Raw genomic sequence first — 56777 nt, 5'->3', positions numbered from 1 at the left:
TGGCCGGCGCGACTATCCCGCGACCGCCACCGCAGGCCAGGACAGCCTGGTCCTGGCCTGGCCCACCAGCCAGTGGGAACCCCTGCTCGCCCGCCACCCCAGCTTCGCCCTGAATACCGTGCAGGCCATCGGCGAGCGCCTGCAGGAAGCCCATGTGCGCTTCTGCGAACTGGCCACCGAAGAGGTCGAACGGCGTGTCGCCCACACCGTGCTGCGCCTGGTGCAGCAGTCCGGCCGACCGGAGGCCGACGGCATCCGCATCGATTTCCCGGTCACCCGCCAGGACATCGCCGAGATGACCGGCACCACCCTGCACACCGTCTCGCGCATCCTCAGTGCCTGGGAGGACCGCGGCCTGGTCATCGGTGGACGGCAGAAGCTGCTGGTATGCGACCCGCAGCAACTGATGCGGGTCGCCGGCGGCGACGAGCGGGAAATGGCCGCCCTGGACGCTTGACTGCAATCAAGGAGCCGGGCGCCCGTCCTTCCCTAGACTGACCGCCACCGCCCCAAGATTGACTGCCACGACGACCGCGGCCGCCGTGCCCCACTCCACCCGAGGCCCGCCATGACCGACAACCTCACCGAACGCACCCTGAGCGACCTGGCCTTCAGCCTGCCGGGCAGCTCCGCGCTGTTCCACGACTACAAGCTCGACTTCTGCTGCGCCGGCCAGCGCAGCCTGGGCGAAGCCGCCAGCGAACAGGGCCTCGACGCCCAGCGCATCGCCGCCGAGCTGCAGGCGCTGCCGCCTGCAAATGACCAGACCGACTGGCGCCTGAGCAGCAACGACCAACTGATCGACCACATCCTCGAGCGCTACCACAAGGTTCACCGCGAGCAGCTGCCAGCGCTGATCCCGCTGGCCGAGCGCGTCGAGAAGACCCATGCCGCGCATCCGCAATGCCCCGCCGGCCTGACCGCGCACCTGAAGAAGATCCAGGAGGAACTCGAGTGGCACATGTGCAAGGAAGAAAGCGTGCTGTTCCCCTGGCTGCGCCAGGGCATCCCGCTGACCCACGTGCAGGGCCCGATCGGCGTGATGCGCCATGAGCACGACGAACACTCGCAGTCCCTCGCCGTACTGGCCGACCTGACCGACGACCTCACCGTACCGGCGGACGGCTGCAACAGCTGGCGCCGCCTCTACAGCGGCCTGGAAGAGCTGCGCCGCGACCTGATGCAGCACATCCATCTGGAGAACAACCTGCTGTTCCTGGGCGCCAACCACCCGGCCTGAGCGCCGGACCGGGAGCCAGGAGGGCGACCAGTGACAGCGTGTCTCACCACACTGCCCGGCGGCATCGCACATACTGGCGGGATTGTCCCCGCCCAGGAGCGCTCCGCCATGCTCGCGCATCGCGTCCACCACCAGATTCTGTGCGGCCACCACCTGTTCAACGTGCTCAACGAAGAGCAGCTGGAACAGTTGCTCGCCACCAGCGCGCTGCTCAACCTGGAGAAAGGCGACAAGCTGTTCCTCCAGGGCGAACCGGCCCACTCCTTCTACTTCGTGATCTCCGGAGCGGTGAAAATCTACCGCCTGACACCGGAGGGGCAGGAAAAGGTGCTGGAGGTCGTCGGCAGCCGGCAGACCTTCGCCGAAGCCATGATGCTGATGGACACTTCCGACTACGTGGCTTCGGCACAGGCGCTGGAGCCCACGCAGGTCTACCGCTTCTCCAACCGCACCTACATGGAATTGCTGCACAGCAATCCGCAGTTGCCCTTCTCCCTTCTCGCCACCCTGTGCGTGCGCCTGCACCGGCGGATCAACGAGATCGAGACGCTGTCGCTAAAGAACTCCACCCACCGCGTGGTGCGCTACCTGATCACCCAGCTCAACCGCCAGGGTGGCGAAAGTGGCCGCTTCGAGCTGCCGATGGCCAAGCAACTGGTGGCCGGGCACCTGTCGATCCAACCGGAGACTTTCTCACGCGTGCTGCGGCGGCTGATCGACGAGAACATCATCGACCTCAACGGCCGCACCGTGCAGGTACTCGACGTCGCGCGACTGGAACAGTTCGAGTAAGCCATGCGCCAGTGCCTGTACTGCCAGCACGAGAGCCCCGAGGATGCTGCGGATTGCCCGCAGTGCGGGATGCCCTTGCCGGTGGACCAAACCGCAGCGCGGCAGCGCCGCCAGCGGAGATTCGCGTGGTACTGCGCGTTCCTCGCACTGTTCTGCCTCGTCATGATGCTCTGGCTGCCGCGCTGAGCCCCAAACCGGACTGTCCCTTGTAGGAGCGAGCTTGCTCGCGAACAGGCCCCGCCGCGGGATTTGGTTCGCGAGCAAGCTCGCTCCTACAGACAGCTCTGTCAGCCTTGGCGACGGGTGAGCTGCCGGTAGAGCTGCGGCAATTGCACCGGCAGTTGCGCCGGATCGTTGATCAACAGATAGCCCTGGCTGCCAAACAGGTGCGGCAGGTAGTCCGCCGCCTCGCGGTCAATGGTGATGCAGAACGGCACCAGCCCTGCGCGACGGGCTTCCAGCACCGCCTGGCGGGTGTCCTCGACGCCGTAGCGCCCCTCGTACAAATCCAGATCATTGGGTTTGCCGTCGGTGAGGATCAGCAGCACGCGCTGGCGCTCCTTGCGCTCCAGCAGCAATTGAGTGGCCCGGCGGATGGCCGCGCCCATGCGCGTGTAGTAACCAGGGCGCAGCGCGCGGATGCGCCCGCGTACGACATCGTTGTGGCGCTCATCGAAGGTTTTCAGCTGGGTCAGGCGCACCTGCTGGCGACGCAGCGAGGAGAACCCGTACAGCGCGAAGCGGTCACCCACCGCCTGCAGCGCCTCGCCGAACAGCAGCAGGCTGTCGCTGATCAGGTCGATCACCCGGTGGTCGTTGTCGATGTGCGCGTCGGTGGACATCGACAGGTCCGCCAGCAGCAGGCACGCGAGATCGCGACGGGTCTGCCGGCGTTCGAGGAACAACCCCGGCTCGCTGCACGCGCCAAGGCGCCGTTCGACGCTGAAATCCAGCCAGGCTTCCAGGTCCAGCTCTGCGCCCTGGGGTTGCCGGCGCAACCATTGCGGCTGTTGGCGCAGGCTCTCGAACTGCCGACGCAGGCGCCGCGCGATAGGTGCCAGGGAATCCGGGAGCGGTGCCGGCACGGCGTCGCGGGGCAGCATCGGTTGCAGGCGGACATGGTCGTCGATCAGTTGCTGGCGGCGGTAGTCCCATTCCGGTAGGCGAATCCCCTCGCCCAGCGGCACGTCGTCGAAGTCGGCGGCCGGCAGGTCGAGGTCGAGCTTCAGCCCGCCGCCCTTCTTCTGCCGTTGCCGGGACATACTCAGGTGATCGAGGTCATCGGCGACCTTGGCCGCATCCAGGTCCTCGCTGTCGTCGCCGGCGCGATCCAGTTCGATGTGCTCGGACCAGCTGAACAGGTTTTCCAATCGGAACAACAGCAGGCCGCCCCGGCCGGGATCCTGCTCGACCCGCTCGGCGCGCTTGCGTGCCAGGCTCTTGGCTTCGCTGTGGGCGGAACGACCCTGCTCGTCGCCGTCGATCAGGTCGGTGTGCTGCGGCGCGGCCAGCCTTTGCGGCGGGTAGAGCCACAGCGGCACCGGCCAGGGAGCCTTTTCACTGCGCGGCAGGCGCTCGACGCTGCCCGGATCGCGCAGCGCACGTTGCAGTGCCAGTTCCAGCTCCGCTTCGGCGGGGGGCAGGTCACCCGCATCAGGACGCAGACTGAGCAACGCTTCCACCAGCCGACGATAGCGCGGGCGCAACAACGGGTAGCGCTCCAGCACGGCACGGGTCCAGGCCTGGTTGTCGCGCGCCCAGTGGCGCATCGGCTGACTGTGGGCGGCGAGCAGCGCCAGCCAGCGGTACAGTTCGCGGTTCAGCCCGGCGTCGGGGAACACCGCCAGCTGCGCGGGCAGGCGCAGGGAATCGGCGTCGAACCAGGCCACCGGCAATTGCTGGCAGGTACCGGCCACTTGTTGCAGCAGGCTGCGGCGCACCAGCAGTTCGCGGGCGCTGGCCGCCTCCACGCCGACCCCGGCTTCGCCGCCGGTGCCGCGGAACAACAACAGCAGGCTGCGGCGCATGTCATCCAGGGTCACCGCCGCCTCTTCGAACTCCGGGCTGGCGCGACGGGTGATGAAACGGTGCCAGGCGAGGCCGAAGCCTTCTTCGATTTCGAGGTGAATGGTCATGGCGCCTCCAGGGGGAAAGCAGGTACAGGGCGGCACGGCGCCAAACGCCACGCCGAACCAGTCCCCTCTCCCCCGCCCTCTCCCTAAAGGGAGAGGGAGCTATCCGAGCGGCTGGAAGATACCTGCCTCCCGATAACTCCCATCATGAAAAAAAGGCCCGCCGCAAAGCGGACGGGCCCGGCTGGACGGTATCGCTCAGCTCACCTGAGCCGCGCCGGAGGCAACGGCCACGCGCCCGCGCTGGCGGAAGCTGAGCAAGTAGCAGATCAGCCCGATGAAGAAGCCGACACCGGAGTACAGGCGCAGCCAGAAGAAGATCTTCAGCTGGTCGACCGTGGCCATGAACGGCATGGCGGCGCCATCGGCGGGCATGCGTTGCAGCCAGACCTGGACGATGCCGGCAGCGGTGAGCATCAGGGTGATCAGCAGCATGGAGATGGTCATCAACCAGAAGCCCCAGATCTCCAGGCTCTGCGCGCGGGCGTCAGGCGCTTCGCCGATGCCCCGCAGGCGCGGCATGGCGTAACTGATCATGGTCATGACGATCATCGCGTAGGCACCGTAGAAGGCCAGGTGACCGTGGGCGGCGGTGAGCTGCGAGCCGTGGGTGTAGTAGTTCACCGGAGCCAGGGTGTGCAGGAAGCCCCACACGCCAGCGCCTAGGAAGGCGGTCACGGTGGTGCCCAGAGCCCACAGCGCGGCGGCCTTGTTCGGGTGTTCGCGGCGGCGACGGTTCACCATATTGAAGGCGAACAGCACCATGGCGAAGAACGGCAGCGGCTCCAGCGCGGAGAAGATCGAGCCCAGCCACAGCCAGACCTGCGGCGCGCCGATCCAGAAGAAGTGGTGGCCGGTGCCGATGATGCCGGTGATCAGGGCCATGGCGATGATCACGTAGAGCCATTTCTCCACGACCTCGCGGTCGACGCCGGTGATCTTGATCAGCACGAAGGCCAGCATCGCGCCCATGATCAGTTCCCACACGCCTTCCACCCACAGGTGCACGACCCACCACCAGTAGTACTTGTCGCGCGACAGGTTTTCCGGGTTGTAGAAGGAGAACAGGAAGAACACCGCCAGGCCCACCAGACCGGTCATCATTACCACGCTGACGGCGGTCTTGCGGCCCTTGAGCATGGTCATGCCGATGTTGAAGAGGAAGCCCAGCGCCACCACCACGATGCCCATCTTGGTGATGGTCGGCTGTTCGAGGAACTCCCGGCCCATGGTCGGCAGCAGCTCGTTGTGGGTCAGCTTCGCCAGGCCAGCATAGGGCACCAGCAGGTAGCCCAGGATGGTCAGCACGCCGGCGATAGCGAATACCCAGAACAGCACGATGGCCAGTTTCGGGCTGTACAGCTCGCGATCGGCCTCTTCGGGGATCAGGTAGTACGCCGCGCCCATGAAGGCGAACAGCAGCCAGACGATCAGCAGGTTGGTGTGCACCATCCGCGCCACGTTGAAGGGGATCGCCGGGAACAGGAAGTCACCGATGACGTACTGCACGCCCATGATCAGCCCGAAGACGATCTGCCCGACGAAGAGCATCAGGGCGAACACGAAGTACGGCTTGGCCACCGACTGCGAGGCGAATTTCAGATAGGGATTGCCCGGGTTCATGCTCAACCCTCCTTGTTCGGCGGCCATTTGTTGGTGTCGATCTTCGATGTCCACAGCAGGAACGCCGCGAGGTCGGTGACCTCCTGGTCGCTCAGGTGGAACTGCGGCATCTGCCGGCGACCGGGCACGCCCAGCGGCTGCATCTTCATCCAGGCCGCGAGGAAGCTGCCGAAGGCCGCATCACCGCCACGGCGGATGGCGACGTTGCCCAGCTCCGGCGCGAAATAGGCGCCTTCACCGAGGATCGAGTGGCACCCCACGCAGTTGTTCTGTTCCCACACCAGCTTGCCGCGCACCACCGACTCGGTGAGCTCACTCTGGTTGGTGCGCTGGGGGAAGGTGGTTTCGGTGTGATAGGTCAGCGCGAGGAACACCAGGAAGAAGAAAACGCCTCCTCCCAGGTAGATGTTCCTCGCCATCCCTTTGGTAAATGTCTCTGACATGGGGCCCTCCTAGGTCACGGTCGGCGCCATTGTAGGAAGCGTCCTAGGACGTCTCGCTTGATGGCAATCAAGAAAGACCAATGCTTCTAGTCAGGTATTTTTCCGTATTTAAATCAGTGGGTTGTGTGCAGGGCCAGAATCAGGCCGGTGACCACCAGTGGCCAGCCGAGCAGCAGCGATTGCCACAGGCGTGGGCCTCGGTTCAGCTCCATGAAGCGCAGCACGATGATCCAGGCCTTGCCCAGGCCCAGCAGCAGGATCACCGTTACCGGCAGCACGTCGGGCGCGTGGTGGCCCAGCCACACCGCCGCCATCGACATCGGCAGCAACGCCAGCCAGGCGAACAGCAGCGTCTTCATGAACCGGGCGCCAGCACGTAGACCAGCGGGAAAATCACCACCCAGACCAGGTCGACCATGTGCCAGTAGAGTGCGCCGGACTCCAGCCCACCCAGGGCGTCGCTGCGGTAGGCGCCGCGCAGGCAGCGCAGGGTCATCCAGCCGAGGATCACCAGTCCCAGCAGCACGTGGAGGAAGTGGAAACCGGTGATCAGCCAGAACAGGGTGAAGAAGGTGCTGTGTTCCAGGTCCAGCCCGCGTACGGCGAGATGGTGGTACTCGCTGGATTTCAGCGCGACGTGGGCCAACCCCAGCAGCACCGCCACGCCCAGCAGGGCGGCCGCATGGCGCTGCCGGCCGTGGCGCACCTGCTCCACCGCCAGCGCCGCGCAGAATCCGGCGGTGAGCAGGGTCAGGGTCAGCGCCAGGGCGGTGGACAGGTCCAGTTGCGCACGCCCGGCACGGAAGCCTTCGATGTCCAGATGCTGGGTCACGGCGAAGACGATGATGAGGATGGCGAAGACGGTCAGCTCGGCGAGGATGAACAACCACATCGCCAGGTCACCCGGCAGGCGCCGGGTATCGAGCGCCGCTTCAGGCGAAGTGGACATCGACCAGGTCCATCAGCGCGGCGACCGTGGCCTCGTCGTCCGACAGCGGCTCGGCGAGCCCGGCGCGGCAGGCATCGCGGGGTGCCACGCCGGCATTGAGCAGCCGCGCGGTGAGCACCAGCAGGCGTGTCGAGCAGACCTCTTCCAGCTCCTGCCGGCCCAGTCGGCGCAGGGCCACGCCCAGTTGCGTCAGGCGTTGCGCCAGCTCCGGCGCCACATTGGCCTCGCGGATGATGATCGCAGCCTCGGCGTCCGGCGTCGGGTAGTCGAAACGCAGGGCGACGAAGCGCTGGCGCGTACTGGGCTTCATGCCCTTCAGTAGGTTCTGATAGCCGGGGTTGTAGGACACCACCAGCATGAAGCCTGGTGGCGCCACCAGGGATTCCCCGGTGCGTTCGATGAACAATTCGCGGCGATCGTCCGCCAGCGGGTGCAGCACGACCACGGTGTCCTGGCGCGCCTCCACCACTTCGTCCAGGTAGCAGATGCCGCCTTCGCGCACCGCACGGGTCAGCGGGCCGTCCTGCCACCAGGTGCCGTCGCTGCCGATCAGGTGGCGGCCGACCAGGTCCGCCGCCGACAGGTCGTCATGGCAGGCCACGGTATACAGCGGCAGGTTCAGGCGCTGCGCCATGTGCTGGACGAAGCGGGTCTTGCCGCAACCGGTCGGCCCCTTGATCAGCACCGGCATGCCCTGGGCGGAGGCGTGGGTGAACAGCGCCACCTCGTTGCCGGTCGCCTGGTAGAAGAGCGGCTCGATGTTCTGGGCGGGGGCGTTCATGGCGAGGATATCTCTGTAGGAAGTTTCGGTAGGCAAGCTAATCAGCCAGGTCCCCTCTCTCAAGCGCGACGAGAGCAGTTCTTGATTGCCATCAAGCCAGCACCACTCGGGCCACTCCTAGAATCGCCGCAGAAGCCGGGCGGGAAGCCGGCGAAAACGATCGGCGCCCCGAGGCGCCAAGCCTGAGGAGAGACGTTCATGAACAAAGCCCTGGTTGTCCTGCTGTTCGGCGGCTTGCTGGTGCAGACCACCGCGATGGCCAGCACCGGCGAGGAGCTGTTCAAGGCCAAGGCCTGCGTGGCCTGTCACGCCGTCAACAAGACGGTGGTCGGCCCGGCCTTCAAGGAAGTCGCCGCGAAGTACGGCGCCGATGGCGTTGCGCACATCAGCAACAGCATCAAGACCGGCAGCAAGGGTGTCTGGGGGCCGATCCCGATGCCGGCGAACGCCGTCAGCCCGGACGAGGCCAAGACCCTCGCCGAATGGATCGTCACCCTCAAGTAACGCCGCACCAGCAGTCCACCGCTCGCGGCCGGCACGCTCAGAGCCGGTCGCTTCTCTCCAGCAGCGCCAGGCAGGCATCCGCCGGCACCGGCTGGCTGATCAGGTAGCCCTGTATCTCGTCGCAACCGTGGGCGCGCAGGAAGCGCAGCTGCTCGGCGTGCTCGACGCCCTCCGCCACCACTTTCAGTTCCAGGCTGTGCGCCATGGCGATGATCGCGCGGGTGATCGCCGCGTCCTCGCCGCGCTCGGACAGGTCGCGGATGAAGGTCTGGTCGATCTTCACGTAGTCCACCGGGAAGCGCTTGAGGTAGCTGAGCGAGGAGTAGCCGGTGCCGAAGTCGTCGATCGCCAGCTTCACGCCCATCTCGCGCAACTGGCGGAAGGTCGTGGTGACACTCTCGACGTTGTCCAGCAGCTGGCTTTCGGTGAGCTCGAGCTCCAGCAGGTGCGATGGCAGGCCGGTATCGTCCAGCACGGTGCGCACCAGGTCGACCAGGTTGCCGGTGCGCAGCTGGTGCACCGAGAGGTTCACCGACACCCGCAGCTCGCGCCCATGCTTCTGCCACGCGCGGGCCTGCTGGCAGGCGCGGCGCAGGACGAACTCGCCGATGGCGCCGATCAGCCCGGTTTCCTCGGCGAGGCCGATGAAATCGCCGGGCGGGACCATGCCCATCTCCGGGTGGCGCCAGCGCACCAGCGCTTCGGCGCTGTCCAGGCGCTCGTTGGCGAGGTTCAGTTTGGGCTGGTAGTGCACGTCCAGCTGGCCTTCGTCGATGGCCTTGCGCAGGCGGGTTTCCAGTTGCAGGCGCTCCAGGGTGCAGGCCTGCAGGTTGTCGGTGAAGAACTGGAAGGTATTACCGCCCAGGTGTTTGGCGTGCTGCATGGCCATGTTCGCCTGGCTCATCAGCGCGGAGATTTCCCAGGCGTTATCCGGCAGCAGGCTGATACCCACCGAGGCGCTGACCACCAGTTCGTGGCCGCCCACAGTCATGGGCGTACGCAGCTTGGCCAGCAGGCGGCTGGACAGCCGCGCCAGCGCCGCGAGGCTGGCGTAGGAATCGATCAGCACGGCGAATTCGTCGCCGGACAACCGGGCAATGGTGTCGGCTTCCGGCACCGTCTGGGTCATGCGTCGCGACATCTGCCGCAACAGCTGGTCGGCGACCTCATGCCCAAGGCTGTCATTGAGCAGCTTGAAGCGGTCCAGGTCGATCAGCAGCAGCGCCGCCGTGCGGCCTTCCTGGCGCGCGCGCTGGCTGGCCTCGTGCAGGCGCTCCTTGAACAGCGTTCGGTTGGCCAGCCCGGTGAGTTCGTCGTAGTGCGACAGGTAGCGCAGGCGCTCCTCAGCGTCGCGGCGGGCGGTCAGGTCGGCGAAGAAACCGACCACATGGGCGACCTGCCCGCGGCTGTCGCGCACCACGTTGAGCTGCAGCCACTGCGGGTACAGCTCGCCGTTCTTGCGCGTCTCGATCAGTTCACCCTGCCAGGTGCCCTGACGCTCCAGCTCGGCACGGATCGACTGGTAGCGGCGCAGGGCTTCGGAGGAGCCCATCAGACGCGCGACGTTGTGCCCCAGTACCTCCTCGCGGCGATAGCCGGTGAGGCGGGTGAAGGCCTCGTTGAGGGCGATCAGCCGGTAATCCGGGTCGAGGATGATGATGCCTTCGCTGGCGGCCTCGAACACCGTGGCCGCCAGCCGTTGTTCTTCCTCGCGCTGCTTGCGGGTGGAAATGTCGGCACGGGTGCCGACCATCCGCGTGACCTGGCCGCGGCCGTCACGCTCCATCACCCGGCCGCGGTCTTCCACCCAGACCCAGTGGCCGGAGGCGTGGCGCACGCGATATTCGATGCGGTAGCCGTCGGTGCGGCCCTTGAGGTGCTCGACCAGCGCGCGGCGCAGCAGTGGCACGTCATCGGGGTGCAGGCGCGGGCGCAGGTCATTGCGCACGCTCTTCACCGACTCCTGGGTGATGCCGAAGATCTCCTCCAGGTGCGAGTGGTGCACTTCGTCAGTCAGCAGGTTCCAGTCCCACAGGCCCAGCTCGCTGGCCTCCAGCGCCAGGGCCAGGCGTGCTTCGGTATGGCTGAGCTTGGCGCTACCCGCCTCCACCCGCTCCTGCAGGGCGTCGCGGGCGCGGCAGAGTTCGCGCTCGGCGCGGCGGCGCTGCTCGACTTCGCGCTCCAGGTCCTGGTTCAGCGCCTCGGTCTGTGCCTTGGCGCGCTCCAGGTGCGCCACCAGCGCCTGGGCCTGGAAGCGCCGCAGCAGGCCGACATGCACCACCCGGTGAATCTGCCAGGCCACCACCAGCAGTGCCGCCAGCAGGATCACCCCGAGCACGCCCCAGCCCTGCTGCAGCGGGTTATCGCTGATCAATAAATAGGCAATGGACGGAAACAGGCAGGGCAAGGCGAAGGTGAGGAAGGCCGGCAGGCTGACCGCGTAGGCAACGCTGGCGGACAGGATGGCCGCGGCGATCAGGCCGAATACCAGGGATTGCTGGAGGAAGGCATCCGGTGGCACCAGGGCGATGGCGGCAAAGGCGAGGGTCAGCCCCGAGGCGCCAGCGCCGAACAGGAAGGTGCGCTGCCAGTGCGGGCTGGCCTGGCGCTCGGCGGACGCGGCATTGAAGGCGGATACCTGGATCAGCCGCAGCACGGCCAGCAGCACCAGCGAAACCAGCCAGCCGGCGAGCAGCCCCGGCTTTACGTATTCCCACAGCAACCCGGCGCACGCCAGGCCGTTGAGCAGCATGAGCAGAGTCGGCACCCGCGAGCCCTGATAAAGCAGGCGCGTGCGTTCGACGGCAATTTCGTGAGCGTACTGCTGGCGGATCTCGGCATGGCTCACCGGGATCGCCGAAGGCTCTACATAAGCGGTCATAGGCGTTTTTCTTGTAGGTTCTGGCCTAGGCGTCGGCGGAGCATACCCGAGGAGGTAGCCCCACCCAAGCAGGATGATGGCAATTGGCTCCGCGCCCTCCCAACTTTCGTCGGGAAGACGCCGGACGGCGGGCGGGTTTGCCGGGGAAAACCGCCCGTCGGTAGAATGCCGCCCCATGAACGATGACATCTCCTACCTGCTCAACTCCCTCAATGACCCGCAGCGCCAGGCCGTGGCCGCGCCGCTGGGGCGCCAGCGCGTACTCGCCGGCGCCGGGTCCGGCAAGACCCGCGTGCTGGTGCACCGTATCGCCTGGCTGATCCAGGTCGAGAACGCCTCGCCGCACAGCATCCTGGCCGTGACCTTCACCAACAAGGCCGCCGCCGAGATGCGCGCGCGGATCGAGCAGTTGCTGGGGATCAACCCGGCCGGCATGTGGGTCGGCACCTTCCACGGCCTGGCGCACCGCCTGCTGCGCGCGCACTGGCAGGAAGCCGGGTTGCCGGAGAACTTCCAGATCCTCGACAGCGACGACCAGCTGCGCCTGGTCAAGCGCGTGGTGCGCGAGCTGGGCCTCGACGAGCAGCGCTGGCCGCCACGCCAGGCGCAATGGTTCATCAACGGCCAGAAGGACGAGGGCAACCGCCCGCAGAACATCCAGACCGGCGGCGACCTGTACCTGGCAACCATGGTCGGCGTCTACCAGGCCTACGAAGAGGCCTGCGCCCGTGCCGGCGTCGTCGACTTCGCCGAGCTGCTGCTGCGCTCGCTGGACCTCTGGCGCGACCGCCCGAGCCTGCTGGAGCACTACCAGCGGCGCTTCCGTCACATCCTGGTGGACGAGTTCCAGGACACCAACGCCGTGCAGTACGCCTGGCTGCGCTTGCTCGGCAAAGGCGGCGAGAGCCTGATGGTGGTGGGCGACGACGACCAGTCGATCTACGGCTGGCGCGGCGCGAAGATCGAGAACATCCAGCAGTTCGGCGATGACTTCGCCGGCACCGAGGACATCCGCCTGGAGCAGAACTACCGCTCCACCGGCACCATCCTCAAGGCCGCCAACGCGCTGATCGCCAACAACAGCGGGCGCCTGGGCAAGGAGCTGTGGACCGACGGCGTCGACGGCGACCCGATCACCCTGTATTCGGGCTTCAACGAGCACGACGAGGCGCGCTACATCGTCGAGACCATCGAGGATGCGCTGCGCAAGGACGGTCTGAAGCGCAGCGAAATCGCCATCCTCTACCGCTCCAACGCCCAGTCCCGGGTGCTGGAAGAGGCGCTGCTGCGCGAGAAGATTCCCTACCGCATCTATGGCGGCCAGCGCTTCTTCGAGCGCGCCGAGATCAAGAACGCCCTGGCCTACCTGCGCCTGATCCGCCTGCGCGACGACGACGCTGCGCTGGAACGGGTGATCAACGTGCCGCCGCGCGGCATCGGCGAGAAGACCGTGGAGGCGATCCGCAATGCCGCGCGCCACAACGGCACCTCCATGTGGCGCGCGATCAACGACGTGATTGCCGCCAAGGCCGTGGCCGGCCGCGCCGCCAGTGCGCTCAACGGTTTCCTGGAAACCGTCGACCTGCTCGCGGTGAAGGTCGAAGGCATGCCGCTGCACCAGATGACCCAGATCGTCATCGAGCAGTCCGGCCTGATTACCTACCACAAGGAAGAAAAGGGCGAGAAAGGCCAGGCCCGGGTGGAAAACCTGGAGGAACTGGTCAGCGCCGCCCGCGCCTTCGAGACCCCGGACGACGAGGATACCCCGCCGCTGGTGGCCTTCCTCGACCATACCGCGCTGGAGTCCGGCGACACCCAGGCCGACGCCTTCGAGGACAGCGTGCAGTTGATGACGCTGCACAGCGCCAAGGGCCTGGAATTCCCGCTGGTGTTCCTTGCCGGCGTGGAAGAAGGGCTGTTCCCGCACAAGATGAGCCTGGAAGAACCCGGCCGTCTGGAGGAGGAGCGCCGCCTGGCCTACGTGGGCATCACCCGAGCCATGCACCGTCTGGTCATGACCTACGCGGAAACCCGCCGCCTGTATGGCAGCGAGACCTACAACAAGGTCTCGCGCTTCGTCCGGGAAATCCCGCCGAGCCTGATCCAGGAAGTGCGCCTGTCCAACTCGGTGAGCCGTCCGCTGTCGGGCAACCAGCGCAGCGGCAACCTGTTCAGCGGCGCCAGCGTGCCGGACACACCGTTCAGCCTCGGCCAGTCCGTGCGCCACCCACTGTTCGGCGACGGCGTGATCCTCAACTTCGAAGGCTCCGGCGCCCAGGCACGGGTGCAGGTGAACTTCGACAGCGAGGGCAGCAAGTGGCTGATGATGGGTTACGCGAAGCTCGAAGCGATCTGAACCGTAGGGCGTACAACCGTTCGCGGTTGTACGCCGATATACCGCGCCAGAATGGCGGTTCCAGTTCAGACCCGGAGCATGCTGAGACCAAGGCCAAACGGCGTATAACGCGGAGCGTTATACGCCCTACGCCCTTTTGTAGGAGCGAGCTTGCTCGCGAACCAACCCCGCAACGGAGTCAGTTCGCGAGCAAGCTCGCTCCTGCAGTCAAACCTCAGTGATGCCCGCCGCCGTTCTGCTCGAAGGTCTCGATCAGCGCCACCTGCATTCGCGAATGCACGCGGATGAACCAGCGCCAGAACACGGCGATCACCAGCGCGGCGATCAACGCCACCACCACCAATAGCTCGCCCGGCGGCAGGATGCTCGAACTGAGCGCCGCCAGCAGCAGCATCATGCCGCCCAGCGACAGCAGCGGGATCAGCTCGGAAATCACCCGGCGCACACGGGCCGTGTGGCGCCCGGCGCTCTCCGCCTTCACGCCCATCTCCGCCAGCAGCATCGCCAACGCCTTGAGCTTGCGGTAGGCGGCGATCAGGAACGGCAGCGAGAGCAGCAGCGCGGCGCCCCAGATCAGCGCCTTGTGCAGCGCTTCGGGCTCGACGAACTGCGCCAGCCACTGGCCGATCTGCCCGGCGAAGAACGCCAGGGCGAAGAAGATCGCGATCACCAGGGTCAGGTTGACCCCGACCTGCAGCAGGATGCGCCGGATCATCCCAGCGAGGATCGCCTTGTCGCCGCGCGGCTTGATGCTGCGCAGCCATTCACCGTACAGGCTGAACACCCGCACCATGGGCGAAGGCAGGCTGCGCCCCAGGTACAGCGCCAGCGGGTCGGCCGAGCGGATCAGGTAGGGCGTCAGCAGGGTGGTGATGGCCGACACGCCGACCACCACCGGGTAAAGGAAGTCGCTGGTCACGCCCAGGCTCATGCCCAGCGCGGCGATGATGAAGGAGAACTCGCCGATCTGCGAAAGGCCCATGCCCACGCGCATCGACGTACGCCCGTCGTTGCCGGCAATAAAGGCGCCGGCACCGCAGGACACCAGCTTGCCGGCAACCACCACCAGGGTGATCACCAGGATCGGCGCGGCGTAGTCCACCAGTACCTTGGGGTCGATGGTCAGGCCGATGGCGACGAAGAAGATCGCGCTGAACATGTCGCGCACCGGTTCCATCAGCCGTTCGATCTGAATCAGCTGGCGCGACTCGGCCATGATCGCGCCGATCAGGAAGGCGCCCAGGATCATGCTGTATTCCAGCTTCACCACCAGCAGGCAGAAGCCGAAGCACAGGCCCAGCACCGTCACCAGCAGCATCTCGTTGCTTTCGAATTTCGCCACGTAGGCCAGCAGACGCGGCACCAGCAGGATGCCGACGACCAGCGCGACGACCATGAACAGGCTGAGCTTGCCGACCGTGGAGAACACCTGGTCGGCCTCCACCGTGCCGCTCACGGCAATGCCGGAGAACAGCGCGATGATGCCGATGCCAAGGATGTCCTCGATGATCAGAACGCCGAAGATCAGCTGGGCGAAGCGCTCGTTCTTCATCTTCAGGTCGCCCAGGACCTTGATGATGATGGTGGTGGAGGACATCGCCAGGATCGCGCCGAGGAACAGCGAGTCCATGGTGCTCCAGTCGAACAGGCGGCCGATCTCGAAGCCGGCCCAGATCATCAGGGTGATTTCCAGGAACGCGGCGATGAACGCCGTAGCGCCGACCTGGAACAGCTTGCGCAGGGAAAACTCCAGCCCCAGGCAGAACATCAGGAAGATCACTCCCAGCTCGGCGAGGGTCTTGATCGTCTCCTCGTCGTGCACCAGGGCGAAGGGCGGGGTGTGCGGGCCGATGATCACCCCGGCGATGATGTAGCCCAGCACCACCGGCTGCTTGAAGCGATGGCAGAGGATGGTGACGAAGCCGGCGATCAGCATGATCACCGCGAGGTCCTGGATGAAGTCGATGGCATGCATGGTCGGCGGTCCTCGCGGCGTGGGGTCAGGGGATCGCGCGGCTGACGGCCTCGCTCAGCGAAGCCTACCATCCGAGCGTTCCGACAGGCGGCTCTGAAAGAATCAGTAACAGACTGATTTGGAAAGGGATTCATCCGCCCCCATATCAGGGGGCGAGCCCGCACAGGGCAACAGCACGAAACAAAATCCGGCTGGCTCTCGCCGGCCCCGGCCTGCAACATGACGTGCGTCGTATACCAACCAAGAGAATGACAACGATGAAGCGCTTTCTCAGCCTTGCCATGGCCTTCTGTGTCGCCGTGACGCTCAGCCTCGACGTCAACGCCGCCAAACGTTTCGGTGGCGGCAAGAGCATGGGCTCTGCGCCGAGCCACCAGACCCGCCAGGCGCAACCCAACGCCGCTCCGAATTCCCCGACTGCCGCCGGCCCCGCCGCGACCGGTGCCGCCGCAGGCGCTGCTGGCGCTGCCGCCAAGAGCGGCGCTTCGCGCTGGCTCGGCCCGCTGGCCGGCCTCGCCGCCGGTGGCCTGCTCGCCTCGATGTTCATGGGTGACGGCTTCCAGGGCATGCAGTTCCTCGACATCCTGATCATCGCCCTGATCGCGTTCATCGCCTTCCGCTTCATCGCCTCCCGTCGCCGCCAGCAGCAGGGCCAGCAGCCCGCCATGGCCGGTGGACATGCGCCGATGCAGCGTGAAATGCCCGCCGCCCCGCCATCGATCTTCGGCGGTGCGTCGCGTCCGGTGATGGACAGCCGTCCGGTGATCAACGCCCCGAGCTGGTTCGATGAAACCCGCTTCATCGGCGCTGCCCGCGAGCACTTCATGTCCCTGCAGCAACACTGGGACGCCAACGAGATGGACAAGATCGCCGAGTTCGTCACCCCGCAGATGCTGCAGTTCCTCAAGCAGGAGCGCGCTGATCTGGGCGACGCCTACCAGTCGACCTACATCGACAACCTCGATGTGCAACTCGAGGGCGTGGACGACCAGGCCGAGAAGACCATCGCCACCCTGACCTTCAGCGGCGTGTCGAAGTCCTCGCGCTTCGACCAGGGCGAGCCCTTCAGCGAAAGCTGGCGCATGGAGCGTGCCCAGGGCGACAACCAGCCCTGGCTGGTCGCTGGCATCCGCCAGAACTGATCCTGCACGTGAAGAAAAAGCCCGGCGAATGCCGGGCTTTTTCGTTTCCCGCGAAACACTCCTGCGCCGGGCTTACCCTCACCCCGGCCGTCTCACCTTGGGCGAGACCCGGGGGTGAGGGCGCTTCCGGGATACCTGACACCAGAGCGCCGCTCGTCCGGACAATGCCCATGCAGTGGTCTTGCGCGGGGGGCCGGCTACTACTGTATAAAGCGCGCCATTAGCGAACGTAGAGAGGCCCCGCCTGTGGAAGATGTGATCGAAAAGCTTCGTGAAGCCAACGAGCCGGTTCCGGTACCGCTGGAACTGCCCGATGAAGAACTGCTGGTGGAAATCGAAGAGGCTCTGCTGATCGGCATTCCGTCGGAATTCCGCGAATTCCTCCTGCTGGTCAGCGACGTCGTTTACGGCCGCCTGGAACCCGTCACGGCGACCGATCCACAGTCCCACACCTACTTGCCGGAAGTCGCGGCCGTGGCCTGGGCCAACGGCCTGCCACGCGAGCTGATCCCGCTCTGCGCCGATGGTGACGACTACTACGCGGTCGCCGAGGACGGCGAGGTGATCCTCTGGGCCGACGGCGAGCTCACCGAGGAAACCTGGGACTCCGTCTGGACCTGGGCACGCGACGTATGGCTGGATACTTGAAGCCCCGTATCGGAATTTCCTGAAACTTCCATGGTCACACAGGCAACCCAGCGTACCTCCAGCCCTCGCTGCCCGGGCGGGTACGATGCCCCGTGGAGAAACTATGAAGTTGAAAGCCTTGTTCACCTGCCTGTTGCTGCTCGGCCTCGCCGGATGCGCCGACAAGGCCGTGGTGACGCTGCAGGACGGCAGCGAAATCCTGGTGAAGGATCACTCCGACTACGACAAATACAATGACTACTACGAATTCGAACAGCTCAACGGCGAGACGATCCTGATCAAGAAGGACAACGTCCGCTTCATCAAGACCCCCTGAAGGGCGCCCTAGCGCGCCCCGAGCCTTCCCCCGCTTTCCAGCTCAAGCAGATTGAGCAGGTACTGGCCGCAGTAGCCCAGGTCCTGTTCGATGGCTTTGCGCGCGCCTGCGCCATCGCCACGCTCCAGCGCCAGCAGGGTGTCTTCGTGGAAGTCGTTCAGGCGCAGCGACAGGTCGGCCTCGGTGAACAACCGGTTGAAGAATGGCCCGACCTGCAGCCAAAGCGCCTCGATCATGCGCAGCAGCGTGGGGTTGCCGCAGGCGCGGTAAAGCGTCAGGTGGAACAGGCTGTTGGCTTCCAGGTAACCCTGGACGTCGCGGGCGTTGAGGGCGACCTCCATACGCTCGGTGCAATCGCGCAGCACCGCCATGTCGCTGGATTTCAGGTGCCGGGCCGCGTCTTCGACCGCCAGTCCCTCCAGGGATTGCCGCACCTGCAAAATCTGCAGGTAGCGTTCGCGGGTCATCACCGGCACCCGTAGCGAGCGCTGCGGCTCGCCTTCCAGCGCGCCCTCGGCCACCAGCCGTTGCAGGGCGGCGCGAACCGGCATCGGGCTGGTGCCCCATTCATCGGCCAGGTCGCGGATCTTGAGCCGCTCGCCGGGCTGGAAGCGCCCGCTCAGCAGGGCCTGGCGCAGGTTCTGGTACAGCTGTTCCTGAAGGTTGTCGGCCATCGCGAATTACTCCCGGCCGGCCGGCGGCGCCGGCAGTTGGGCGAAGGTCAGGCTGCAGTCGTGCTTCATCTTGCTTATCCCTTGTTCTCGATCAGACAGTTGCCGCCATCCACCACCAGCACTTCGCCGGTGATGTAGCTGGCTTCGGGCGAGGCCAGGAAGGCGATGGCGGCCGCCACCTCTTCCGGTCGCCCGGAACGGCCGAGCGGCGTGCGCCGTCCGGCCTGGATTTCTTCCTCGCTGCTGGAGCCGGTGGCAATCCAGCCCGGTGCCACGCTGTTCACCGTCACCCCGCGGCGCGCTACCTCCAGCGCCAGGCCCATGCTCATGCCGAGCATTCCGGCCTTCGCCGCGCTGTACGCCGACTCACCGGGATTGCTGGCACGAACGCCGGTCGTGGAGCTGACATTGACGATGCGCCCGTAGCCGCGCTCCAGCATCCCCGGCAGCAGCGCGCGGGTGAGCAGGAAGGCGCTGGTCAGGTTGCGCGCCAGCGACAGGTTCCAGGTCGCCAGGTCCATCGCCGCCAGTTCAGCGAAGGGCTCCGGGCTGCCCTGCATGGCCATGCCGGCGTTGTTCACCAGCACGTCTACCCTTCCCCATTGCGCCTGGGCCCAGTCGGCCAGTTGACGAACGTCATTCTCGTTGGTCAGGTCGGCGGGCAGCGCGCGAGCCTCGAAGCCTTCGGCGCACAGTTCCCCTGCCCGCAGCAGGACGCGCTCGCTGCTGGCAGTGAGCAGCAGTTTCACGCCACTGCGCGCCAGCCGGCGGGCGCTGGCGAAACCGATGCCAGATTCGCTGCCTGCGCCACTGACCAGGGCAACCTGACCGGCCCAGGCGGACTCATTCGTGACATCTTTCATAGGCATCTTCTTTATCTGTGATCACAGAATTCGTTACAGGGCAGATTATCAGGCAGTCGCCCCGGTGTATTGACATTTTTGTGATCACAAATGGAAGATGTGCGAAATAACAAACGAGGTGTGCAACATGACCGCCAGCGGAATCGCCCAACAGGCCGTGGATCTCTTCACCGCCCGCGAGCGCCAGCGCTTCCTGGAACAGAATCCCAAGTCCGTCGCCCTTGCCGAGCGTGCGCACAAGTCGCTGTACGCCGGTGTGCCGATGCACTGGATGGCCGACTGGTCCACGCCCTGCCCGCTGTTCGTCGAACGCGCCCAGGGCGCCCGCTTCTACGACGTGGACGGCCATGACTACGTGGACTTCTGCCTGGGCGACACCGGCAGCATGTTCGGTCACTCGCCGGCGCCGATCGCCCGCGCCCTCGCCGAACAAGGCGCCCGCGGCCTGACCAGCATGCTCCCCGGGGAAGATGCCGTGGTCTGCGGCGAACTGCTGGCCGCGCGCTTCGGCCTGCCCTACTGGCAGGTGACCGCCACCGCCACCGACTCCAACCGCTACGTCCTGCGCTGGGCCCGCGCAGTGACCCAGCGCAAGACCCTGCTGGTGTTCGACGGCTGCTACCACGGCACCGTGGACGACGTGATGGTGCGCTACCGCGACGGCGAAACCGTGCACCGCTCCGGCCTGGTCGGCCAGGCCTATGACCTGACCCAGCACAGCCGCTCCATCCCCTTCAACGACGTCGAGGCGCTGGAAGCCGCTCTGGCCCAGGGCGACGTTTGCGCGCTGCTCTGCGAGCCGGCGATGACCAACATCGGCATGGTCCTGCCCGATCCGGGCTTCATGCAGAAGTGCCGCGAGCTGACGCGCAAGTACGGTTCGCTGCTGATCATCGACGAAACCCACACCATCTCCACCAATATCGGCGGCTGCACGAAGCTGTGGAACCTCGACCCGGACTTCTTCGTGGTCGGCAAGCCGATTGCCGGCGGCGTGCCCTGCGGCATCTTCGGCTGCAGCGCGGAGATGGCCGAACGCATGGCCGCTTCGCGCAAGAGCGCCCAGGAAGACAGCCATGGCCACGGCCACAGCGGCATGGGCACCACGCTCTCGGCGAACGCCCTGGCCATGCACTGCATGCGCGCCAACCTGGAACAGGTAATGACCCAGGCGGCCTACGACCACATGCTGCCGCTGGCCAAGCGCCTGGCCGATGGCTTCCGCCGCCTGATCGCCAAGCACGACCTGAAGTGGTCGGTGACCGAGCTGGGCGCGCGCAGCGAGTTCCAGTTCTGCCCCGTCTCCCCGCGCACTGGCGCCGAAGCCGAAGCGGCCTTCCATGACGAGCTGCAGATGGCGCTGCACCTGTACCTGATCAACCGCGGCATCCTGATCACGCCGTTCCACAACATGACCCTGTGCTGCCCGGATACCACCACGGCGGATGTGGATCGCCTGATCGAGACCCTCGACACCGGCATCACCGAGCTGCTGGCCATCCCCGGCGCGCGCGAGGCCTGATCGAAACTCCCCCTGTAGGAGCGAGCTTGCTCGCGAACCCGCCCCGCAGCGGATTTACAAAAGAGCGTTCGCGAGCAAGCTCGCTCCTACGAAGAGACAATTCGGCGCACCGCGCCACCGAGGACCACCATGCAATTCGCCGATCGACAGGAAGCCGAAGCCTTCCTCGCCGCCCATCCGGACGTGCGCAGCATCGAACTGTTCATCATCGACTCCAACGGCATCCCGCGCGGCAAGCTGCTGCACCGCGACGAGCTGCTGGCGATCTACGACAACGGCCGCCCGCTGCCCAGCTCGATCCTCGCGCTGACCGTGCAGGGCGAGGATGTCGAAGGCACCGGGCTGGTCTGGGAAGTCGCCGACGCCGACTGCTGGACTTACCCGCTGCCCGGCAGCCTGACCCTGCAACCCTGGCGCACCAGCCCCACCGGCCAGTTGCAGGTGAGCATGCACCCGACCCAGGGCCTGCCCGCCACGCCCGCCGACCCGCGCCAGGCACTGTCCCGCGTGGTCGAGCGGCTGAAGGCCGACGGCTTCCACCCGGTGATGGCGGTGGAGCTGGAGTTCTATCTGCTGGACAAGCAGCGCGACGCCAACGGTCGCCCGCAACCGGCGCTGCAAATGAACGGCATCCGTCCGGAGGCGCCGCAGGTCTATGGCGTCTATGAACTGGAGCAGCTGCAGCCGTTCCTCGACGATCTCTACGCCGCCTGCGAAGTGCAGGGCCTGCCCGTGCGCACGGCGATCTCCGAATACGCGCCGGGCCAGGTAGAGCTGACCCTGGAGCACCGCTTCGACGTCATGCAGGCCATCGACGAAGGCGTGCGCTACAAACGTCTGGTGAAGGGCGTGGCGAACAAGCACGGGCTGCAGGCCTGCTTCATGGCCAAGCCGTTCGGCGACCGCGCCGGCTCCGGCATGCACCTGCACGTCAGCCTGGCCGACGAGCAGGGCAACAACCTGTATGCCAGCGAAGACATTCACGGCACCCCCCTGCTGCGCCACTCCATCGGCGGCATGATGGCGCGCCTGCTGGACTCCCTGGCGATCTTCTGCCCCAACGCCAACTCCTTCCGCCGCTTCCAGGCCAACAGCTACGCACCGCTGGCCAAGAGCTGGGGCGTGAACAACCGCACCGTGTCGTTCCGCGTGCCCGGTGGCCCGGCCAAGAGCCGGCACATCGAGCACCGCATCTGCGGCGCTGATGCCAACCCGTATCTCGCGGCGGCGGCGATCCTCGCGGCCATCCACGAAGGCATCCGCGAACAGATCGACCCGGGCGCGCCCATCGTCGGCAACGGCTACGAACAGGCCACCGAGTTCCTCCCTACCGACTGGCTCACCGCCCTGCGCGCACTGGAGGCTTCGACCTGGGCCCGCGAGGCGCTGGGCGAGGAATTCCTCAAGGTGTTCCTGGCGATCAAGTGGGAAGAGTTCCGCCAGTTCATGGGCGAGGTGGGCGAGCAGGATTGGCGCTGGTACCTGCACCACGCGTGATTGGATGACCGAATCGGCGGAAGCAAAACGGCTCTTGTAGGAGCGAGCTTGCTCGCGAACGCCTCCGCGCCGGAGCGTGTTCGCGAGCAAGAACTGGGCGTCCCCCTCGTTCCTACAGGGGCAGCAACCCGCGGAGCCACCGATCGGCTCACCCGCCGACACGCAAAAGACTTACGAAAAATTTACCCTGTCAGACTGAAGAATCTGGTCTTTTCTTGGTCTGTAATTGCACGGGGCGCAGACGCGCTTCGTGGTCAACGCGGCGCCGCCGGTACTGCCTGCCGGCCGCCGTCCTCTCTCAGGCAGGGAGAACCCGTAGACAATGAGCACTCCTGTCGTACTGATCACCGGCGCTGCCGGTGGCCTCGGAAAAGCCATCGCCAAACGTTTCGCCCAAAGCCACTGGCGCATCGCCGCGACCGACGTGGACAAAGCCGGCCTGCATGCGCTCAACGCCCAGGTCCCGCTGGACGCCACCGCCGTCGGCGACCTGCGACGCGCCGACAACTGCCACAGCCTGATGTCCGACATCCTCGCCCGCACCGGCCGCCTCGACGCTCTGGTGAACGCCGCCGGTGTCTGGCGCGAAGGCCCGGTGGAAGACTTCAACGAGGACGACTTCGACCTGGTCATGGGGGTCAACCTCAAGGCCGCGTTCTACATGTGCCAGGCGGCAACGCCGTACCTCAAGGAAAACCACGGCTGCATCGTCAACATCTCCAGCGACTCCGGCCGTCAGGCCTATCGCGGCTCCGCGGCGTACTGCGCGAGCAAGGCGGCGCTGACCATGCTTACCCGCACCCTGGCGCTGGAGCTGGCCGAGTCCGGCGTGCGGGTCAACGCCATTTCCCCCGCCGACATCGCCACGCCAATGCTCGACTACCAGGCCGAGCGCTACGGACAGGGCAATCCGGACAGCTACAAGCGCGCCCTGCTGAAGGATTATCCACAGGGCAAGGCATCACGCTTCATCCGCCCTGAGGAAGTCGCCGAACTGGTCTGGTACCTGTGCAAGCCGGAATCCGAGGCTATCACCGGCGCGGACCTGGCCATCGACTTCGGCCTCTCCGCCGGGCGCTGAGCCAACGATCGAGCAAACGGGCGGCCCAGGGGTCGCCCGTTTTCGTTGCGGGGCGTTGCGCGAACGGCAGATGCACCGTTGGCGAAGGGTCCACTGGCGCTGTTGGCCAATCAGGGATATAGAAAAAACTGTGTCGTCAGCCCCGCTCCGGTTGTCCAGAGTAAGGCCCTTTCCTTTTCCCAAGACAATTCCGAAGAGAATTCCATGGAACCTGGCAACCACCAGCTCAGCATGACCGTCCTGATGACTCCCGACATGGCCAACTTCTCCGGCAATGTCCACGGAGGCACCCTGCTCAAGTACCTCGACGAAGTCGCCTACGCCTGCGCCAGCCGCTACGCCGGCTACTACGTGGTGACCCTGTCGGTGGACCAGGTGATCTTCCGCCAGCCGATCCACGTCGGCGAACTCGTCACCTTCCTCGCTTCGGTGAACTACACCGGCCGTACCTCGATGGAGATCGGCGTGAAAGTGGTCACCGAGAACATCCGCGAGAAATCCGTGCGCCACACCAACAGCTGCTTCTTCACCATGGTGGCGCTGGATGACGACCGCAAGACGATCGAGGTGCCGCAACTGGTCCCGCAGACCAAGGACGAGAAGCGTCGCTTCGCCCAAGCCCAGCAGCGTCGGCAAATTCGTCAGGAGCTGGAACAGCGCTATCAGGAGCTTCGCGACGAATAAGCGACGTTCACGACATTTCCTGAAAAGAAATCGGGCGTGCCGTGGAAATTTCCTAATGCGTCAACAGGTTACCCTTGCGTGAAAGCAAGGTAGGAATTGATTACTACGCCTAAACTTTTCATACGCGGGTTTGCCCCCGTGACCCACCGTCGAGCGACCCGGTGCTGATGCGCAGTCCGGTCGCTCCCTGAGTGCCCGGAGCCCAGACCATGCATCACACCCCGCTACTGACCACTCTCGCCGTCGGCTTCGTGCTGGCCTTCGTCCTCGGCGCCCTGGCCAACCGCCTTCGCATTTCGCCGCTGGTGGGCTACCTGCTCGCCGGCGTGCTGGCCGGCCCCTTTACCCCCGGTTACGTCGCCGACCAGGCACTGTCCGTGGAGATCGCCGAACTGGGCGTAATCCTGCTGATGTTCGGCGTCGGCCTGCACTTCTCGCTCAAGGACCTGCTGTCGGTCAAAGCCATCGCCATCCCCGGCGCAGTGGTGCAGATCGGCGTCGCCACCCTGCTCGGCCTGGGCCTGGCCTGGATGATGGGCTGGAACTTCGGCGGCGGCCTGGTCTTCGGCCTCGCCCTGTCGGTAGCCAGTACCGTGGTGCTGTTGCGTGCGCTGGAGCAGCGACAGCTGATCGACACCAAGCGCGGCCGCATCGCCATTGGCTGGCTGATCGTCGAAGACCTGGCGATGGTCCTCACCCTGGTCCTGCTGCCGGCGCTGGCCGGCTCCCTGGGCGGTACCTCCGACGGTGGCGACGGCGGCCTGCTGATGCCGATCCTGCTGACTCTGGGCAAGGTCGCCGCCTTCGTCGCGGTGATGATCCTGGGCGGCCGCCGCTTCGTGCCCTGGGTGCTGGAGCGCGTGGCCAAGACCGGCTCGCGCGAGCTGTTCACCCTGGCCGTGCTGGCTATCGCCCTGGGCATCGCCTACGGTTCGGCGGTGATCTTCGGTGTGTCCTTCGCCCTCGGCGCGTTCTTCGCCGGGATGATCCTCAACGAGTCCGAGCTGAGTCACGAGGCGGCGGAAAACTCGCTGCCGCTGCGCGACGCCTTCGCCGTGCTGTTCTTCGTCTCCGTCGGCATGCTGTTCAACCCGGCGATCCTGATCCACGAGCCGCTGCCGGTGCTGGCCACCTTCCTGGTGATCGTCTTCGGCAAGTCGGTGGCGGCCTACGTCATCGTGCGGATGTTCGGCCACCCCAACAGCACCGCGCTGACCATTGCCGCGAGCCTGGCGCAGATCGGCGAGTTCTCCTTCATCCTGGTCGGCCTGGGCGTGACCCTGAACCTGCTGCCCGAAGCCGGCCGCGACCTGGTGCTGGCCGGCGCGATCCTGTCGATCCTGGTCAACCCGCTGCTGTTCATCGCCATTGACCGCTTGCAGGCGCGCCAGGAGCTGAAGGCCGAGAGCGATCCGGGCGTAGTCCAGGTGGAACCCCAGGACCTGCCGCCGCCGGTGCTCGAGCACAACCATGCCATCCTCATCGGCCATGGCCGCGTCGGGGCGCTGGTGAGCGAGCGTCTGCGCAAGGACAAGGTGCCGGTCGTGGTGATCGAGGACAAACGCGAGAAAGCCGCCGAGCTGCGCGAGCACGGCCTCTGCGTGGTGGTCGGCAACGCCGCCAATCCCGACGTCCTGAACCAGGCCAACATCACCTCGGCGCGCTGGCTGCTGATCGCAATTCCCAATGGCTTCGAGGCCGGGACGATTTCCAGCCACGCGCGGGCGATCAACCCGAACCTGGACATCATCGCCCGCGCCCATTTCGACGCCGAAGTGGATTACCTGGAGCAGAACGGCGCCAACCTGGTGATCATGGGCGAGCGGGAAATCGCCCGCGGCATGGTCGAGCGGGTCGAGCGCGAGGACGCCACCACGGCGCCCAGCGACGACCACCTGCCGCAGTCGGCCTGACATCATGCTGCGCCGGCTCTACGACTGGACCATGCGCCTGGCGGGCCATCCGCGGGCAGAGCTGGCGCTGGGCGGGGTGACCTTCGCCGAGAGTTCGTTCTTCCCCATCCCACCAGACGCGCTGCTGGTGCCGATGGTCCTGGCCAACCGCGCCAAGGCCTGGCGCTATGCAGCGATCTGCATCGTCAGTTCGGTGCTGGGCGGCATCGCCGGCTACTTCATCGGCCTGCTGCTGTTCGAGACGGTGGGCCAGGCGATCCTGGCTTTCTACGGCCTGCAGGAAAACTTCGCCGAGGTTGCCGAGCGCTACAACGAGCTTGGCTGGCTGATGGTGCTGCTGGGCGGCGGCTTCACCCCGCTGCCCTACAAGCTGATCACCCTGACCAGCGGGGTGACCCAGCTCGACCTGGTGCTGTTCATCGCTCTCAGCGTGGTGGCGCGAACCCTGCGCTTCGCCGCCACCTGCGCCCTGCTGTTCTGGGCCGGCCCGGCACTGCGCGAAGCCATCGAGAAGCGCCTGGGGCTGGCGTTCGGCCTGCTCACGGCGATGGTGGTGGGCGGGTTGCTGCTGGGCAAGTACATGCTCTGAACCGTTCTTCGTAGGAGCGAGCTTGCTCGCGAACAGATCACCCGGCGGCTCTGGCGCTGGGCGGTTCGCGAGCAATAACGATAGCGTCCCCCTCGCTCCTACAGATCAGGCTCCGGCGCAAGGGCTTGCCCTCACCCCAGCCCTCTCCCATAGGGAGAGGGAGCCGGTCGGTGTGCTGTGGATATCTCAGAGTCAGCCGGCGAGCTGCGACATACCCACCCGCTCATGACAGTCCCCTCTCCCCTGGGAGAGGGTTAGGGGCACGCCCAGCGCAGGATTCCCCCCCAAGAACCCGTTCGGCTCACCCCAACTTCACCGCCTCGAACTTCACCCGCGGGTGGGCGATGCGGTCCTGGGCGCGCACCAGTTCCAGCTCGTAGCTGCCGCAAGCCTGGGTTTCCAGCAGCACTTCATGTACGGCCGCGGCGCAGAACTCGAAGGCGCTACGCAGGTCATCGCCCAGCAGCAGGCGGGCGAGGAACAGCCCGGAAGTCAGGTCGCCCACACCCACCGGCTGGCGCGGGAAGGCCAGCAGCGGGCGGCGCAGGTGCCAGGTTTCGTCCAGCGTCACCAGCAGCATCTCGAAGGCATCCGCCGGCTTGCCGGGGTAGTTCAGGTGCTTCACCAGGATCGCCTTCGGGCCGCGCACGAGGAGGCCACGGGCCATCGCCACACAGTCTTCCAGGGAGGTCGGCTGGCGATCACAGAAACTGTCCAGCTCCAGCTGATTCGGGCACAGGTAGTCGGCAACGGCAGCAGCCTCGTGGAGCAGGAACTCGCTGACCTCCGGGGCGACGATGCAGCCCTTCTCCGGATGGCCCATCACCGGGTCGCACAGATAGACGGCGCGCGGGTTCACCTCGCGGATGCGGCGCACCACTTCGAGGATCGAGCGGCCCTGCGCCGCGCTGCCCAGGTAACCCGACAGCACCGCGTCGCAGTTGCCCAGCTCGCCGATGGCGGCGATGCCATCCACCAGCGCGGGAATCTGCTCCGGCGGCAGCACCTGGCCCGTCCAGTGGCCATACTGGGTATGGTTGGAAAACTGCACGGTGTTCAGCGGCCAGACGTTCACCCCGACGCGTCGCATGGGGAACTCGGCAGCGCTGTTGCCGGCGTGACCGAAGACGACGTGGGACTGGATGGCGAGAACGTGGGGGGTGCGCGGCATAACGGTGTCCTGCTACAGAATGGGGCAGTATGGGGCGCAATTCACACGCTGTGAACATCCGCCTCTCGCCGCCCGACGGCGGAGTGAGTAAGCTGGTGCGCCGATTCCGAGGAAGCCGAAGTGGACCTGGGCAATCTTTTCATTTTCATGCTGGTTGTCGCGGGCGCCGCCTGGTGGTGGCGCGCCCATGGCATCCGCGAGCGCGCGCTGGCGCTGGCCAAGCAGCACTGCACGCGCGAGGGCGTGGAACTGCTGGATGACGCCATGGCCCTGCAGCGCTTCCGCTTCCAGCGCGACGGCCGCGGCAACCTGCGCCTGGCCCGCGAGTACGCCTTCGAGTTCACCGCCACCGGCCAGGAACGCTACGCCGGCACCATCGCCATGTTCGGCCAGCACCTGGGCCGCGTCGAGTTGGCGCCCTTCCGCATGGAGCCCGAACCGCGCATGCCGGTCTCGCCGGTCGCCACCTTCCACCCTGCCGCCGCACCGGTCGATGAGGAAATCGTCGACGCCGTGTTCGACGACACCCCAGCGCCGCCACGCGCCAAGGCGGAAGTCGTGCGCCTGGACGAATGGCGCCGCGCGCACCAGGGCAAGAAGGTCGGCGACTAGAGCTAAGTACCTCTCAGCGTGCGTCGTCCTTCATCAACTCCCTGAATTCGGACACCCGGCTCAGCACTTGTTGCCAGTGCTCATTCATCAAGCGCCCCACTGTCCGGCTCAACAGCCAGCAGCGCCAGCGAAACAGCAGATGGTTCGCTCGCCGGTGATTCTGCCGGCACTTGCCGAACAACCAGTCCGCATCGAAGCCTGTCCACTCACCCGCCACCGACAAGGCATTGGGGTACACCGCCGGGACGACCTCGCGGCGGTAAATCGCCTCGAGTTCCGCGACGCAATAGTCACTTTCGGCCAGGGTCCGCGCGATGTAACTCAGGTCCGCATCGGTAGGCTCGGTATCCAGCCACAGCTCGGACAGTGCCAGCCAGACGGACTCGCGGGCGGGGTCGTTCACTCGTGGCCCAGCAGGAAGCGCGAGACTCGCTCGGCGCTCTCCTCAGGAAACTCCTGCATGAAGCAGTGCCCGCCGTCGACACACTGGCCACTCACCACCGTGTTCGATGCACACCAGCGCGCCACGGACTTGGGCACGAAGGGATAGGTGCGCTCGCCGAACAGCACCTGGGTCGGCGTGACCACCTTGCTCAGCGTCGGCCACAGCCGCTTGGGGAAGGAGCTGAAGATTTCCGCCTCGCGGCTGGGTCGACATTTCAGCTCGACGCCGGCCTCGGTGCGCTTCATCGCGTTCTCCACGTAGGCCCAGAGGGCCTCGTCGGTCCAGCCCCTGAAGATGCCCCGGCCATGCAGGCCGGCATAGGCCGCCTCGCGATCCGGCCACTGGCTGCGCCGCGAGCGCGCCTTCTGCACCATGGTGCGGCGCTTGTGCAGGCCGAGCACTTCGGAGAGCGCCATCACGCCGACCATCGCCGGGGTGAAGAGCACCGGGTCAAGCAACACAGCGCGGCGGAACAGCTCGGGGTGGCGACCAAGGACAAGACTCGTCAACACACCACCAAAGCTGTGCCCGGCGGCGTAATGCGGCACATCACCGAATACCTTGCTGCCGGCCTGGAAGGCTTCCACCGCCATCTCCGCATTGCGGTTCCAGCCGTGAAAGCGTCCGCCGTGGTCACTGTCGCCATGGCCCTGCACGTCGCACAGCCAGAGGTCGAAATCCTCGGCGAGGACTTTCAGCATCGGCTCGTAGGCGCGGCCGCAGAAGCCGTTGCCATGCAGGAAGTGCAGCAACGGCTTGCCACTGGGCTCGCTGCGCCAGCCGCGCAGGGTGAAACCGGCGGACCCTTCGTGGGTCCAGGACGACAACTGCATCGAAGCTCTCCATCGGGATGCGGCAGTTTAGCGAGGCAGCGGGGCGCCGGACCAGCGCGTGGTCATGCTATTGTCGCCGACCGTTGGTCGAACACCGTCGAACATGTCGCCTGCCCGCCCTCTTCGCCTGCTGCTGATCTGCCTGCTCCTGCTGGCCGGGCTGGTGCTGTCGGTCTTCTGGGCCGGCGAAAAGGCGCGGCACCGCGCGCTGCTGGCCGAGGCAGAAGCCGCCCACGAACAGCTCGGCCTCTACGCCAACTCCCTGCACACCCTGATCGAGCGCTTCCGCAGCATCCCCGCCGTACTGGCATTGGACCCGGAGCTGCGCGCAGCCATGCGCGGCCCGGTGACCGGCGAGCTGCAGCACCGGCTCAATCTCAAGCTGCAGGAGATCAACGGCGCCGCACGCTCCTCGACCCTGGAACTGCTGGACCACACCGGCCTCGCCGTGGCCGCCAGCAACTGGAACCTGCCGGTCAGCTACGTCGGCCACAACTACGGCTTCCGCCCCTATTTCCGCCAGACCATTGCCCAGGGCGCCGGGCGTTTCTACGCGGTCGGCGTGACCAGCGGGATACCCGGCTACTTCCTGTCCAACGCCCTGCGCGACGACGATGGCCGCTTCCTCGGCGCCATCGTGGTCAAGCTGGAGTTTCCCGACCTGGAGCGCCAGTGGAGCCAGACCCCGGACGTGGTGCTGGTGAGCGACAGCAAGGGCGTGGTGTTCCTCGCCAACCACCCGCGCTGGCGCTACCGCGAACTGATGCCGCTGGACGCCGTGGCCCGCGCCGAGATGGCCGACACCCGGCAGTACCACAAGCAGCCGCTCAGCGCGTTGCCGCACCGAACGCTGGAAACCCTCGGCGAACACGCGCGCATGGTTCGCGTCGACGGCCAGGACATCAGCGGCGACTACCTCTGGCAATCGGTCGGCCTGCCGGAAGACGAGTGGACCCTGCACCTGCTGCGCAATCCCCACGGCGTGCAGGCCGACGTCACCAGCGCGCGGCTGGCCGCCGCCGGTGTCTGGCTGGCACTGGTGTTCCTCGTGCTCTGGCTGCAACAGCGGCGCCGCCTTGCCCGCCTGCGCCAACGCAACCAGGAAGAGCTGGAACGTCTGGTCGAGCAACGCACCGCCGCTCTGCGCACCGCCCAGGACGGTCTGGTACAGGCCGCCAAGCTGGCCGCGCTGGGGCAGATGTCCGCCGCATTGGCCCATGAGATCAATCAGCCGCTCACCGCCCAGCGCATGCAGCTGGCCAGCGTGCGCCTGCTGCTCGACGCCGGCCGCCAGGACGACGCCCGCGCCGCGCTGGTACGTGTCGATGAGCTGCTCGAACGCATGGCCGCGCTCACCGGCCACCTGAAGACCTTCGCCCGCAAGACGCCCGGCGGCCTGCGCGAGCGCATCGAACTGGGCCACGTGATCGAGCAGGCACTGCAACTGCTTGCCGTGCGCATCCGCGGCGAGGGCGTGGATATCCATCAGGATCTGGACCTGCCCGCCTGGGTGCTGGGCGATGCGATCCGCCTGGAGCAGGTGCTGGTCAACCTGATCCGCAACGCCCTGGACGCGGTGGCCCGCAGCGACCAGCCACGCATCGAGCTCACCCTGCGCCGCGAAAACGATCAGTGGTGCCTGGAAGTGGCCGACAACGGCCCCGGCATCGATGAAGCCCATTTGGCCAGCGTCTTCGACCCCTTCTTCACCACCAAGCCGGTGGGCGAAGGACTGGGCCTGGGGCTGGCGGTATCCTATGGCATCGTCCACGAACTCGGCGGGCGCCTCGATGCCGCCAACCAGCCCGCTGGCGGCGCGGTGTTCCGCCTGAGCCTGCCAGCCGCCAGCGAAGAAAGAAGACCATGAGCGAGACCATCCTCTTCGTCGACGACGAAGCCGCCATCCGCGACGCCGTGCAGCAGTGGCTGCAACTTTCCGGCTTCGACGTGCGCCTGTGCAGCAGTGCCGACGAGTGCCTGAAAAGTGTCTCCCGCGAGCTGCCCGGCGTGGTCATCAGCGATGTGCGCATGCCCGGCACCGACGGCCTGGCCCTGCTCGAACGCCTGCAGCAGATCGACCGCGACCTGCCAGTGATCATGGTCACCGGGCACGGCGACGTGCCCATGGCAGTCCAGGCGATGCGCCAGGGCGCCTACGACTTCATCGAGAAACCCTTCACCCCCGAACGCCTGCTCGACAGCCTGCGTCGCGCCCTGGAGAAACGCCGGCTGGTGCAGGAGAACCGCCAGCTGCGCGAACAGGCGGCGCTCAAGGACCAGATCGAATCGCGCCTGCTCGGGGTTTCACGGCCGATGGAAACCTTGCGCCGGCAGATCATGGCGCTGGCCGGCACGCCGGTGAACGTGTTGATTCGCGGCGACACCGGCAGCGGCAAGGAGCTGGTCGCGCGCTGCCTGCACGACTTCGGCCCGCGCGCCGGCAAACCCTTCGTTGCGCTGAACTGCGCGGCGATCCCCGAGCAGTTGTTCGAGACCGAGCTGTTCGGCCACGAAAGCGGCGCCTTTACCGGCGCCCAGGGCAAGCGCATCGGCAAGCTGGAGCATTCCAACGGCGGCAGCCTGTTCCTCGACGAGATCGAGAGCATGCCGCTGGCCCAGCAGGTGAAGCTGCTGCGCGTGCTGCAGGAACAGCAACTGGAGCGGCTGGGCTCGAACCAGAGCATCAAGGTCGACCTGCGGGTGATCGCCGCCACCAAGCCGGACCTGCTCGAAGAAGCCCGCGCCGGGCGCTTCCGCGAGGACCTGGTGTACCGCCTGAACGTCGCCGAGCTGCGGCTGCCGCCGCTGCGCGAGCGCCGCGAGGACATCCCGCTGCTGTTCGAGCACTACGCGCTGCTGGCCAGCGAGAAGTTCGGCCGCGAGGCCGCGCCGCTATCGGCCAGCGAACTGGCGCGCCTGCTCGCCCACGACTGGCCGGGCAACGTGCGCGAACTGGCCAACGCCGCCGAGCGCCACGTGCTCGGCCTGGACCGCGCCGAGCTGCCGATCGAGCCCGCCGGCAACGGCCTGTTCGAACGCATGGAAGCCTACGAGGCCGAGTGCATCCGCCAGGCGCTGGGCCAGTGCAAGGGCGACATCAAGGCGGTGATGGAGCTGCTCGGCCTGCCACGCCGCACCCTCAACGAGAAGATGCAGCGCCATGGGCTGAGCCGCGGGGATTACCTGGGCGAGGACTGAGCCAACTGCTCGGCGAAGAACCAGCCGGTGCACCAGCGCGCCAGCGGCCAGAGCAGCGCCAGCAGCAGGATCGCCGGCGGCAGCAGGTAGAGCGGCAGGCTGCTGGAGTTCAGCGAGCTGTAGGCGGCGAAGGCGATCAGAACCGATACCAGGACAATAGCGACCAACCACATCGCCAGCAGTACCAACGAACAGGCCAGCACGCGGCCGGCGGCGAAGCGCGAGACCTGGGCGGGCAAGCGCCTCTGGACGGCCGCCATGACGATAGCGAATGGTAGAACGCAACTCGTCAGCAAGAACACTGACTGCCAGCCGTCCGCACCGCTGTAGAGATAGAGCACTCCGTAACTCAGCGCAGCGAACAACTTGTAGATCAGCGCGGTGAAGCACAGCGCCACCGCCAGCGCCACCTGCCAGGACGGCAGTGGGACGGCCCGGCCTGACGCCGTCGGCTCGGATCTTGATCGCGCCAGATGCAACACCAGCCAGAGCGGCAGCAGGCAGCCCAGCATCAGATTGACCAATGAATTGACCTGGGCATACAGGGCTATCCAGAGGGCCCGGGACTCTTGCTCGAACGCCCACTGGTAGAAGAACACGCTCAGGTAGGACACGGCAGTGCTGACAACCATGGTGGCGATCAGATAGGCGACGCCGAAACCCACCAGCAGCCCGGCCAGCGGTTTGAAGCGCGCGATCCCGTGGCGCTCGCGCTGGTGATGTACCAGCAGCAGGACCGCCGCGGCATAGAAAACCAGCCCAGCCAACCAGTTCGCCAGCATGGTTGGCAGGTACTGCGGCAGGCGCTCGCGGAAACTGCCCAGATCGAAGATCCACTGCACGGCATTGCTGCCGAAGAACACCACTGCCGCCGCCACTATCATGGCGGCGACGAACTGCAGGGGCTCGCGGCCGACCGACGCCGTGGCGGCTATCGGTGCGGTAAGCGGTGCCTGGGGTGTCGCAAAGGGATTGTCAGTGGTCATCTCGGCATCCTTGTCGAATCCGGCCTGTGGCACGGAAGGCGCCCAGCCTACCAGCCCGCCAGCGCTTTTCCACGGGCATAAAAAAAGGCCGCTGAAAACAGCGGCCTTGAGACGGACGTCGATCTGGAGCAATCAAGAATCGGCGTCGGGAAGCTTGCCGGCGGTGAGGCCGGTAACGGCGTTGCTCGAAAGCCGCGCTGTTGGGTCAAGTATATTGACCGATCAGACAGGAATACAGCTCACGGACAGGGAAAGACTGTTACAGCATCTGTAACAGTCCTCTGGCAACCATCTGAAACGCGGGCAAAAAAACGCCGCATATCGTATGCGGCGCAAGGTGTTGAGAAGCCCGGCTCACGCTCCGGACTTCCCGGGGGAAGCGGCCGATCAGGAATCGGCGTTGCTGCTGGCAGCGGCCTTGGCAGTCTGCTCGGCGGACTGGGCCTGCTGCTGGGCAATCACTGCTTCGTTGGCCTTGACCATCTTGTCGGCCATCAGACGCGATTCTTCGGCGAAGCTCAGCTGAGTGAAGGACAGCGAGCAGACGGACAGCAGGGCAGCAACATAAAGCGAACGGGACATGACGGTGATCCTTTCTGAACACCCGATTGGTCGGGTCTGGAGAAAGGTTACGGCGCAACAGTGGGTAGAAAAATAGCTAGCTAACCAACAAAGCATTGCCTAAAAAGCAACAATCCGCGGCGATCGTCCGAGAACAGCGATATAGAGCGGCTGCGACGATCCGCCACGCTAGCCCTTTGCCTTATGCCCAGTTGACGGGATCGTTGAGCGCTGCTTCGTCTTCTTCGAATACGCGGGGCAGTTCCGCCTTGAGGAACTCGACCCAGGTGCGGATCTTCGCGTCGAGGAAGCGCCGCGACGGGTACAGCGCATAGATCTGCCGCACATGCAGGCTGTGCCGGGGCAGCACGCGCACCAGCGAACGCCGGCGCAACGCGGGCGCGGCAACGTAGCTGGGCAGCAGGCAGATGCCCATGCCAGCGGCGGCGGCGCCGGTCAGCGCCTCGGCGACGTTGACCATGAAGGTGTCGCGCGGGCGGATCACGCTTTCCTCGTTGCCCTCCTCGAAGGCCCAGCCCTCAGGGAAGGTCGGGTCCTGCAGGCGCAGGCACTGGTGCTGGTGCAGGTCGGCGACGCTGGTCGGGGTGCCGCGCCGCTTGAGGTACTCGGGGCTGGCGCAGAGCACGCTGTAGATGGTGCCCAGGGTCTGGGCGACGAATTCGGAATCGGGCAGCTCGCGGTCGCGAGTGATCACCACGTCCTGGCCTTCCTCGAGGATGTCCGGCTGGCGCTGCGCCAGGGTCAGCTCGATATAGACCTCGGGGAAGGATTCGCAGTAGCGCGAGATCAGCGGAATCAGGTGCTGCTGGCCGAGGCCGGTGAGCGAGTGCACGCGCAGGCGGCCGCGCGGGTTCAGGTGCGCGCCACTGGCTTCGGCCTGGGCTTCGTCGACATCGGCGAGGATTTCCCGGCAGCGCAGCAGGTAGCGCTCGCCGGTTTCGGTCAGCGCCAGGCGTCTTGTAGTCCGGTGCAGCAGGCGCGCTTCAAGCTGGGCTTCAAGATCGGAGACCACACGGGAAACCTGGGCGGTGGATAACCCCAGGGCGTTGGCGGCGGCGGTAAAACTGCCGGCATCCACCACCCGGACGAATGCCCGCATCGCGTGAAGTACGTCCATGCTTCCCCCTGCCTGTTGATCTTGTCGTAGGCGCGTATAGGAAACGACAACTATTGTTGTCCGCGCCGCAAAACTGAATCGCAGTATAGGGTCGTTTTTTGCCGATTGTTACCACGTATAGTGCCGGACAAGTCGCTGCAGCAACGTTGGGCATACCAGGCTCATCGTACGGCCGCCGATACACCAATCGACGGCCCTCTCCCCCGCGCATATCCGCTGCAGCGACTGACTTTTTCTCCAGGGGCGACCATTTTCGGATGGCCGCCCTTTTTCGTTTCTGGCCAGCTGATTGGCAGGCGCAAGCCATTACACCGGGCAGAAGACAGAACTTGTAGGAGCGAGCTTGCTCGCGAACCGCTTGGCTCTGGCGCCGTCATTTATCCCTGTTCGCGAGCAAGCTCGCTCCTACGAAGAGCAAACGCGGTCAGCGCGGCAGCGGATAGAGGCGCTCGTCGAACTGGTCCAGGCGCACGAACTCCAGCGGCTGGTCGTTCTCCAGGTGCTGCAGACGCTCCTGATACTGGCGCAGGAAGTCCTGGCGCGCGTCGTTGCTGATGTAGGGCACGTGCCAGGCCACGAAGGGCGGCAGCACGCTCATGCCAGTGTAAGCCAGGGTGCCGCGCAGGATCGGCCGCAGCATGTCTTCCAGCGGACCGTGGATGGCGTCGTCGCCGAACATGTGGTCGCGGCCGCCGAGGGTCACGGTAACCAGTGCCTTCTTGCCGGCAAGGCCGCCCTGGTCATAGAAACGCTTGCCGCCGTAGCAGATGCCCGAGACCAGCACACGGTCGAACCAGCCCTTGAGGATGGCCGGTGCGGAGAACCAGTAGATCGGGAAGTTGAAGATCACCAGGTCCGCCCAGAGCAACTTGTCCAGCTCGGCCTGGATGTCGGCGGCGATGGTCTTGGCCTTGGCGCCTTCGCGCTGTTCCAGGGCGTAGACGAGGTATTCGGGGTTGGCGCGCGAACCGAAGTCGGCGGCGCTGGCCACCGGGTTCCAGTTCATCGCGTAGAGGTCGGAGACCTGCACTTCATGGCCCTGCCCGCGCAGGGTTTCCTCGGCGAGCTGGTACAGCGCGGTGCTGAAGGATTGCGGTTCGTTGTGGGCGTGGACGATCAGTACGTTCATGTGGATTCCTGGCCAGAAAGTCGGTACCTGTGGGATCGGTGCGCTGGCTCGGCACCCTCTCCCCAGCCCTCTCCCTGAAGGGAGAGGGAGTGTTCGTGTTCATTCTTCAGCGCGAGCCCTCGCCGGTAGCACCGAAGCGCTCGTGCCCCTCGAAGGGAGCTGCAACTAGGCGGCGGGGCGAAGGTTTCCCCGGTCACCGGCCAACTCCCATCCATTCGAAAACTCCGGACGGCCCCCTCTCCCTTCAGGGAGAGGGTTGGGGAGAGGGGCTCTTCAGCCACTCAGAGTTGGATAGCCTTGAGCTCGACAAACTCGTGCAGGCCCTGCTCGCCCCATTCGCGGCCGTTGCCGGACTGCTTGTAGCCGCCGAAAGGCGCACGGTAGTTGAAGGCACCGCCGTTGACGAAGCATTGGCCGGCGCGCATCTGCCGGGCGAGGCGCAGGCCATCTTCGCGGTCGCCCGCCCAGACGGCGCTGGACAGGCCGAACGGCGAGTCGTTGGCGATGGTGATGGCTTCTGCCTCGTCGGCGTAGGGGATCAGGCACAGCACCGGGCCGAAGATTTCTTCGCGGGCGATGCGCATCTGGTTGTTCACCCCGGCGAAGATGGTCGGCTGCACGTAGTGGCCGCGCTCCAGATGCGCAGGCCGTTCGGCGCCGCCGCAGACCAGCTGCGCGCCCTCTTCCTGGCCGACGCGGAGGTAGTCGAGCACCGTGCGGCGCTGACCGCCCGAGCACATCGGGCCGAGGAAGCTGTCCGCGTCCAGCGGGTCGCCCATCTTCAGCGCGAGGGTTTCGGCGCGGGCGATTTCCACGGCTTCGGCATAGCGATGGGCCGGCAGCAGCATGCGCGTGAGCGCGGTGCAGGTCTGCCCGGAGTTGATCATCACGTCCTGCACGCCGTGGCGCACGGCGGTGGCCAGATCGGCGTCGGCAGTGATCAGGAACGGCGACTTGCCACCCAGCTCCAGGCACACACGCTTGACCGTCGGCGCCGCCGCTTCGGAGACCTTGACGCCCGCACCGGTGGAGCCGGTGAACGAGACCATATCCACGTCCGGATGCCGTGCCAGGGCTTCGCCGACCTTGGAGCCGGGGCCGCTGACCAGGTTGAACACGCCGGCAGGCAGGCCGATGGTGTGGACCATGTCGGCGAGCAGGAAGGCGTGCAGCGGGGTGTCCTGGCTGGGCTTGACCACCACGGTGCAACCCGCGGCGAGCGCCGGGGCGAGCTTGCCGATGAGCTGGTGCAGCGGGTAGTTCCAGGGGTTGATGAAGGCGCAGACGCCCACCGCCTCTTTCACGATCAGCGAGTTGCCGACCTCGCGCACTTCGTCCATGTGCGCGGCCATGGCGGCGTAGCTTTCCAGGCCCTCGATCGGCCCGTCGACCTGCACCATGCGGCACCACTGCACGGGCATACCCAGCTCGGCGGTGATCAGCGCGGCCATCTCGTCGGCGCGGTTCTTCAGCTGTTCGGCGAGGGCGCGGATATAGCCGGCGCGCACGTGGGACGGGGTCTGCGACCAGGCCGGGAAGGCCTGGCGCGCTGCGTCCACCGCGCGGTTCACGTCGCCTTCACCGCCCAGCGGCACGCGACCCACGCATTCCTCGGTGGCCGGGTTCTGCACCTCGGCCATGCCCTGCCCTTGCGGCGCCACCCAGGCGCCGTCGATGTAGAGCTGTGTACGGTCACGCATAGCGTTTTTCCTCGAGAGTCTGTTCGGAATCGGCTGCGCGGCGGCCACGCAGCGTTGAAAGCGCTGTCGGCATGCTCATTTACAGCTCGTAAATTCCGCTGCCTCAGCCGCTTTCGCCGCACGTGGCGCTAGCTCGCCAGCTTCCGAACGGACTCTCAGCAGTTCGGCGGCGCACAGGGCAATGCGGCGGCAGGTTTCGCGCAGCGGTTCGGCGCCGAGCACCAGGCCCAGGCGGATGTGCCCGGCGGCGCTGGGGCCGAAGGCTTCGCCGGCCAGTACGGAAACGCCGTGGCGGTCCAGCAGTACATCGGCGAAGTCCTGGGCGGAAAGGCCGGTGGCGCGGATATCCACCATCACGAACATGCCACCGTCCGGGCGCAGGGCGCGCACGCCGACGCAATCGGCCAGGCAATCGATCACCAGGTCGCGGCGCTGGCGGTAGGCTTCGCGCATGGCGTCCAACTCCGGCAGCTGGGCTTCCAGCGCGGTGCAGGCGGCGTCCTGGATGAAGTCCGGCGAGCCGTAGAGCATGCACAGGGCGAGGTTTTCCAGGTGTGCGCAGAGCTCGCGCGGGCCGACTACCCAGCCCACGCGCCAGCCGGTCATGGCGTGGGATTTCGACAGGCTGTTGAGGGTCGCGGTGCGCTCGGCCATGCCCGGCAGGCTGGCGGGGCTGATGTGTTCGCCGTCGAACAGCAGTTCGCTGTAGACCTCGTCGGAGATCATCCACAGGTCATTTTTTACGCACAGCTCGGCGAGCTTGTCCCAGGTGGCGCGCGGCAGGCTCGCGCCGGAGGGATTGTGCGGGCTGTTGATCGCCAGCGCGCGGGTGCGCGGGGTGATCAGCGCGGCAACGTCCTCGGCCTGCACGCGGAAGCCGTGCTCGGAGCGCACCGACACCGGAATGACCTTGGCGCCGCAGGCACCGAACACCGCTTCGTAGGTGACGTACATCGGCTCGGCGACGATCACTTCGTCGCCCGGATTGAGCACGCACTGCGCCACGGCATACAGCGCGCACTGGGCGCCGGCCAGCACCACCACGTCATCGCCGGTGACGGCCTGGCCGCTGCGCTGGGTGTGGCGACGAGCGATGGCTTCGCGCAGCGAGCGCTTGCCGCGCACGTCGGCGTAGTGGGTGTTGCCGGCCAGCAGGCTGTCGATGGCCGACTGCACGATGGGCACCGGAGTATCGAAGTCCGGGTCGCCCACCGACAGCAGCAGGATGTCGTCGCCCTGCTCCATGCGCGCCAGGGCGCGGTAGTGGATGTCCCAGGCGGCGGCGCCGTCGCCGGCGATGCGTTGGGTGAAGTTGGAGTAGCGCATGCTTTGCTTCCTTCCAGGCGCCGCCGTCCAGGGACTGCGGCGGGTGCAACGGGCCTACTGGGCGCAGGCGTGTTTCAGCTCGATCAGGGTCACGCCCGGATGGGCGAAGCCTTCGCGCAGGTCGCGCTCCAGTTCGTCCAGGCTCTGCGGCTGGCGCATCTCGCAGCCGTAGGCGCGGCCGAGCAGGGCGAAGTCCGGGTTGCGCGGCAGGACGCCAATGGGCTCGATGTCCAGGCCGATCATGTCGTCGCGGATCTGCCCCAGCGCATCGTTGTTCCACAGCAGCACCACCAGCGGGCTGTCCAGCTCTTCGGTGGCGGTGGCCAGTTCCTGCGCGGTGTAGAGGAAGCCGCCGTCGCCGACCAGCACCAGGCCGGGGCGCTCCGGCGCACCGAACTTGGCGCCGATGCCGGCCGGCACGCCGTAGCCGAGGGTGCCGTAGCCGGTGGGGTGCAGCCAGCCGCGCGGAGCCTTGCTCGGGTAGAGGTAGTTGGCGGTGTAGGCCAGTTGGGTCATGTCGCTGGCGATGAAGGCGTTGTCCGGCAGGACCTTGGCGATGCGCTGCAGGATCGACTGGTGGATGCGTTGCAGCGGCGCGTGGCCGGCGTCGATCTGCGCGCGCAGTTCGTCGATGCGCGACTGCGCTTTCGCCGCGTCGCGGGTCGCACTGGGCAGCGCGGCGAGCAGCGCCTCGGCGGTGGCCCTGGAATCGCCCAGCAGCGCCACGGCGCTCGGGTAGAAGTCGTTGAACTTGCGCGAATCGACATCGACGCGGATCACCTCGCCGCTGATCGGCAGGCGGTCGCGCCAGAAGTCGGTGTCGGCCATTTCGGTGCCGATGGCCAGGACCACATCGGCCTCGGCGATCATGTCCCAGCCGGCCTGGGTGCACAGGGTGGCGCCAGCGGACAGCGGCGCTTCCGGCGCCAGCAGGCCCTTGCCGGCGACGCTGGTGAACAGCGGCGCGGCCAGGCGCTCGCTCAGCGCAGCCAGGGCATCGGCGGCATGCAGCGCGCCGCCGCCGGCGATGATCATCGGGCGCTGGGCCGCCTTGAGTTTATCCACAGCCTGCTGGAGCGCCTCGGCGCTGGGCTGGCCGCGGCCGGCGCGGCGCACGACTTCGTTGGTCCAGTCACGGGCAACCGGGTTGGCAAGCACATCCAGCGGCACGGAGATGTGCACCGGGCGCGGGCGCTCGCTGTCGAACACGGCGTAGGCGCGGGCGATCAGTTCGGGCAGGTCTTCGGCGCTCAAGGCGACGGCGGAGAACGCGGTGATCGGCGCGGTCATCGCACGCTGGTCCTGGGTCTCGTGCAGGCAGCCCCAGCCCTTGCCCAGGCTGGCGGTGTGGTTGACGCTGGAGATCACCAGCATCGGGATCGAGTCGGCATAGGCCTGGCCGATGGCAGTGGCGGCGTTGGTCACCCCCGGCCCGGTGATGATGAAGGCCACGCCCGGCTTGCCGCTGACGCGCGCATAGCCGTCGGCCATGAAGCCGGCGCCCTGCTCGTGGCGGGTCAGCACATGACGGATGCCGCTGCCAGGCAGGCCGCGGTACAGCTCCAGGGTGTGCACACCGGGAATGCCGAACACGGTGTCGACGCCATAGTTGGCCAGCAGGCGTACCAGGGCCTGGCCGCCGGTGAGGGTTTTGTCGTTCTGCATGTTCACTCCTCGAAGTGCTTTTTGTAGGAGCGAGCTTGCTCGCGAACAGCCCCGGTGCGGGATTTGTTCGCGAGCAAGCTCGCTCCTACAGGTTCGGTCATTCGGCGGTGCGGATCAGCGCATCCACCGCCACGGCGCCCTCGGCGTCCGCCAGCAGCGGGTTCACGTCCAGTTCCAGCAAGGTGTCGACGTGCTCGCAGGCGTAGTCGGCCACCGCGCGGATGGCTTCCACCAGCGCCTCCAGGTTCACCGCTGCGCGGCCCCGGAAACCGCTGAGCAACGGCGCGCTACGCAGGCTGAGCAAGGCGTCGCGGATCGCCGCGTCGGTGGTCGGCAGCAGCAGACTGCGGCTGTCCTTGAGCAGCTCGACGAGGATGCCGCCGGCGCCCAGCACCAGCGCCAGGCCGAAGCCGTTCTCGCGCTTGATGCCGACGATCAGCTCGGCCAGCGGCGGGTTGGCCATGCGTTCCAGCAGCACCTGGTCGAATGGCACGCCGGGTGCGTGACGGGCGATGTTCTCGCGCATGTCGAACAGCGCAGCTTCCAGCGCCGCCTCGTTGCGCAGGTTGAGCGCCACGCCGCCGGCTTCGGTCTTGTGCGGCAACTGCGCACTGACCACCTTCAACGCCAACGGGAAACCGACATCAGCGGCTGCTTCGCGGGCCTGTGCCGGGGTGCTCAGCGCGGCGCGCGGCAGCGGCAGGCCGAAGGGTTTCAGCGCCTGCTTGGACTGCCACTCGTCCAGCAGTCGGCCTTCGCCTTCCAGCGCCTGTGGGCAGAGCGGTACCAGCGCGGCTTCGCCACGAGCCAGCAGCGCTTCGCGGCGCTGACGGTAGTGGGCGATGCGGCCCCAGGCGGCGAGCCCGTCTTCCACGCCTTGCAATGCCGCGACGCCGTGGGAGTGCAGCAGTTCGCGGGCGTGCCTGGGCAGCAGTTCCGGCAGCGCGGAGGCGATGAAGCCCACCTTGCCGTGGCGCTCCAGCGCGGCGCAGTACAGCTCCAGCAGCAGGTCGCACTGCGGGCGCTCGCCGGTCTCTTCACCGGGGTAGTCCAGTACCAGCAGCGCAGCATCGGCGTCGGTCTGCAGGGCGCTTTCGAGCATGCGCTCCAATGCTGGGCCGTCACCCCAGATGGCGGTGGTGAAGTCCAGCGGGTTGGCGATGTTGGCGTAGTCCGGCAGCACCTGGGCCAGCTCGGCGCGCTGCGCGTCGACCAGCTTGGGCAGGTTCAGTCCGTTGCGTTCGGCGTAGTCGGCGATCAGCCCCGCGTCACCGCCGGAGCAGGCCAGCGCGGCGAGGCTCGGCCCCGCCGGCAGGTTGCCGCAGGCAGCCGCCTTGAGGGTTTCGATGAAGCTGACCGGGCCGCTGACGCGGATCACCCCGAGGCGATCGAACAGTGCGTCGTACAGCGCGTCGGAGCCCGCCAGGGAGCTGGTGTGGCTGAGTGCGAGCTCGGCGCCGATCTCGGAAACGCCGGTCTTCAGCGCGATCACCGGGATACCTTTCTGCAACGCCTTGAAGGCAGCACGGGCGAAACCGGGAACGTTCTTCAGGCCCTCCAGGTGCAGGCCGATAGCGGTGACGCGCGGCTCGTCGAGCAGCACGTCCATCAGTTCGGCCACGCCCAGCTGGGCCTGGTTGCCCACCGAAGCCATGTAGGCGATGGGCAGCGAGCGGTCGCTCATGGACAGGTTGTAGGCGAAGTTGCCGCTCTGGGTCAGCACGGCCACGCCCTTCTCGACCATGTGCCCGCCGTGGGCCACCGGCCACAGCGCGGAGCCGTGCAGGTAGTCGAGCAGCCCGTAGCAGTTGGGGCCGAGCAGGGCCATGTCGCCGGCGGATTCGAGCAGGCGGCGCTGCAGCGCTTCGCCTTCGGCACCGGTTTCGGCGAAGCCGGAGGCGTAGCAGATGGCGCCGCCGGCATCCTTGACGGCCAGCTCGGCGACAGCTTGCACAGTCAGGTCACGGTTGGTGGCGACGAACACCGCGTCCGGCCCTTCGGGTAGTTCGGCGACGCTGCGTACGCAGGGTACGCCTTCGAGTTCGTCGTATTGCGGGTTGACCAGCCACATCGCACCGGGGAATCCGCCCTCGGCGCAACGCTTGAGCGCGCGCGCCATGCTGCGGCCGCCAATGAAGGCGACGTGACGGGGGGCCAACAGACGCTGGAGGTTTTCTCTTTTCATGTCGAGTCTCGGTTCGGGGCCTGGGCCCTCTCCCCCAGCCCCTCTCCCTGAAGGGAGAGGGGGTTTCCGGGGTCATCCTTTAGCGCACGGTGTCTACCCACGCGCCGAATCGCACTTGCCCCTCCCCCTTCGGAGCGGGGCGCGCAGCCAGGGCTGGGGAGGGGCTTTCGGCACCCGCCCGTCACCTCCGAAAGGCACCGCAAATCAGCGCAGCAACGGCCGCAGCAGTTCGCGGGAAATGATGTGGCGCTGGATTTCCGAGGTGCCTTCCCAGATGCGCTCGATGCGCGCGTTGCGCCAGATGCGCTCCACCGGGCCTTCGTCCATCAGGCCCATACCGCCGAAGATCTGCACGGTCTCGTCGGCGACCTTGCCCAGCACTTCGCTGGCGAACAGCTTGGCCATGCCGGCTTCGCCGTCGGTCATGGTCCCGCGGTCCATCTTCCAGGCGGTGTGCAGGGTCATCAGCTCAGCGGCGCGAATCTGCGTGGCCATGTCGGCGAGCTTGAAGGAGATACCCTGGTAGCTGCCGATGGCCTGGCCGAACTGCTTGCGGTCGGCCGACCATTGCAGCGCCAGGTCCAGCGCGCGCTGGGCCTGGCCGACGCAGTTGGCGGCAACCATCACGCGGCCGGCGGTGAGCCAGGCGTTGGCCACTTCCCAGCCCTTGTCGACTTCGCCCAGAACCTGGGAGGCCGGCACGCGGCAGTCGTCGAAGAAGATTTCGTAGGTGTGGTAACCCTTGTTGCTCACGCATTTCGGGCCACGGCGCACGGTCATGCCGGCGGTGCCCTTGTCCACCAGGAAGGCGGTCACGGCGTTGCGTTTCTTGCCGTTGCGCTCGAAGGTGTCGGTCACCGCGAAGACGATGGCGAAGTCGGCGTGGCCGGCGTGGCTGATGAAGTGCTTGGAACCGTTGATCACGAAGTCCTCGCCGTCACGCACGGCGCGGGTCTTGATCGAGTTGGCGTCGGAGCCGGCGCCCGGCTCGGTGAGGGCGAAGCAGTCGATCTTCTCGCCCTGAACCACCGGCAGCAGGTAGTTCTGGATCTGCTCGCCCTTGCAGGCCATGAGGATCTTCGAGGGGCGCGCGACGAACACGTGCAGCGCCCAGGAGACCTTGGACAGTTCGCGCTCGACCAGCGCCTGGGACAGGTAGTCCAGGCCGCCGCCGCCGACTTCCTCGGGCATGTTGAAGGCATAGAAGCCAGCCGCCAGGGCCTTGCCGCGAATCTTCGCAGCCAGCTCCGGGGACACCGCGTCGGCGCGGTCTACTTCCTCTTCATAGGGCAGCAGTTCTTTCTCGACGAAAGCCTTGACCGCCTCGACGAGCATTTCCTGTTCTTGGGTCAGTTGGAAATCCATCACATCACCTGCAGCCGTCAGCGGCCTTTGAATTGGGGGGAGCGTTTCTCGGCCACGGCGCGCAGCGCCTCGGCGGCATCTTCACTGCGGCCACAGAGCAGGCCGGCGGCCTGTTCGGCTTCCAGCTGCTGGGCCAGGGTGCGGCTGGCGCCTTCGCGGATCAGGCGCTTGGTGTGGCCAAAGGCGTAGGTGGGGCCGGCGGCCAGGCGCGCGGCGAATTCGCCGACCTGGGCCTGCAGTTGATCGTCGGCGACCACTTCACCGACCAGGCCGGCATTCAGCGCGCGTTCGGCATTCCACAGTTCGTCGAGGAACAGCAGGCGCTTGGCCGCTTCGCTGCCGATCAGACGCGGCAGGTGCCAGCTGGCGCCGGCGTCCGGGCAGTAGGCCATGCCGGTGTAGCCAGCCTTGAAGCGCGCGGAGGCGCCGGCGATGCGGAAGTCGCAGCACAGGGTCAGGTCCATCCCCGCGCCGACGGCGGTGCCGTTGACGGCGGCGATGGTGGGTTTGTCCAGGCTGTGCAAGCGACGCATCAGGGCGTGGGCGGTTTCGGTCCAGCCGTAGGTTTCCAGCTCGCCACGGGCTTCGGCCTCGGCCCATTCGGCGAGGTCGGCGCCGGCGCAGAAACTGCGGCCTTCGCCGGTCAGCACGATGACGCGCACGGCAGCATCGGCCTCGTAGGCGTCGAGCAGGGCCAGCAGGTTCTTGAGCGTGGGGACGTCGAGCGCGTTGCGCTGCTCGGGGCGGTTCAGGGTGATCCAGGCGATACCGTCCTGGACCCGGCTGAGCGGGGATGGCTGAGTCATGCTGCCCTCGTTCTTGTAGTCGTTTGCTGAGGCGGATGAAGCGTTGGGCCAATACTAAACAAGTGTTCAGCAAGCCGGCAATCCACCCGAATGGGTGGCTTGTAACGCCCTGCCGAACGGCGGGAAGGCCGCGCGACGCGGGGGCTGAGGGGTTTGCCGAGGGTTTCCCCCGAGACCTTGTTACAACTTCGAACAAACGGCCCTGCGGGCCTTCGCGGACGGAGTCCGCTCCTACACAAATGGTGACCCTGGCGTAGGAGCGGACTCCGTCCGCGATAGGTCCCCGGCAGCTCCGGTGTTGGCCGGTTCGCGAGCAAGCTCGCTCCTACAAAGGGCCAAAGAAAAAGCCCCGCGGTGGGGGCTTTCCGGTGCAGTTCGCGAGCAAGCTCGCTCCTACAAAGAGCCAAAGAAAAAGCCCCGCGATGCGGGGCTTTTCCGGTGCAGTCAGGCTCAGCCGATACTCGGCACCGCCTCGTCGATCAGCACCTGTCCACGCTTGCGCTTGAGCAGGTAGTAGGCCAGGTAGCACGCGCCCATGAAGCCGAAGCCCCAGTAGAGCGACGGGCGCTGGGTCGGGTCCATCGCGAGGAACACGAACAGCGAGCAGCAGATCGCGATGCACGCCAGCGGGACCAGCGGGAACAAGGGCGCGGCGTACTTCAGGTCGGCCACGGTGCCGCCCTTGGCCATGTGTTCGCGGCGGAAGCGGTACTGGGCGTAGGCGATGACGATCCAGGTGACGGTGCCGGCCATCCCGCTCACCGCCATCAGCACCATGAACAGGGTGTCGGCGGCGACCACGCTGGTCAGCAGCGAGAGCAGGGCGAAAGCCAGGCTGATCAGCAACGCGTAGAGCGGCACGCCGCGGGCGCTGAGCTTGGACAGCTTGCGCGGCGCCATGCCGGTCTTGGACATGGCCCAGAGGATGCGCGTAGAGGCGTACAGGCCGGAGTTACCCACCGAGAGAATCGCGGTGAGGATCACGAAGTTCATGATGTCGGCGGCATAAGGGATGCCGACCATGTCGAACACCTGCACGAACGGGCTTTCCATCAACCCGGCCTGCTTCCACGGCACGATGCAGGACAGCACGGCGATCGCCAGCACATAGAAGATCAGTACGCGGAACACCACGTTGCGCACGGCGCGCGGGATGCTCTTCTCCGGCTGGTCGGTTTCGCCGGCGGCAACGCCCATGATCTCGCAGCCCTGGAAGGCGTAGACCACCGTCATCATCACGGCGAACACCGCGGACAGGCCGTTGGGGAACAGGCCATCGCTGACCAGATTGGACAGCCCCGGCGCGGCGGCGCCGCTGTTCAGCGGAATGGCGCCGAAGATCACCAGCAGGCCGACCACGATGAAGCCGAGAATCGCCGCCACCTTGATCCCGGAGAACCAGTACTCGGCCTCGCCGAAGGCGCGGGTGGCCAGGGCGTTGAGGGAGAACAGGACGACCACGAAGAAGCCCGACCAGAGCCAGATCGGCACCTCGGGGAACCAGCGGGTCATCAGCATGCCGGCCGCGGTGAACTCCAGGCCGACGGTGGAGGCCCAGCTCATCCAGTAGACCCAGCCGATCATGAAGCCGGTGGCCGGGCCGATGAAGCGCGTGGCGTGGGCCTGGAAGGAACCGGAGACGGGCATCTGCACCGACAGCTCGCCCAGGCAGACCATCACCAGGTACATCAGCAGGCCGGCGACCAGATACGCAAGGATGGCGCCCATCGGGCCGCCGGAACTGATGGTGACGCCCGAGCCCATGAACAGGCCGGTGCCGATGACGCCGCCCAGCGACAGCATGAAGATGTGGCGGCTCTTGAGCGCGCGGGTGAGCTGGATCTTCTCTTGCGGCTCAGACATGGCGCACCTCCAGGGAACGGCGGGCGCGGCTGAGCGGAACTCTACGTTGGATCATTATTGTTATCTCCAATCAATCAGAGGCCGTGGCTCGGGCACGGATGCCACCGGATTATTGGAAGACGATGTAAGGCGGGGTTGTTCGCCAGGATCGAAGTTGTAGAAAGATGTAAGGATTTTGTGCAGGGCGCGTGGGGCGGTCGCTCCAGCGTTTTTGATTTTGTAGGAGCGAGCTTGCTCGCGAACGGATTCAGCCGGCCATAGCGGGGTTGGGCGGGTTCGCGAGCAAGCTCGCTCCTACAGGTCAGGCGCCCCACGATGGCATCGCTGCCATGCCGAACTTACCTCTGAGCGCTCTTCAGACATTCAGCGGCAAGCGCCCTCTCCTGCTCGAGCCGCTCCGCCCAATCCATCAGCAAAGCCCCCGCCAGCGCCGCCTGTTCCAGCTCGCCCAGGCCATCCCCCAACCCGCGCAACCCCATCGACCGACAGCTTCCCGCCAGCCGGTGCGCCAGGCTGGCCACCTCCACGGCATCCTCCTGGCGCAGCGCATCCAGCAGCAGCGGCCACTGCTCGTCGAGCAACTTCCACAGGCTCGCCAGCAACTCCCTGAGCTTGTGCTCGCCGAGCAGGCGGCGATGGGTATCCAGTACCTGGCGGTCCAGCGGGCCGTTATCCACAGCGTCTGGCAGCAGTTCCCAGGCCACGCCGGACAGCGCGCGGCGCAGGTCATCCAGGCGCAGCGGTTTGCCCAGCACGCCCTGCATGCCAGCCTCGAAATAGCGGCGGACCATGCCCGGCTGCACGCTGGCAGTGAAGGCGTGGATCGGCGTGGTCGCGTTGAGCCCGCCGGCTTGCGCGCGAATTGCCCGGCACAGGTCGAGGCCGGTCATCCCCGGCAGATGCATGTCCAGCAGAATCAGGTCGAAGCGCCGCACGGCAGTCAGCGCCAGCGCGGGTTCGGCGTCGTCGGCGAGCTGCACGCGGTGGCCATCGCGCTCCAGCAAGGCCTGGGCGACCTCGCGGTTGAGGGCGACGTCTTCGACCACCAGCACTTCCTGCGATGGCGCCTGTTCGACGGCCACGCTGGAGCGCGGCACCACGCCCGGCGCCAGCACGATTTCGAACCAGAAGGTGCTGCCCTCGCCCTCCAGGCTCTCCACGCCGATCTCGCCGCCCATGGCCTGCACCAGCCGCTTGCTGATCGCCAGCCCCAGCCCGGTGCCGCCGTAGCGCCGCGCCACTTCATCGCTGGCCTGGGTGAAGCGCTGGAAGATCTTCTCCTGCTGCTCGGCGGAGATACCAATGCCGTCGTCAGTCACGCTGAAGCGCAAGTTCTGCCCGGCATCGCTGCTCTCCAGCACGGCAACCTCCAGCAGCACCTCGCCCTCTTCGGTGAACTTCACTGCGTTGGCCAGCAGGTTGCTCAGCACCTGACGGAGGAACTGCTCGGCGCCCCGGCAACCGTCCTGCACCTCGGGTTCGACGCGCAGGCGCAGGCAGGTGCCGTTGTCCTCGGCGCGCGGCTCCAGCAGGGTCACCACGTCGTCCAGCAGGCGGCGCAGGGAGAAATCCACCGGCTCCGGCTGGCTCGCGCCGTCTTCCAGCTTGGCGAAATGCAGCACCTCGTTGAGGATCGCCAGCAGCCCTTCGCCGGCGGTGGACAGCGCCTGCAGGCGGCGCCGATCCTGCTCGTCCAAAGGCGCTGCGCGCAGCAGCTCGGCCATGCCGAGGATGCCGTTGAGCGGTGTGCGGATCTCATGGCTCATGGTGGCGAGGAAGCGGCTCTTGGCGCGGTTGGCGGCCTCGGCTTCCTCCTTGGCGCGGCGCAGGCTGGCGGTGCGCCGTTCGACCCGTCGCTGCAGCTCGTCGCGCTTGCTCTGCAAGGCCGCGCGGTCGGCCTCGCGCCGGCGCAGTTCGGCACGCAGGGCCCGGCGCAAACCATCGAGGGCATCAGCGACGGTGTCGATCTCGTCTTCTTCGCCTGAGCGTTTCTTGGCCAGCGCCAGCTCGGTGCCCAGGTCACCGCCGGTGAGCCCGCGAACGAAGTCGGCCATGGCGCGCAGATGGCGAGTCACGAGACTGTGGAACAACCAGCTCAGCGCCACCGCCAGGCCGCAGAGGAACACGCCCATCCACAGCAGGCTGGCAAGCCCGCCGTGGAGCAGGCGCAGGTAGACGGCGCCAAGGTCGATGCTGATTTCCAGCTCGCCCAGGTCGCGGCGCTCGCCGTCCGGCGGCTCGAAGGCCAGGGCGTAGTGCTCGACACGGAACGGCCCGCGCTTGTCGTCGGCGTCCTGCACCAGGTTGAAGTCGGCGCTGCGCAGGCGCACCTGGGCGATGTCAGGGAAGTCAGCCAGGCCGTGCAGTTGTACGTTCAGCTGCTCCTGGTTGAGGTCCCACAGGCTGCGCTCGAAGCTGGCGAGATAGCCGACGCGGATCAGCTCCAGGCGCGCATCGATGTCGCGCATCTCGCGGCGGTACTCGAAGTACAGCTGCACCGCACTGGCCAGCACCGTGAAGCACAGGCTGAACAACAGCACCCGCAGCAGCAGACGCCGCGCCAGGCCACCGGGCAGCCTCACCGCGGCACCCCGTCGCCGGCGAGCAGGGCGCGGTAGTCGTGCTCGCTCTGTTCCAGCCAGCGGGCCACGCTGCCGTCGTCCACGCGTTTCTTCAGCAGCGCGTCGATTTCGTCCATCCGCGCGGCCAGCGGCGAATGGCGGGAGACGGCGATGCGCAGGTAATCCACAGTGAGCGGACGAGGCAGTGCGGCGATGTCCTGGCCGCCGGCCAGTTGCTCGACGAACAGGGTGCCGGTGCGCCGCTCGTGGGCGATGAAGTCGATGCGCTGGCGGATCAGCTTGCCGAAGTTCTGGCGGCTGTCGGAGACCCATTCGACGTTGCCGTGTTCGGCGAGGAAACGGTCGAACTCCGGCCCGTAGCTCTCGCCGAACAGCAAGCCGCCACGGTACTGCGCAAGGTCGCCCAGCTGGTCAAAACGCACCGGTTTGCGACGGTTGTAGAAGATCGCCACCTCCTCGCGCAGCACCGGCACGCGGGAGAACAGCAGGCCATCGTCGCGCTGCGGGGTCTGGTAGGCGAGCACCACGTCGACCCGACCTTCGGCGGCATCCAGCAGGCAGCGCTTCCAGTTGCCCAGTACCACGGTCTTCACCTCGTAGCCCAGTTCGCCGAGAACGCTGCGTACGGTCTGCGGCGCTAGACCCCGCACTTCGTGGCCGTCGCTCCAGGAGATGGGCGGGTAGACGGGGTAGTCACAGTAGCGGATGGGTTGGGCGGCTTGGGAGAGCGTGCAGAAGAGCAGCGCCAGAAGATGCAGGAGAAATCGGAGCAGGGTTTTCCCTCTCCCTAACCCTCTCCCTGAAGGGAGAGGGGACTGGCCTGCGCCCCCGGAAATCACTGTGATAACTCAGGCATCGACAGGCGTGGCGGTGAACAGGTAGCCGGCGCCGTGGATGGTGATGATCAGCTCGGGCTCGGCCGGGTCGTCGCGCAGCTTGCGGCGCAGGCGGCCGACCAGCACGTCGATGGAGCGATCATTGGGCAGCCATTCGCGGTTGCGGATCTGGTCCATCAGTTGGTCGCGGCTCAGGGTGTGACCGGTGTTGCGCAGGAACACGCAGAGTAGCTGGAACTCGCCGTGGGTCAGCGGGGTTTCGCTGCCATCGCGGTCGATCAGGCGGCGACGGTCCGGGTCCAGGGTCCAGTGGGCGAAACGCTTGTGGTTTTGCCGTGCGGATGCGGCAACGGGTTGGCGCGCGTGGCGCACGCGGCGGATCAGGTTCTTCGCGCGGGACACCAGCTCGCGGGGATTGAGCGGCTTGATCACGTAGTCGTCGGCGCCGCATTCCAGACCGACGATACGGTCGATGTCATCGTTGCGACCGGTGATCAGGATGATGCCGACCTCCGAACGCACGCGCAGCTCGCGGGTCAGGGTCAGGCCGTCCTTGCCGGGCAGACGGATATCGAGCATCACCAGATCAATGGGCTGCTCGGCCTGTTCGGCTTCGGCCAGGCTTGCCTCGGCCTGTTCGGCGGTGCCGGCGCAAAGCACGTCATAGCCTTCCTCGCCGAGGTAGGCCTGGAGGAGCTCGCGAATCACCGGATCGTCGTCGACGATCAGTACACGGGAAGTCATCGCAATACCCTGCTGAAGCCGCCGCTCGTGACGGGGCCATTCTTGTTATGCGTGGAGGTAGAGCTGTAGGAACTGTCCTGCAGATGGCGGCAGGTTACCGATCGCTGAACAATCGATCAACAGGCTCCCGACGCCCGACTGAAACGCTGCCGGCCACCGTATTGAAGGCCATCCACCCAGGCCTCGCATATTTGCACACCCTGCTCCGGGGTAAAGGTATTGGGGTTCAGGCCAGACTCCAGCCACAGGCCGTCAAGCAGGGCACTCAGGGCAATCGCGGCGAGATCGGCGTCGAAATCCGACCAGTCCTGCTCCTTCGCCAGATCATTCAGTGCCTGCGCCAGCAAGGTGCGGTACTCACCGTAGGAATGGTCGTGGGCCTTGTTGATTTCCTCGGCCGTCTTCACCGCGCCCCAGAACGCCAGCCAGGCATCCAGCAGCTGCGGATCGAGCAGCTCGGCGGAGAACGACGCACGGAAGAACGCCGACAGGCGCGCACGGGCATCGGGCGCGGCTTCGGCGATGGCCTCGCGAAGCAGCTGCATGACACGACCGGTGACGGTCAGGTAGGCCTCGGCGACCAGTTCATCCTTGCCTGAATAGTGGTGGTTGATCAGCCCCACCGAAACACCCGCCTCGGCGCAGATCTTGCGTATGGACGCTCCCTGGAAGCCATGGCGTTTCAGGCACGCGAGTGTGGCCTCGATCAGCAGCGCCTTGCGCTGCTCCGGCTCCAGTCGGGTAAAGCGGACTTCCTCGTTCATGCCTGGCTCCTAAAGTGTCAGGTGGCCAATCTGAACGATTGTTCGATTAGGCGCCAGTACCTACCCGTTCGGGGAATGGCCGGGGAACCGGCCCTGGCCGAGAGTGGCTTCATCCGCGATTTATCCAATCCATAACAAAATCAAAGGTGGGACTGACATGCAGAAAATGCTCGCAGCAGTACTCAGCGCGGCGCTGGCGACCTTGCCGGCACTGGGTCACGGGGAGGAAGCCGAAGGCGCGAAGACGCTGCGGCTGTAAAACTGGACCGACTATATCGGCGAACACACCATCGCCGACTTCGAGAAGGAAACCGGGATCAAGGTGGTCTACGACACCTTCGATTCCTACGAGACCGTGCAGGGCAAATTGCTGCCCGGCCGCTCGGGCTACGACCTGGTGGTGCTCAACGCCGCCCTGGTGCCGCCGCTGCTCAAAGCCGGCGTGTTCCAGCCGCTGGACAAGTCCAGGCTACCCAGCTGGAACAACCTCGATGCGGACGTGCTCAAGCACCTGGACCACTACGATCCGGGCGTGAAGTACTCGGCGCCCTACACCTGGGGCAGCAACGGCATCACCTACAACATCGACAAGATCAAGCAGCGCATGCCCGACGCACCGATCGGCTCGCTGGCGATGCTGTTCGATCCGAAGATCGTGTCGAAATTCGCCGATTGCGGGGTGACCATCATCGATTCGCCCACCGACGTGATCCCGCTGGCCCTGGCCTACCTCAAGCGTGACCCCAACAGCGCGCTGCCCGAGGACCTGAAAGCCGCCCAGGACCTGCTGCAATCGATCCGCCCGTACATCCGCAAGTTCGACTCCACCAGCTACCTCAACGGCCTGGCCAACGGCGACCAGTGCATGGCGATGACCTGGTCCGGCGACTACGCCACCGCCCAGGCCCGCGCCGACGAAGCCGGCGCCAAGGTCAAGCTGGGCTACTTCGTGCCCAAGGAAGGCTCGCTGATCTGGTTCGACGATTTCTACATCCCGGCCGACGCGCCGCACGTGGCAAACGCCCACAAGTTCATCGAGTACATGCTGCAGCCCAAGGTCGCCGCCGGCGTCGCCGACTACATCCGCTACGCCTCCAGCAACGCTGCCGCCACCCCGCTGCTGGCCGCCGAAGTGCGCAATGACCCGGCGATCTACCCGGACGCCGAGACCCGCGCCCGGCTGTTCACCCAGAAAGTGCAGACCCCCAAGGCCACCCGCCTGATCACCCGTACCTGGAACGCGGTGAAAACCGGGACCTGATAGCGCAAGACCAAAGCCCCCTCTCCGCAGCCCTCTCCCTGAAGGGAGAGGGGGCCAAGCGGAGTCGCCGGAAATCATGGCGGCATCCTGAAAGTAACGAGGAACACGATCCACAAGGAGGTTCGGAGTCCCCATGCACTCCGAACAGTCCCCTCTCCCTTCGGAGCGGGGCTCGCAGCCAGGGTTAGGGAGAGGGCAGAACGCCCAACCGAACAACGAAAGTCCGAGGTACAGACAATGACCACCACCACCCCAGCCTACTTCGCCCAGTTCAACGACGAGCAGCTGGTCGCCGCCGACAAAGCCCACTACATGCACGGCTACCACGTGTTCGACGATCACCGCGTCAACGGTGCGCTGAACATCGCCGCCGGCGAGGGCGCCTACATCTACGACACCAAGGGCAATCGCTACCTGGATGCCGTGGGCGGCATGTGGTGTACGAACATCGGCCTGGGCCGCGCGGAAATGGCCGACGCCATCGCCGAGCAGGTGCGCCAGCTGGCCTACTCCAACCCCTTCTGCGACATGGCCAACGTCACCGCCATCCAGCTCTGCGAGAAGCTCGCGCAGCTCGCGCCGGGCGACCTCGACCACGTGTTCCTCACCACCGGCGGCTCCACCGCCGTGGACACCGCCTACCGCCTGATCCAGTACTACCAGAACTGCCGCGGCAAGCATGAGAAGAAGCACATCATCAGCCGCATCAACGCGTACCACGGCTCGACCTTCCTCACCATGTCCCTGGGCGGCAAGGTCGCCGACCACCCGGCCGAGTTCGACTTCCTCAAGGATGTCATCCACCACATCTCCTGCCCCAACCCCTACCGCGCGCCGGAAGGGATGACCGAAGGGGACTTCCTCGAATTCCTGGTGAAGGAATTCGAGGACAAGATTCTCGAACTGGGTGAGGACAAGGTCGCCGCCTTCTTCGCCGAGCCGATCATGGGCTCGGGCGGCGTGATCATTCCGCCCAAGGGCTACCACCAGCGGATGTGGCAGGTGTGCCAGAAGTACGACGTGCTCTACGTCGCCGACGAGGTGGTGACCTCCTTTGGCCGCCTCGGCGCCTTCTTCGCCTCCGAAGACGTGTTCGGCATGCAGCCGGACATCATCACCACCGCCAAGGGCCTGACCTCCGGCTACCTGCCGCTGGGCGCGTGCATCTTCTCCGACCGCATCTGGAAGGTGATCGGCGAGGCCGACAAGGGCCGCTGCTTTGCCCACGGCTTCACCTACAGCGGGCACCCGGTGAGCTGTGTCTCGGCGCTGAAGAACATCGAGATCATCGAGCGCGAAAACCTGCTGGAGCATGTGAAGGACGTCGGCGGCTACCTGGAGCAGCGTCTGCAGGAACTGGCCGACCTGCCGCTGGTAGGCAGCGTGCGTTGCCAGAAGCTGATGGCCTGCGTCGAGTTCGTCGCCGACAAGCGCAGCAAGGTGCTCTTCCCCGAGGAGCTGAACATCGGCGAGAAGATTCACCTGCGCGCCCAGGCCAAGGGCCTGCTGGTGCGGCCGATCGTGCACCTGAACGTGATGTCACCGCCGCTGACCATCACCCGCGGGCAGGTCGACGAGATCGTCGACACCCTGCGCGAGTCGATCCTGGAGGCCGCCGAAGACCTCAAGCGCAGCGGTGATTACGCGGGGCATTGATGATCGATCCTCGGATTTTGCCTACACCCCGGCGGCCCTTTATGCTGCCGGACATGAGCGAATCACAGGCACTGAGCGAAACGTCCGACGCACCGGCCCTGCATGCCTGGCATGCGGGGCTGGCGCGCGCTTTGGCCAGCGTCGGCGAAGTCGTCTTCGTCGAACGCCTGGCCGACGCCCTGTCCTGCCTGGTGCCGGTGGAGTCGGTGATGCTCGGCCTGGAGCAACGCGGCCAGCCGCCGCAACCGCTGTATCAGCGCGGCATCGATCCGGAGCACCACGAGGCGCTGATCGACCGCTACTATGCCCGCGGCTACCTGCTCGACCCCTTCTGCCTGGCCATGGAAGACGGCCTCACCGAAGGCTTCTACCCGCTGGCCGACATCGCCCCGGACGACTTCTTCGCCAGCGAGTACTACAAGACCTACTACCTCAAGTTCGGCTGCACCGAGGACTGCCACTTCATCATCGACCTGGGCGAAGCGCGCAAGGTCTCCCTGTGCCTTTACCAGGGCAAGAGTGGCGCGCGCTTCAGCGAAACCCAACTGGACCTGCTGGCCACCGTCCTGCCGCTGGTACGCGAGCTGATCCGCCAGTTCGAGCGCAACGGTGGGCTGGACCTGCTGCTGGCCGGGCGCGGCATGAGTGTCAGCGCGCCGGACGATCAGGCACCGCTGAACCGGCATATCCGCGCGGCCTTCATGAACTTCGGCGCCGACCGGCTCACCGAGCGCGAACGCGAGATCGCCCACCTGCTGCTGCGCGGACACTCGGTGAAATCCAGCGCGCGGGTGCTGGATATCTCGCCGGAAACCGTGCGCATGCACCGCAAGCACCTCTACACCAAGTTGGAAATCAACTCCCAGGCGGAGCTGTTCTCACTGTTCATCGACTGGCTGACCGGGAGCGTCCCAGCCGCTTGACCCGGACTTGTAGGAGCGAGCTTGCTCGCGAACCGGGCAGGCACGACGTGATGCATTCGCGAGCAAGCTCGCTCCTACAAAAAGGCGTAGCGCCGATGCGGCAACACGCCCGGAAATCTGCCAACCTATGGCGTTTGCCGCTGTCTGACCCGTGCCCCATCACCAGGAGAGCTCCCCGATGTCCCGACGCTGGCTATCCGCCTTGCTGTTGGCCGCCGCCCTGCCGCTGCACGCCGCCGAATCCAAACCCACCTACGGCCCGGAACTGGAGCGCTTCAATTACTCCTACCCGGTCGGTCACTACAGCTTCGCGTCCCAGGGCCATCACATGCACATGGCCTACATCGACGTGAAGCCCAAGAAGCAGCCCAACGGCCGCACCGTGGTGCTGCTGCACGGCAAGAACTTCTGTGCCGGCACCTG

48 protein-coding genes and 2 pseudogenes (2 of these 50 cut by a window edge) are annotated in these 56777 nt (G+C 66.3%); 22 read left to right on the top strand and 28 right to left on the bottom strand.

Annotated features, from left to right (window positions below; genetic code table 11):
* From ACNFH5_RS03685 to ACNFH5_RS03670, 4 genes are all read left to right on the top strand, one after another.
* Nucleotides 1-457, top strand: partial view of a Crp/Fnr family transcriptional regulator gene (locus ACNFH5_RS03685; RefSeq protein ID WP_416744268.1) — the 3' portion only. Its footprint begins 272 nt before the window's first position; 457 of the gene's 729 nt are visible here — the last part of the coding sequence; its start codon lies off the left edge, out of view; its stop codon occupies nucleotides 455-457.
* 111 nt (nucleotides 458-568) lie between these two features.
* Nucleotides 569-1240, top strand: coding sequence for an iron-sulfur cluster repair protein YtfE (ytfE, locus tag ACNFH5_RS03680; RefSeq protein WP_416744266.1), 672 nt, complete (start codon nucleotides 569-571; stop codon nucleotides 1238-1240).
* Between the two features lie 108 nt (nucleotides 1241-1348).
* Nucleotides 1349-2032 (top strand): Crp/Fnr family transcriptional regulator, encoded by a 684-nt coding sequence (locus ACNFH5_RS03675; protein ID WP_416744264.1) that lies wholly within the window; start codon nucleotides 1349-1351, stop codon nucleotides 2030-2032.
* Nucleotides 2033-2035: 3 nt separating this feature from the next.
* Nucleotides 2036-2218 (top strand): protein DnrP, encoded by a 183-nt coding sequence (locus ACNFH5_RS03670; protein WP_416744262.1) that lies wholly within the window; start codon nucleotides 2036-2038, stop codon nucleotides 2216-2218.
* A 101-nt stretch (nucleotides 2219-2319) separates the two neighbouring features.
* Here the strand turns inward: ACNFH5_RS03670 and ACNFH5_RS03665 are convergent, their stop codons facing one another.
* From ACNFH5_RS03665 to ACNFH5_RS03640, 6 genes are all read right to left on the bottom strand, one after another.
* Nucleotides 2320-4167 carry a nitric oxide reductase activation protein NorD gene (locus tag ACNFH5_RS03665; RefSeq protein WP_416744260.1) on the bottom strand — a complete coding sequence of 616 codons (1848 nt, stop codon included), beginning with the start codon at nucleotides 4165-4167 and terminating at the stop codon, nucleotides 2320-2322.
* Between the two features lie 195 nt (nucleotides 4168-4362).
* Nucleotides 4363-5787, bottom strand: a complete 1425-nt coding sequence (locus ACNFH5_RS03660) for a cbb3-type cytochrome c oxidase subunit I (protein ID WP_416744259.1) — start codon at nucleotides 5785-5787, stop codon at nucleotides 4363-4365.
* 2 nt (nucleotides 5788-5789) lie between these two features.
* Nucleotides 5790-6230 carry a c-type cytochrome gene (locus ACNFH5_RS03655; RefSeq protein WP_088420795.1) on the bottom strand — a complete coding sequence of 147 codons (441 nt, stop codon included), beginning with the start codon at nucleotides 6228-6230 and terminating at the stop codon, nucleotides 5790-5792.
* A 113-nt stretch (nucleotides 6231-6343) separates the two neighbouring features.
* Complete coding sequence (locus ACNFH5_RS03650) at nucleotides 6344-6589, bottom strand: cytochrome C oxidase subunit IV family protein (protein ID WP_416744256.1); 246 nt, start codon at nucleotides 6587-6589, stop codon at nucleotides 6344-6346.
* Nucleotides 6586-7179, bottom strand: a complete 594-nt coding sequence (locus ACNFH5_RS03645; protein ID WP_416744254.1) for a cytochrome c oxidase subunit 3 — start codon at nucleotides 7177-7179, stop codon at nucleotides 6586-6588. The genes ACNFH5_RS03650 and ACNFH5_RS03645 overlap by 4 nt, the downstream gene beginning before the upstream one ends.
* On the bottom strand, nucleotides 7163-7960 hold the full coding sequence (locus ACNFH5_RS03640; protein ID WP_416744253.1) for a CbbQ/NirQ/NorQ/GpvN family protein: 798 nt from the start codon (nucleotides 7958-7960) through the stop codon (nucleotides 7163-7165). The genes ACNFH5_RS03645 and ACNFH5_RS03640 overlap by 17 nt, the downstream gene beginning before the upstream one ends.
* Before the next feature lie 198 nt (nucleotides 7961-8158).
* Between ACNFH5_RS03640 and ACNFH5_RS03635 the strand changes: the two genes are divergently transcribed.
* Complete coding sequence (locus ACNFH5_RS03635; protein ID WP_416744251.1) at nucleotides 8159-8464, top strand: c-type cytochrome; 306 nt, start codon at nucleotides 8159-8161, stop codon at nucleotides 8462-8464.
* A gap of 37 nt (nucleotides 8465-8501) precedes the next feature.
* On the opposite strand, the gene ACNFH5_RS03630 is transcribed toward ACNFH5_RS03635, so the two are convergent.
* Nucleotides 8502-11345 (bottom strand): EAL domain-containing protein, encoded by a 2844-nt coding sequence (locus ACNFH5_RS03630; protein WP_416744249.1) that lies wholly within the window; start codon nucleotides 11343-11345, stop codon nucleotides 8502-8504.
* A 175-nt stretch (nucleotides 11346-11520) separates the two neighbouring features.
* Between ACNFH5_RS03630 and uvrD the strand changes: the two genes are divergently transcribed.
* Nucleotides 11521-13701 (top strand): DNA helicase II, encoded by a 2181-nt coding sequence (uvrD, locus tag ACNFH5_RS03625; RefSeq protein ID WP_416744248.1) that lies wholly within the window; start codon nucleotides 11521-11523, stop codon nucleotides 13699-13701.
* 214 nt (nucleotides 13702-13915) lie between these two features.
* Here the strand turns inward: uvrD and ACNFH5_RS03620 are convergent, their stop codons facing one another.
* Nucleotides 13916-15676, bottom strand: a complete 1761-nt coding sequence (locus tag ACNFH5_RS03620; RefSeq protein WP_416744246.1) for a cation:proton antiporter — start codon at nucleotides 15674-15676, stop codon at nucleotides 13916-13918.
* 257 nt (nucleotides 15677-15933) lie between these two features.
* On the opposite strand from ACNFH5_RS03620, the gene ACNFH5_RS03615 reads away from it, so the two are divergent.
* The 3 genes from ACNFH5_RS03615 to ACNFH5_RS03605 all read left to right on the top strand — a co-directional run bounded on the left by ACNFH5_RS03615 (nucleotide 15934) and on the right by ACNFH5_RS03605 (nucleotide 17782).
* The gene (locus ACNFH5_RS03615) at nucleotides 15934-16818 is read left to right on the top strand and encodes a Tim44 domain-containing protein (RefSeq protein ID WP_416744244.1); all 885 of its coding nucleotides are present in this window, start codon (nucleotides 15934-15936) and stop codon (nucleotides 16816-16818) included.
* A 246-nt stretch (nucleotides 16819-17064) separates the two neighbouring features.
* Nucleotides 17065-17466 carry an SMI1/KNR4 family protein gene (locus tag ACNFH5_RS03610; protein WP_024766840.1) on the top strand — a complete coding sequence of 134 codons (402 nt, stop codon included), beginning with the start codon at nucleotides 17065-17067 and terminating at the stop codon, nucleotides 17464-17466.
* A 103-nt stretch (nucleotides 17467-17569) separates the two neighbouring features.
* Nucleotides 17570-17782 (top strand): YgdI/YgdR family lipoprotein, encoded by a 213-nt coding sequence (locus ACNFH5_RS03605; protein ID WP_017521498.1) that lies wholly within the window; start codon nucleotides 17570-17572, stop codon nucleotides 17780-17782.
* Between the two features lie 8 nt (nucleotides 17783-17790).
* On the opposite strand, the gene ACNFH5_RS03600 is transcribed toward ACNFH5_RS03605, so the two are convergent.
* Together ACNFH5_RS03600 and ACNFH5_RS03595 are read right to left on the bottom strand one after the other, a co-directional pair.
* Nucleotides 17791-18456, bottom strand: a complete 666-nt coding sequence (locus ACNFH5_RS03600) for a GntR family transcriptional regulator (protein ID WP_416744242.1) — start codon at nucleotides 18454-18456, stop codon at nucleotides 17791-17793.
* A gap of 74 nt (nucleotides 18457-18530) precedes the next feature.
* The gene (locus ACNFH5_RS03595) at nucleotides 18531-19319 is read right to left on the bottom strand and encodes an SDR family NAD(P)-dependent oxidoreductase (RefSeq protein ID WP_416744240.1); all 789 of its coding nucleotides are present in this window, start codon (nucleotides 19317-19319) and stop codon (nucleotides 18531-18533) included.
* Nucleotides 19320-19446: 127 nt separating this feature from the next.
* On the opposite strand from ACNFH5_RS03595, the gene ACNFH5_RS03590 reads away from it, so the two are divergent.
* The 6 genes from ACNFH5_RS03590 to ACNFH5_RS03565 all read left to right on the top strand — a co-directional run bounded on the left by ACNFH5_RS03590 (nucleotide 19447) and on the right by ACNFH5_RS03565 (nucleotide 26605).
* Nucleotides 19447-20841: an aspartate aminotransferase family protein gene (locus tag ACNFH5_RS03590; protein WP_416744239.1), complete on the top strand. Its 1395-nt coding sequence runs from the start codon at nucleotides 19447-19449 to the stop codon at nucleotides 20839-20841.
* 129 nt (nucleotides 20842-20970) lie between these two features.
* Entirely contained in the window at nucleotides 20971-22338 is a 1368-nt protein-coding gene (locus ACNFH5_RS03585; RefSeq protein ID WP_416744237.1) for a glutamine synthetase family protein, read from the top strand.
* Between the two features lie 322 nt (nucleotides 22339-22660).
* Nucleotides 22661-23419 carry an SDR family NAD(P)-dependent oxidoreductase gene (locus tag ACNFH5_RS03580; protein WP_416744235.1) on the top strand — a complete coding sequence of 253 codons (759 nt, stop codon included), beginning with the start codon at nucleotides 22661-22663 and terminating at the stop codon, nucleotides 23417-23419.
* A 204-nt stretch (nucleotides 23420-23623) separates the two neighbouring features.
* On the top strand, nucleotides 23624-24103 hold the full coding sequence (locus ACNFH5_RS03575; protein ID WP_045213934.1) for an acyl-CoA thioesterase: 480 nt from the start codon (nucleotides 23624-23626) through the stop codon (nucleotides 24101-24103).
* A 209-nt stretch (nucleotides 24104-24312) separates the two neighbouring features.
* Nucleotides 24313-26016: a YbaL family putative K(+) efflux transporter gene (gene ybaL, locus ACNFH5_RS03570; protein WP_416744233.1), complete on the top strand. Its 1704-nt coding sequence runs from the start codon at nucleotides 24313-24315 to the stop codon at nucleotides 26014-26016.
* A 4-nt stretch (nucleotides 26017-26020) separates the two neighbouring features.
* A complete protein-coding gene (locus tag ACNFH5_RS03565; protein ID WP_024766834.1) occupies nucleotides 26021-26605 on the top strand; it encodes a YqaA family protein in 585 nt (194 codons plus the stop codon).
* 301 nt (nucleotides 26606-26906) lie between these two features.
* Here the strand turns inward: ACNFH5_RS03565 and pdxY are convergent, their stop codons facing one another.
* A complete protein-coding gene (pdxY, locus tag ACNFH5_RS03560; protein WP_416744231.1) occupies nucleotides 26907-27776 on the bottom strand; it encodes a pyridoxal kinase PdxY in 870 nt (289 codons plus the stop codon).
* A gap of 147 nt (nucleotides 27777-27923) precedes the next feature.
* Here pdxY and ACNFH5_RS03555 point away from each other — a divergent pair, with 147 nt between their 5' ends.
* Entirely contained in the window at nucleotides 27924-28388 is a 465-nt protein-coding gene (locus ACNFH5_RS03555; protein ID WP_416744394.1) for a DUF3301 domain-containing protein, read from the top strand.
* Between the two features lie 13 nt (nucleotides 28389-28401).
* Here ACNFH5_RS03555 and ACNFH5_RS03550 read toward each other — a convergent pair whose 3' ends face one another.
* On the bottom strand, nucleotides 28402-28791 hold the full coding sequence (locus ACNFH5_RS03550; protein WP_416744229.1) for a hypothetical protein: 390 nt from the start codon (nucleotides 28789-28791) through the stop codon (nucleotides 28402-28404).
* Nucleotides 28788-29666 carry an alpha/beta hydrolase gene (locus ACNFH5_RS03545; protein ID WP_416744227.1) on the bottom strand — a complete coding sequence of 293 codons (879 nt, stop codon included), beginning with the start codon at nucleotides 29664-29666 and terminating at the stop codon, nucleotides 28788-28790. The genes ACNFH5_RS03550 and ACNFH5_RS03545 overlap by 4 nt, the downstream gene beginning before the upstream one ends.
* 103 nt (nucleotides 29667-29769) lie before the next feature.
* Here ACNFH5_RS03545 and ACNFH5_RS03540 point away from each other — a divergent pair, with 103 nt between their 5' ends.
* On the top strand, nucleotides 29770-31533 hold the full coding sequence (locus ACNFH5_RS03540; protein WP_416744226.1) for a sensor histidine kinase: 1764 nt from the start codon (nucleotides 29770-29772) through the stop codon (nucleotides 31531-31533).
* Nucleotides 31530-32864 carry a sigma-54-dependent transcriptional regulator gene (locus ACNFH5_RS03535; RefSeq protein WP_416744225.1) on the top strand — a complete coding sequence of 445 codons (1335 nt, stop codon included), beginning with the start codon at nucleotides 31530-31532 and terminating at the stop codon, nucleotides 32862-32864. The genes ACNFH5_RS03540 and ACNFH5_RS03535 overlap by 4 nt, the downstream gene beginning before the upstream one ends.
* Here ACNFH5_RS03535 and ACNFH5_RS03530 read toward each other — a convergent pair.
* The 15 genes and pseudogenes from ACNFH5_RS03530 to ACNFH5_RS03460 form a co-directional block, all read right to left on the bottom strand.
* On the bottom strand, nucleotides 32846-33850 hold the full coding sequence (locus ACNFH5_RS03530) for a hypothetical protein (RefSeq protein WP_416744224.1): 1005 nt from the start codon (nucleotides 33848-33850) through the stop codon (nucleotides 32846-32848). The genes ACNFH5_RS03535 and ACNFH5_RS03530 overlap by 19 nt on opposite strands.
* A 387-nt stretch (nucleotides 33851-34237) precedes the next feature.
* Complete coding sequence (locus ACNFH5_RS03525) at nucleotides 34238-34432, bottom strand: hypothetical protein (RefSeq protein WP_416744223.1); 195 nt, start codon at nucleotides 34430-34432, stop codon at nucleotides 34238-34240.
* Between the two features lie 181 nt (nucleotides 34433-34613).
* Nucleotides 34614-35549, bottom strand: coding sequence for a LysR family transcriptional regulator (locus ACNFH5_RS03520; protein WP_081519060.1), 936 nt, complete (start codon nucleotides 35547-35549; stop codon nucleotides 34614-34616).
* Between the two features lie 424 nt (nucleotides 35550-35973).
* On the bottom strand, nucleotides 35974-36678 hold the full coding sequence (locus ACNFH5_RS03515; protein ID WP_416744222.1) for an NAD(P)H-dependent oxidoreductase: 705 nt from the start codon (nucleotides 36676-36678) through the stop codon (nucleotides 35974-35976).
* Between the two features lie 281 nt (nucleotides 36679-36959).
* Entirely contained in the window at nucleotides 36960-38378 is a 1419-nt protein-coding gene (locus ACNFH5_RS03510) for an aldehyde dehydrogenase family protein (RefSeq protein WP_416744221.1), read from the bottom strand.
* A gap of 156 nt (nucleotides 38379-38534) precedes the next feature.
* Nucleotides 38535-39704 (bottom strand): annotated as a pseudogene (locus ACNFH5_RS03505) (pyridoxal phosphate-dependent aminotransferase); the annotation flags it as partial.
* A 54-nt stretch (nucleotides 39705-39758) separates the two neighbouring features.
* A complete protein-coding gene (locus ACNFH5_RS03500) occupies nucleotides 39759-41369 on the bottom strand; it encodes a 5-guanidino-2-oxopentanoate decarboxylase (protein ID WP_416744220.1) in 1611 nt (536 codons plus the stop codon).
* 97 nt (nucleotides 41370-41466) lie between these two features.
* The gene (locus tag ACNFH5_RS03495) at nucleotides 41467-43554 is read right to left on the bottom strand and encodes an acetate--CoA ligase family protein (protein ID WP_416744219.1); all 2088 of its coding nucleotides are present in this window, start codon (nucleotides 43552-43554) and stop codon (nucleotides 41467-41469) included.
* 204 nt (nucleotides 43555-43758) lie between these two features.
* A complete protein-coding gene (locus tag ACNFH5_RS03490) occupies nucleotides 43759-44919 on the bottom strand; it encodes an acyl-CoA dehydrogenase family protein (RefSeq protein ID WP_045213896.1) in 1161 nt (386 codons plus the stop codon).
* 17 nt (nucleotides 44920-44936) lie between these two features.
* On the bottom strand, nucleotides 44937-45725 hold the full coding sequence (locus ACNFH5_RS03485) for an enoyl-CoA hydratase/isomerase family protein (RefSeq protein WP_416744217.1): 789 nt from the start codon (nucleotides 45723-45725) through the stop codon (nucleotides 44937-44939).
* 450 nt (nucleotides 45726-46175) lie between these two features.
* On the bottom strand, nucleotides 46176-47588 hold the full coding sequence (locus tag ACNFH5_RS03480; protein ID WP_416744215.1) for an amino acid permease: 1413 nt from the start codon (nucleotides 47586-47588) through the stop codon (nucleotides 46176-46178).
* 338 nt (nucleotides 47589-47926) lie between these two features.
* Nucleotides 47927-50170, bottom strand: a complete 2244-nt coding sequence (locus ACNFH5_RS03475; protein WP_416744214.1) for an ATP-binding protein — start codon at nucleotides 50168-50170, stop codon at nucleotides 47927-47929.
* Nucleotides 50167-50928 carry a substrate-binding periplasmic protein gene (locus ACNFH5_RS03470; RefSeq protein ID WP_416744393.1) on the bottom strand — a complete coding sequence of 254 codons (762 nt, stop codon included), beginning with the start codon at nucleotides 50926-50928 and terminating at the stop codon, nucleotides 50167-50169. The genes ACNFH5_RS03475 and ACNFH5_RS03470 overlap by 4 nt, the downstream gene beginning before the upstream one ends.
* Before the next feature lie 90 nt (nucleotides 50929-51018).
* The gene (locus ACNFH5_RS03465; protein WP_416744391.1) at nucleotides 51019-51756 is read right to left on the bottom strand and encodes a response regulator; all 738 of its coding nucleotides are present in this window, start codon (nucleotides 51754-51756) and stop codon (nucleotides 51019-51021) included.
* Between the two features lie 110 nt (nucleotides 51757-51866).
* Complete coding sequence (locus ACNFH5_RS03460) at nucleotides 51867-52514, bottom strand: TetR family transcriptional regulator C-terminal domain-containing protein (protein WP_416744213.1); 648 nt, start codon at nucleotides 52512-52514, stop codon at nucleotides 51867-51869.
* Nucleotides 52515-52671: 157 nt separating this feature from the next.
* Here ACNFH5_RS03460 and ACNFH5_RS03455 point away from each other — a divergent pair.
* The 4 genes and pseudogenes from ACNFH5_RS03455 to ACNFH5_RS03440 all read left to right on the top strand — a co-directional run.
* A pseudogene (locus ACNFH5_RS03455) lies at nucleotides 52672-53775 on the top strand (polyamine ABC transporter substrate-binding protein).
* A 237-nt stretch (nucleotides 53776-54012) separates the two neighbouring features.
* Nucleotides 54013-55431, top strand: a complete 1419-nt coding sequence (locus ACNFH5_RS03450; protein ID WP_416744211.1) for an aminotransferase — start codon at nucleotides 54013-54015, stop codon at nucleotides 55429-55431.
* A gap of 53 nt (nucleotides 55432-55484) precedes the next feature.
* Complete coding sequence (locus tag ACNFH5_RS03445; protein WP_416744209.1) at nucleotides 55485-56354, top strand: helix-turn-helix transcriptional regulator; 870 nt, start codon at nucleotides 55485-55487, stop codon at nucleotides 56352-56354.
* 178 nt (nucleotides 56355-56532) lie between these two features.
* Nucleotides 56533-56777, top strand: partial view of an alpha/beta fold hydrolase gene (locus ACNFH5_RS03440; RefSeq protein ID WP_416744207.1) — the 5' end (the start) only. It continues 766 nt past the right edge of the window; 245 of the gene's 1011 nt are visible here — the first part of the coding sequence; the start codon lies at nucleotides 56533-56535; its stop codon lies beyond the right edge, outside the window.

Source organism: Pseudomonas sp. NY15435, from assembly GCF_048068295.1.
Lineage (GTDB): Bacteria > Pseudomonadota > Gammaproteobacteria > Pseudomonadales > Pseudomonadaceae > Pseudomonas.
This window is presented reverse-complemented; position numbering and strand designations above follow the sequence as displayed.

Excerpts from the sequence above, each read along its gene's own strand:
- ACNFH5_RS03460 (WP_416744213.1), bottom strand. The coding sequence starts at position 52,514 with ATGAACGAGGAAGTCCGCTTTACCCGACTGGAGCCGGAGCAGCGCAAG.
- ACNFH5_RS03595 (WP_416744240.1), bottom strand. The coding sequence starts at position 19,319 with ATGAAAGATGTCACGAATGAGTCCGCCTGGGCCGGTCAGGTTGCCCTG.
- ACNFH5_RS03520 (WP_081519060.1), bottom strand. The coding sequence starts at position 35,549 with ATGGACGTACTTCACGCGATGCGGGCATTCGTCCGGGTGGTGGATGCC.
- ACNFH5_RS03660 (WP_416744259.1), bottom strand. The coding sequence starts at position 5,787 with ATGAACCCGGGCAATCCCTATCTGAAATTCGCCTCGCAGTCGGTGGCC.
- ACNFH5_RS03495 (WP_416744219.1), bottom strand. The coding sequence starts at position 43,554 with ATGAAAAGAGAAAACCTCCAGCGTCTGTTGGCCCCCCGTCACGTCGCC.
- ACNFH5_RS03485 (WP_416744217.1), bottom strand. The coding sequence starts at position 45,725 with ATGACTCAGCCATCCCCGCTCAGCCGGGTCCAGGACGGTATCGCCTGG.
- ACNFH5_RS03645 (WP_416744254.1), bottom strand. The coding sequence starts at position 7,179 with ATGTCCACTTCGCCTGAAGCGGCGCTCGATACCCGGCGCCTGCCGGGT.
- ACNFH5_RS03510 (WP_416744221.1), bottom strand. The coding sequence starts at position 38,378 with ATGCGTGACCGTACACAGCTCTACATCGACGGCGCCTGGGTGGCGCCG.
- ACNFH5_RS03540 (WP_416744226.1), top strand. The coding sequence starts at position 29,770 with ATGTCGCCTGCCCGCCCTCTTCGCCTGCTGCTGATCTGCCTGCTCCTG.
- ACNFH5_RS03630 (WP_416744249.1), bottom strand. The coding sequence starts at position 11,345 with ATGACCGCTTATGTAGAGCCTTCGGCGATCCCGGTGAGCCATGCCGAG.
- ACNFH5_RS03515 (WP_416744222.1), bottom strand. The coding sequence starts at position 36,678 with ATGAACGTACTGATCGTCCACGCCCACAACGAACCGCAATCCTTCAGC.
- ACNFH5_RS03650 (WP_416744256.1), bottom strand. The coding sequence starts at position 6,589 with ATGAAGACGCTGCTGTTCGCCTGGCTGGCGTTGCTGCCGATGTCGATG.
- ACNFH5_RS03585 (WP_416744237.1), top strand. The coding sequence starts at position 20,971 with ATGCAATTCGCCGATCGACAGGAAGCCGAAGCCTTCCTCGCCGCCCAT.
- ACNFH5_RS03530 (WP_416744224.1), bottom strand. The coding sequence starts at position 33,850 with ATGACCACTGACAATCCCTTTGCGACACCCCAGGCACCGCTTACCGCA.
- ACNFH5_RS03670 (WP_416744262.1), top strand. The coding sequence starts at position 2,036 with ATGCGCCAGTGCCTGTACTGCCAGCACGAGAGCCCCGAGGATGCTGCG.
- ACNFH5_RS03600 (WP_416744242.1), bottom strand. The coding sequence starts at position 18,456 with ATGGCCGACAACCTTCAGGAACAGCTGTACCAGAACCTGCGCCAGGCC.
- ACNFH5_RS03445 (WP_416744209.1), top strand. The coding sequence starts at position 55,485 with ATGAGCGAATCACAGGCACTGAGCGAAACGTCCGACGCACCGGCCCTG.
- ACNFH5_RS03640 (WP_416744253.1), bottom strand. The coding sequence starts at position 7,960 with ATGAACGCCCCCGCCCAGAACATCGAGCCGCTCTTCTACCAGGCGACC.
- ACNFH5_RS03655 (WP_088420795.1), bottom strand. The coding sequence starts at position 6,230 with ATGTCAGAGACATTTACCAAAGGGATGGCGAGGAACATCTACCTGGGA.
- ACNFH5_RS03500 (WP_416744220.1), bottom strand. The coding sequence starts at position 41,369 with ATGCAGAACGACAAAACCCTCACCGGCGGCCAGGCCCTGGTACGCCTG.
- ybaL (WP_416744233.1), top strand. The coding sequence starts at position 24,313 with ATGCATCACACCCCGCTACTGACCACTCTCGCCGTCGGCTTCGTGCTG.
- ACNFH5_RS03480 (WP_416744215.1), bottom strand. The coding sequence starts at position 47,588 with ATGTCTGAGCCGCAAGAGAAGATCCAGCTCACCCGCGCGCTCAAGAGC.
- ACNFH5_RS03665 (WP_416744260.1), bottom strand. The coding sequence starts at position 4,167 with ATGACCATTCACCTCGAAATCGAAGAAGGCTTCGGCCTCGCCTGGCAC.
- ACNFH5_RS03450 (WP_416744211.1), top strand. The coding sequence starts at position 54,013 with ATGACCACCACCACCCCAGCCTACTTCGCCCAGTTCAACGACGAGCAG.
- ACNFH5_RS03545 (WP_416744227.1), bottom strand. The coding sequence starts at position 29,666 with ATGCAGTTGTCGTCCTGGACCCACGAAGGGTCCGCCGGTTTCACCCTG.
- ytfE (WP_416744266.1), top strand. The coding sequence starts at position 569 with ATGACCGACAACCTCACCGAACGCACCCTGAGCGACCTGGCCTTCAGC.
- ACNFH5_RS03675 (WP_416744264.1), top strand. The coding sequence starts at position 1,349 with ATGCTCGCGCATCGCGTCCACCACCAGATTCTGTGCGGCCACCACCTG.
- ACNFH5_RS03555 (WP_416744394.1), top strand. The coding sequence starts at position 27,924 with ATGCTGGTTGTCGCGGGCGCCGCCTGGTGGTGGCGCGCCCATGGCATC.
- ACNFH5_RS03525 (WP_416744223.1), bottom strand. The coding sequence starts at position 34,432 with ATGTCCCGTTCGCTTTATGTTGCTGCCCTGCTGTCCGTCTGCTCGCTG.
- ACNFH5_RS03490 (WP_045213896.1), bottom strand. The coding sequence starts at position 44,919 with ATGGATTTCCAACTGACCCAAGAACAGGAAATGCTCGTCGAGGCGGTC.
- ACNFH5_RS03605 (WP_017521498.1), top strand. The coding sequence starts at position 17,570 with ATGAAGTTGAAAGCCTTGTTCACCTGCCTGTTGCTGCTCGGCCTCGCC.
- ACNFH5_RS03565 (WP_024766834.1), top strand. The coding sequence starts at position 26,021 with ATGCTGCGCCGGCTCTACGACTGGACCATGCGCCTGGCGGGCCATCCG.
- ACNFH5_RS03580 (WP_416744235.1), top strand. The coding sequence starts at position 22,661 with ATGAGCACTCCTGTCGTACTGATCACCGGCGCTGCCGGTGGCCTCGGA.
- ACNFH5_RS03590 (WP_416744239.1), top strand. The coding sequence starts at position 19,447 with ATGACCGCCAGCGGAATCGCCCAACAGGCCGTGGATCTCTTCACCGCC.
- ACNFH5_RS03635 (WP_416744251.1), top strand. The coding sequence starts at position 8,159 with ATGAACAAAGCCCTGGTTGTCCTGCTGTTCGGCGGCTTGCTGGTGCAG.
- ACNFH5_RS03615 (WP_416744244.1), top strand. The coding sequence starts at position 15,934 with ATGAAGCGCTTTCTCAGCCTTGCCATGGCCTTCTGTGTCGCCGTGACG.
- uvrD (WP_416744248.1), top strand. The coding sequence starts at position 11,521 with ATGAACGATGACATCTCCTACCTGCTCAACTCCCTCAATGACCCGCAG.
- ACNFH5_RS03535 (WP_416744225.1), top strand. The coding sequence starts at position 31,530 with ATGAGCGAGACCATCCTCTTCGTCGACGACGAAGCCGCCATCCGCGAC.
- ACNFH5_RS03575 (WP_045213934.1), top strand. The coding sequence starts at position 23,624 with ATGGAACCTGGCAACCACCAGCTCAGCATGACCGTCCTGATGACTCCC.
- pdxY (WP_416744231.1), bottom strand. The coding sequence starts at position 27,776 with ATGCCGCGCACCCCCCACGTTCTCGCCATCCAGTCCCACGTCGTCTTC.
- ACNFH5_RS03620 (WP_416744246.1), bottom strand. The coding sequence starts at position 15,676 with ATGCATGCCATCGACTTCATCCAGGACCTCGCGGTGATCATGCTGATC.